Annotated in this window: 51 protein-coding genes (2 of these 51 running past the window's edge); 25 read left to right on the forward strand and 26 right to left on the reverse strand. The window is 66.3% G+C overall.

Translation table 11 applies throughout. The features are described 5' to 3' along the window. Together IEW24_RS15455 and IEW24_RS15460 are read right to left on the reverse strand one after the other, a co-directional pair. Positions 1-586: the 5' portion of an acetoin reductase gene (locus IEW24_RS15455; RefSeq protein ID WP_188580182.1), read on the reverse strand. It extends 194 nt beyond the left edge of the window; the window shows 586 of its 780 coding nt (coding positions 1-586); it begins with the start codon at positions 584-586; its stop codon lies off the left edge, out of view. Between the two features lie 252 nt (positions 587-838). Next, on the reverse strand, positions 839-2,161 hold the full coding sequence (locus tag IEW24_RS15460; protein ID WP_188580184.1) for an MFS transporter: 1,323 nt from the start codon (positions 2,159-2,161) through the stop codon (positions 839-841). 289 nt (positions 2,162-2,450) lie between these two features. Here IEW24_RS15460 and IEW24_RS15465 point away from each other — a divergent pair, with 289 nt between their 5' ends. Next, positions 2,451-2,876, forward strand: a complete 426-nt coding sequence (locus IEW24_RS15465) for an organic hydroperoxide resistance protein (protein WP_188580186.1) — start codon at positions 2,451-2,453, stop codon at positions 2,874-2,876. A gap of 140 nt (positions 2,877-3,016) precedes the next feature. Here the strand turns inward: IEW24_RS15465 and IEW24_RS15470 are convergent, their stop codons facing one another. From IEW24_RS15470 to IEW24_RS15495, 6 genes are all read right to left on the reverse strand, one after another. Then, positions 3,017-3,556 carry a hypothetical protein gene (locus IEW24_RS15470; protein ID WP_188580188.1) on the reverse strand — a complete coding sequence of 180 codons (540 nt, stop codon included), beginning with the start codon at positions 3,554-3,556 and terminating at the stop codon, positions 3,017-3,019. Positions 3,557-3,781: 225 nt separating this feature from the next. Further along, positions 3,782-4,090, reverse strand: coding sequence for an SCP2 sterol-binding domain-containing protein (locus IEW24_RS15475; protein ID WP_188580190.1), 309 nt, complete (start codon positions 4,088-4,090; stop codon positions 3,782-3,784). Between the two features lie 66 nt (positions 4,091-4,156). Beyond that, complete coding sequence (locus IEW24_RS15480; RefSeq protein WP_188580192.1) at positions 4,157-5,947, reverse strand: acyl-CoA dehydrogenase C-terminal domain-containing protein; 1,791 nt, start codon at positions 5,945-5,947, stop codon at positions 4,157-4,159. 472 nt (positions 5,948-6,419) lie between these two features. Beyond that, positions 6,420-8,744 (reverse strand): 3-hydroxyacyl-CoA dehydrogenase/enoyl-CoA hydratase family protein, encoded by a 2,325-nt coding sequence (locus tag IEW24_RS15485; RefSeq protein WP_188580194.1) that lies wholly within the window; start codon positions 8,742-8,744, stop codon positions 6,420-6,422. Between the two features lie 14 nt (positions 8,745-8,758). Beyond that, entirely contained in the window at positions 8,759-9,904 is a 1,146-nt protein-coding gene (locus IEW24_RS15490; RefSeq protein ID WP_188580196.1) for a thiolase family protein, read from the reverse strand. Between the two features lie 300 nt (positions 9,905-10,204). Further along, positions 10,205-10,750, reverse strand: a complete 546-nt coding sequence (locus IEW24_RS15495) for a MerR family transcriptional regulator (protein WP_188580198.1) — start codon at positions 10,748-10,750, stop codon at positions 10,205-10,207. A 475-nt stretch (positions 10,751-11,225) separates the two neighbouring features. Here IEW24_RS15495 and IEW24_RS15500 point away from each other — a divergent pair, with 475 nt between their 5' ends. The 3 genes from IEW24_RS15500 (at position 11,226) to IEW24_RS15510 (ending at position 16,491) form a co-directional block, all read left to right on the forward strand. Then, positions 11,226-12,584 carry an OmpP1/FadL family transporter gene (locus tag IEW24_RS15500; RefSeq protein ID WP_188580200.1) on the forward strand — a complete coding sequence of 453 codons (1,359 nt, stop codon included), beginning with the start codon at positions 11,226-11,228 and terminating at the stop codon, positions 12,582-12,584. Positions 12,585-12,779: 195 nt separating this feature from the next. Further along, on the forward strand, positions 12,780-14,429 hold the full coding sequence (locus IEW24_RS15505) for a long-chain-fatty-acid--CoA ligase (RefSeq protein WP_188580202.1): 1,650 nt from the start codon (positions 12,780-12,782) through the stop codon (positions 14,427-14,429). Positions 14,430-15,120: 691 nt separating this feature from the next. Then, the gene (locus tag IEW24_RS15510; RefSeq protein WP_188580204.1) at positions 15,121-16,491 is read left to right on the forward strand and encodes a glutamate--cysteine ligase; all 1,371 of its coding nucleotides are present in this window, start codon (positions 15,121-15,123) and stop codon (positions 16,489-16,491) included. 25 nt (positions 16,492-16,516) lie between these two features. Here the strand turns inward: IEW24_RS15510 and IEW24_RS15515 are convergent, their stop codons facing one another. Then, positions 16,517-17,401 (reverse strand): LysR substrate-binding domain-containing protein, encoded by an 885-nt coding sequence (locus IEW24_RS15515; RefSeq protein WP_188580643.1) that lies wholly within the window; start codon positions 17,399-17,401, stop codon positions 16,517-16,519. Between the two features lie 164 nt (positions 17,402-17,565). Between IEW24_RS15515 and IEW24_RS15520 the strand changes: the two genes are divergently transcribed. Then, entirely contained in the window at positions 17,566-17,910 is a 345-nt protein-coding gene (locus IEW24_RS15520; protein WP_210324227.1) for a DUF1127 domain-containing protein, read from the forward strand. A gap of 87 nt (positions 17,911-17,997) precedes the next feature. Here IEW24_RS15520 and IEW24_RS15525 read toward each other — a convergent pair whose 3' ends face one another. The 4 genes from IEW24_RS15525 to IEW24_RS15540 all read right to left on the reverse strand — a co-directional run bounded on the left by IEW24_RS15525 (position 17,998) and on the right by IEW24_RS15540 (position 23,052). Next, positions 17,998-18,954: a DUF937 domain-containing protein gene (locus IEW24_RS15525; protein WP_188580207.1), complete on the reverse strand. Its 957-nt coding sequence runs from the start codon at positions 18,952-18,954 to the stop codon at positions 17,998-18,000. Positions 18,955-18,997: 43 nt separating this feature from the next. Next, positions 18,998-20,422 carry an MATE family efflux transporter gene (locus tag IEW24_RS15530; protein WP_188580209.1) on the reverse strand — a complete coding sequence of 475 codons (1,425 nt, stop codon included), beginning with the start codon at positions 20,420-20,422 and terminating at the stop codon, positions 18,998-19,000. Between the two features lie 125 nt (positions 20,423-20,547). Beyond that, on the reverse strand, positions 20,548-22,389 hold the full coding sequence (locus tag IEW24_RS15535) for a monovalent cation:proton antiporter-2 (CPA2) family protein (RefSeq protein ID WP_188580211.1): 1,842 nt from the start codon (positions 22,387-22,389) through the stop codon (positions 20,548-20,550). A gap of 108 nt (positions 22,390-22,497) precedes the next feature. Then, positions 22,498-23,052, reverse strand: coding sequence for an invasion associated locus B family protein (locus IEW24_RS15540; protein WP_244644440.1), 555 nt, complete (start codon positions 23,050-23,052; stop codon positions 22,498-22,500). Between the two features lie 412 nt (positions 23,053-23,464). Between IEW24_RS15540 and coxB the strand changes: the two genes are divergently transcribed. The 9 genes from coxB (at position 23,465) to IEW24_RS15585 (ending at position 31,882) form a co-directional block, all read left to right on the forward strand. Beyond that, complete coding sequence (gene coxB, locus IEW24_RS15545) at positions 23,465-24,313, forward strand: cytochrome c oxidase subunit II (protein ID WP_188580213.1); 849 nt, start codon at positions 23,465-23,467, stop codon at positions 24,311-24,313. Positions 24,314-24,440: 127 nt separating this feature from the next. Further along, positions 24,441-26,120 carry a cytochrome c oxidase subunit I gene (gene ctaD, locus IEW24_RS15550; protein WP_188580215.1) on the forward strand — a complete coding sequence of 560 codons (1,680 nt, stop codon included), beginning with the start codon at positions 24,441-24,443 and terminating at the stop codon, positions 26,118-26,120. A 260-nt stretch (positions 26,121-26,380) separates the two neighbouring features. Continuing rightward, a complete protein-coding gene (cyoE, locus tag IEW24_RS15555; RefSeq protein ID WP_188580217.1) occupies positions 26,381-27,325 on the forward strand; it encodes a heme o synthase in 945 nt (314 codons plus the stop codon). 103 nt (positions 27,326-27,428) lie between these two features. Next, entirely contained in the window at positions 27,429-27,572 is a 144-nt protein-coding gene (locus IEW24_RS29160; protein WP_507762632.1) for a cytochrome c oxidase system small membrane protein, read from the forward strand. 8 nt (positions 27,573-27,580) lie between these two features. After that, complete coding sequence (locus IEW24_RS15565; protein WP_188580219.1) at positions 27,581-28,270, forward strand: cytochrome c oxidase assembly protein; 690 nt, start codon at positions 27,581-27,583, stop codon at positions 28,268-28,270. 112 nt (positions 28,271-28,382) lie between these two features. After that, positions 28,383-29,261: a cytochrome c oxidase subunit 3 gene (locus IEW24_RS15570; RefSeq protein WP_188580221.1), complete on the forward strand. Its 879-nt coding sequence runs from the start codon at positions 28,383-28,385 to the stop codon at positions 29,259-29,261. 76 nt (positions 29,262-29,337) lie between these two features. Continuing rightward, entirely contained in the window at positions 29,338-29,736 is a 399-nt protein-coding gene (locus tag IEW24_RS15575; RefSeq protein ID WP_188580223.1) for a DUF983 domain-containing protein, read from the forward strand. Between the two features lie 38 nt (positions 29,737-29,774). Next, the gene (locus IEW24_RS15580; RefSeq protein ID WP_188580224.1) at positions 29,775-30,545 is read left to right on the forward strand and encodes an SURF1 family protein; all 771 of its coding nucleotides are present in this window, start codon (positions 29,775-29,777) and stop codon (positions 30,543-30,545) included. Between the two features lie 83 nt (positions 30,546-30,628). Beyond that, positions 30,629-31,882, forward strand: coding sequence for an NAD(P)/FAD-dependent oxidoreductase (locus IEW24_RS15585; RefSeq protein WP_188580226.1), 1,254 nt, complete (start codon positions 30,629-30,631; stop codon positions 31,880-31,882). A gap of 6 nt (positions 31,883-31,888) precedes the next feature. Here the strand turns inward: IEW24_RS15585 and IEW24_RS15590 are convergent, their stop codons facing one another. After that, on the reverse strand, positions 31,889-32,395 hold the full coding sequence (locus IEW24_RS15590; RefSeq protein WP_188580228.1) for a hypothetical protein: 507 nt from the start codon (positions 32,393-32,395) through the stop codon (positions 31,889-31,891). Positions 32,396-32,474: 79 nt separating this feature from the next. Beyond that, a complete protein-coding gene (locus IEW24_RS15595) occupies positions 32,475-33,479 on the reverse strand; it encodes a P1 family peptidase (protein WP_188580230.1) in 1,005 nt (334 codons plus the stop codon). Positions 33,480-33,684: 205 nt separating this feature from the next. Between IEW24_RS15595 and IEW24_RS15600 the strand changes: the two genes are divergently transcribed. Then, complete coding sequence (locus IEW24_RS15600; RefSeq protein ID WP_188580232.1) at positions 33,685-34,416, forward strand: cytochrome c biogenesis CcdA family protein; 732 nt, start codon at positions 33,685-33,687, stop codon at positions 34,414-34,416. Positions 34,417-34,422: 6 nt separating this feature from the next. On the opposite strand, the gene IEW24_RS15605 is transcribed toward IEW24_RS15600, so the two are convergent. The 8 genes from IEW24_RS15605 to IEW24_RS15640 all read right to left on the reverse strand — a co-directional run bounded on the left by IEW24_RS15605 (position 34,423) and on the right by IEW24_RS15640 (position 42,541). Then, the gene (locus IEW24_RS15605) at positions 34,423-35,433 is read right to left on the reverse strand and encodes a glycosyl transferase family 90 (protein WP_188580234.1); all 1,011 of its coding nucleotides are present in this window, start codon (positions 35,431-35,433) and stop codon (positions 34,423-34,425) included. Between the two features lie 148 nt (positions 35,434-35,581). Next, complete coding sequence (locus tag IEW24_RS15610; RefSeq protein ID WP_188580236.1) at positions 35,582-36,682, reverse strand: branched-chain amino acid ABC transporter substrate-binding protein; 1,101 nt, start codon at positions 36,680-36,682, stop codon at positions 35,582-35,584. A gap of 150 nt (positions 36,683-36,832) precedes the next feature. Then, on the reverse strand, positions 36,833-37,933 hold the full coding sequence (locus IEW24_RS15615; protein WP_188580238.1) for a branched-chain amino acid ABC transporter substrate-binding protein: 1,101 nt from the start codon (positions 37,931-37,933) through the stop codon (positions 36,833-36,835). A gap of 188 nt (positions 37,934-38,121) precedes the next feature. Then, positions 38,122-38,562 (reverse strand): DUF6867 family protein, encoded by a 441-nt coding sequence (locus tag IEW24_RS15620; RefSeq protein WP_244644442.1) that lies wholly within the window; start codon positions 38,560-38,562, stop codon positions 38,122-38,124. A 1-nt stretch (position 38,563) separates the two neighbouring features. After that, entirely contained in the window at positions 38,564-39,274 is a 711-nt protein-coding gene (locus IEW24_RS15625) for an ABC transporter ATP-binding protein (RefSeq protein WP_188580652.1), read from the reverse strand. Between the two features lie 5 nt (positions 39,275-39,279). Further along, a complete protein-coding gene (locus IEW24_RS15630) occupies positions 39,280-40,191 on the reverse strand; it encodes an ABC transporter ATP-binding protein (protein ID WP_188580240.1) in 912 nt (303 codons plus the stop codon). Further along, positions 40,188-41,624 (reverse strand): high-affinity branched-chain amino acid ABC transporter permease LivM, encoded by a 1,437-nt coding sequence (gene livM, locus IEW24_RS15635; protein ID WP_188580243.1) that lies wholly within the window; start codon positions 41,622-41,624, stop codon positions 40,188-40,190. The genes IEW24_RS15630 and livM overlap by 4 nt, the downstream gene beginning before the upstream one ends. Further along, positions 41,624-42,541, reverse strand: a complete 918-nt coding sequence (locus tag IEW24_RS15640) for a branched-chain amino acid ABC transporter permease (protein ID WP_188580245.1) — start codon at positions 42,539-42,541, stop codon at positions 41,624-41,626. Before IEW24_RS15640 ends, livM begins: the two co-directional genes overlap by 1 nt. 236 nt (positions 42,542-42,777) lie before the next feature. Between IEW24_RS15640 and IEW24_RS15645 the strand changes: the two genes are divergently transcribed. The 10 genes from IEW24_RS15645 to IEW24_RS15690 all read left to right on the forward strand — a co-directional run bounded on the left by IEW24_RS15645 (position 42,778) and on the right by IEW24_RS15690 (position 54,404). Then, entirely contained in the window at positions 42,778-43,233 is a 456-nt protein-coding gene (locus IEW24_RS15645; protein WP_188580247.1) for an SRPBCC family protein, read from the forward strand. 39 nt (positions 43,234-43,272) lie between these two features. After that, complete coding sequence (locus IEW24_RS15650) at positions 43,273-44,316, forward strand: bile acid:sodium symporter family protein (RefSeq protein WP_188580249.1); 1,044 nt, start codon at positions 43,273-43,275, stop codon at positions 44,314-44,316. 162 nt (positions 44,317-44,478) lie between these two features. Next, on the forward strand, positions 44,479-44,967 hold the full coding sequence (locus IEW24_RS15655; RefSeq protein WP_188580251.1) for a (2Fe-2S)-binding protein: 489 nt from the start codon (positions 44,479-44,481) through the stop codon (positions 44,965-44,967). A gap of 233 nt (positions 44,968-45,200) precedes the next feature. Further along, entirely contained in the window at positions 45,201-47,588 is a 2,388-nt protein-coding gene (locus IEW24_RS15660; RefSeq protein WP_188580254.1) for a xanthine dehydrogenase family protein molybdopterin-binding subunit, read from the forward strand. A 23-nt stretch (positions 47,589-47,611) separates the two neighbouring features. Then, positions 47,612-48,412 carry an FAD binding domain-containing protein gene (locus IEW24_RS15665; RefSeq protein WP_188580257.1) on the forward strand — a complete coding sequence of 267 codons (801 nt, stop codon included), beginning with the start codon at positions 47,612-47,614 and terminating at the stop codon, positions 48,410-48,412. A gap of 112 nt (positions 48,413-48,524) precedes the next feature. Next, complete coding sequence (locus IEW24_RS15670) at positions 48,525-49,430, forward strand: hypothetical protein (RefSeq protein ID WP_188580258.1); 906 nt, start codon at positions 48,525-48,527, stop codon at positions 49,428-49,430. Between the two features lie 106 nt (positions 49,431-49,536). Then, positions 49,537-50,463: an AAA family ATPase gene (locus IEW24_RS15675; RefSeq protein WP_188580260.1), complete on the forward strand. Its 927-nt coding sequence runs from the start codon at positions 49,537-49,539 to the stop codon at positions 50,461-50,463. After that, the gene (locus IEW24_RS15680) at positions 50,456-51,685 is read left to right on the forward strand and encodes a vWA domain-containing protein (protein WP_244644446.1); all 1,230 of its coding nucleotides are present in this window, start codon (positions 50,456-50,458) and stop codon (positions 51,683-51,685) included. Before IEW24_RS15675 ends, IEW24_RS15680 begins: the two co-directional genes overlap by 8 nt. 10 nt (positions 51,686-51,695) lie before the next feature. Continuing rightward, positions 51,696-52,178 (forward strand): DUF488 domain-containing protein, encoded by a 483-nt coding sequence (locus tag IEW24_RS15685; protein ID WP_188580262.1) that lies wholly within the window; start codon positions 51,696-51,698, stop codon positions 52,176-52,178. A gap of 237 nt (positions 52,179-52,415) precedes the next feature. Next, complete coding sequence (locus IEW24_RS15690; RefSeq protein WP_188580264.1) at positions 52,416-54,404, forward strand: methyl-accepting chemotaxis protein; 1,989 nt, start codon at positions 52,416-52,418, stop codon at positions 54,402-54,404. Positions 54,405-54,412: 8 nt separating this feature from the next. On the opposite strand, the gene IEW24_RS15695 is transcribed toward IEW24_RS15690, so the two are convergent. The 3 genes in view from IEW24_RS15695 to IEW24_RS15705 are tightly spaced (at most 15 nt apart) and all read right to left on the reverse strand, a layout consistent with a single transcriptional unit that may run on beyond the window. Further along, positions 54,413-56,059, reverse strand: a complete 1,647-nt coding sequence (locus tag IEW24_RS15695; protein ID WP_188580266.1) for an NTP transferase domain-containing protein — start codon at positions 56,057-56,059, stop codon at positions 54,413-54,415. Then, entirely contained in the window at positions 56,056-56,757 is a 702-nt protein-coding gene (locus IEW24_RS15700) for an XdhC family protein (protein WP_188580268.1), read from the reverse strand. The genes IEW24_RS15695 and IEW24_RS15700 overlap by 4 nt, the downstream gene beginning before the upstream one ends. A 15-nt stretch (positions 56,758-56,772) precedes the next feature. Then, positions 56,773-56,870, reverse strand: partial view of an XdhC family protein gene (locus tag IEW24_RS15705; protein ID WP_188580270.1) — the 3' end only. The gene runs 262 nt beyond the window's last position; 98 of the gene's 360 nt are visible here — the last part of the coding sequence; its start codon lies off the right edge, out of view; its stop codon occupies positions 56,773-56,775.

Raw genomic sequence — 56,870 nt, forward strand, 5'->3', positions numbered from 1 at the left:
TCTCCACCCACATGTCGGTGCCGACGATGCCGGGGCAATAGGCGTTCACCGTGATGCCGGCGCTGGCATATTCCTTGGCGGCGGCCTGGGTGAGGGCGCGCACCGCGAACTTGGTGGCGGAATAGACGCCGAGCATCGCGAAGCCATCATGGCCGGCGATGGAGGAGGCGTTGATGATCTTGCCCTTGTGGCCCAGCGCCTTGAACTTGGCGGCGCCCGCCTGGATGCCCCACACCACGCCGTCCACATTGATGCGGAAGATGCGTTCCAGATCCTCCGGCGTCACGTCCGCCAGCGGCTTCACCTGCGCGATGCCGGCATTGTTGACGATGACGTCGAAGCCGCCGAGAGCCTTTTCCGTGTGCTCGACAGCCGCATACACCTGATCGCGCTTGCTGACGTCGGCGACGAAGGTGGTGGCCTTGACGCCGAAGGCTTCGACTTCAGCCTTCACGCCCGCGAGCTTGTCTTCCTTGATGTCGACCAGCGCGACATTCGCGCCGTCCTTGGCGAGGCGAAGGGCGATGCCCTTGCCGATGCCCTGACTCGCTCCGGTGACCAGAACGGCCTTGCCCTTTACCGACATGTCTTCTTCCTTTCGACGATCTGGCCGCGCCTCGCCGTACCGGCGAAGGAGCGGTTGCTTGTCGTTCAGCGGTTCAGGCATGCGCGCCGCTGACAGAAGGGTCAATGAACTTAAAGTTGACCGTGGAATTGATCCAATCGCTTGATCCAACACGCAAAACGGCGGACTTGCGCCCGCCGTCCACGATCATCGTGCGTTGAAGGAAACAGCCCGGCCGGGTGATGGAGCCGAAGGCGATCCGCCCCGCTCAGCTCATTCCGCCGGTGCCTCGTGCAGCGCCACCCGGCGCGGCGAATAGAGGATGAAGGTCGCCACCAGTCCGCAGGCGGCGGCGAAGATGAGCCAGTAGCCCGGCGCCGCCTTGTCGCCCGTGGCCTCGATCAGCCAGGTGGAGACGGCGGGCGTGAAGCCGCCGAACAGCGCGGTGGCGAGGCTGTAGGCCAGCGAGAAGCCGGAGGTGCGCACATGGGCCGGCATCACCTCGGTGAGCGAGACCACCATGGCGCCATTGTAGCTGGCGTAGAGGAAGGACAGCCACAGCTCCACCACCAGCATCTTGGTGAAGGTGATGTCCGCCACCAGCCACCTCAGCGCCGGGTAGGAGGTGAGCAGGGTCAGCAGCGCGAACAGGATGAGGATGGGGCGGCGCCCCACGCGATCGGACACCGCGCCCATCACCGGCAGCCAGAACAGGTTCGACACGCCCACGCAGAAGGTGACGATGAGCGCGTCGGTGGAGGACAGATGCAGCACCGAACGGCCGAAGGTCGGGGTGTAGACGGTGATCATGTAGAAGGAGACGGTGGTCATCACCACCAGCATCATGCCCGCCAGCACCAGCCGCCAGTTGGCGGCCATGGAGTGGAAGATCTCGGCCGTGGTGGGCCGGTGCTTGCGGTTGAGGAAGGCTTCCGTCTCCTCCAGATGCCGGCGCAGCAGGAACAGCAGCGGCACGATCATGCAGCCGATGAAGAAGGGGATGCGCCAGGCCCATTCGGAGATGGTCTGCGGCATGAAGGCGGTGTTGAGCCAATAGCCCAGCGCCGCGGCGACGATGATCGCCACCTGCTGGCTGCCGGACTGCCAGCTCACGTAAAAGCCCTTGTGGCCGGGTGTGGCCATCTCGGCCAGATAGACGGAGACGCCGCCCAGTTCCACGCCGGCGGAGAAGCCCTGGAGCAGGCGGCCCACCAGCACCAGCAGGGGCGCGGCGACGCCGATGGTCTGATAGCCCGGCACGAAGGCGATGAGGATGGTGCCCAGCGACATGATGCCCAGCGTGAGGATGAGCCCTTCGCGGCGGCCGATTCGATCGATGTAGGCGCCGAGGAAGAGCGCACCCAGGGGGCGCATGAGGAAGCCGGCCCCGAAGGTGCCGAAGGTCAGCATCAGCGAGGCGAACGGGCTGGTGTTGGGGAAGAAGGCGTGGGCGATGTTGTTGGCGTAGAAGCCGAACAGGAAGAAGTCGAACATCTCCAGGAAGTTGCCGCTGGTGACGCGGAGCACGGTCATCGCCTTGGAGGCGGGGCTCGCCTGCGCGGCGGAGGAGACGGGTTCGAGACTGGCTTTGGACATATGAGCTTGGCCTTGGACGCGTAAACGGGCGTTGTTGAGCCTCTTGGACATGATGTCTCCCCGACTATGGCGCAGCGAAACCGCCCTGCCTACGTGCCGCAGGGGCAGGAAAGACAAGGTTTTTCAAGGTCGCACGGCCATTCCGATGGGGCAGGGAAGAGCGTTCGGCGAAAACGATTTGACACAATTAAATTGTGTGCTAGATATATGCCCGTTCGCGGCGCCACGCTCCTTCGGGCTTGACTGGATGGGGGAGTGGCAGGCCGCGCAAACCGGAAGGATTTTCAACATGTCCGTTGATGTGAAGTATTCCACCAAGGCCTCCGCCACCGGCGGCCGCGAGGGTCAGGCCCGTTCCGTGGACGGCGTGCTGGATGTGAAGCTTTCCACCCCGAAGGAGCTGGGCGGCGCGGGCGGCCCGGGCACCAATCCCGAACAATTGTTCGCCGCCGGCTATTCCGCCTGCTTCCTCGGCGCCCTGAAGGTGGTGGCCGCGCAGGCCAAGGTGAAGGTGCCCGAGGATGCCACCGTGACCGCCACCGTGGGCATCGGCCCGCGCTCGGAAGGCGGCTTCGGCATCACCGCGTCGCTGGAAATCTCGCTGCCGGGCATCGACAAGGCGCAGGCGCAGGAGCTGGTGGAGAAGGCGCATCAGGTGTGCCCCTATTCCAACGCCACCCGCGGCAACGTGGATGTGGGCCTGACCGTCGCCTGAGGCGCCGTCCTTCGCCGCCCCGGTCGCTTCAGGCGGCCGGGGCTGGCGCAGCAGGAGACGCCGGAACACCGCCCAACAAAAACCCCGCCACGGCGCAGCCGGGCGGGGTCTTTTGTGTGAGCCTGTCGCTCAGCGGCTGATCACCAGCCGGGACGGCAGTGCAGGTGGCCCCACGGGCCGCGCCAGCAGCCACCACCGTGCCAGTAGGGGCCGGGGCCGTACCACCAGTCGATGAACAGGCTGGCGTTGGTGCCGGAGACCGGCTTGTCCTGGCCGAGCACCTTGTAGGTGTAGGTCAGCGTGTCGCCGTTGAGCACCGGGTTGGTCAGCTCCACGGAGGCGACCTGCGACTTGCCGTCCACCACCACGGTGAGCGTCGCGTTGGGCGGATCCTGCTGGAAGCTGTCCTTGCCCGAAGTCCAGAACTTCACGAAGTTCGCGGTCGGGGCATCGCCGGTCATGCGCTCGGGGCGATCGGCGAACATCACGGTCTGCGGGGCGATGCCCTTCAGGGTGATGGTCTTGTCGTCCACGCTCACACTGTCGGCCACCTGCACGAACAGCCAGTTGGCCGGTTTCATCTCTTCTGTATTGCCGGGCTTGGCCGGTGCCGTCTGGGCCTGAGCACCGCCGATGGCGCAAACCACCGCCAGCAGCGCACCGTAAAAAGCGGATTTCATTGGAAGTCTCCAAAACGTCGCGTGGGTTTCAACCACGCGGCGCACCATAGCACTTTGCGTTTTATTGAATAGTGCTTGGAGGCTTCATGTCTGAAATTTAACAGAGATATTCTGTCTCTTTAGCGGACTTAACAAAGGTTAGAATAAAGATACAAAGTAAGGCATATGGTTTGAGGGCTTCCTGCGGATCGTTTGTCTACGAACAACCCGCAGGCCTCTGCCCATTCAGCTGTCCAGAAGTCCCGCCAGCTTCAGCGCCACGCCCTGCGAGCCTTCCAGCCGCAGGCGGCCGGTGGAGAAAGCCAGCATGGGGCCGATGCGGCCCGTGATCAGCTTGTCCAGCGTGTCGGAGGAGAGCTTGAGCACGGCTTCAGCATCCGCCTTGCTCTCCTCGATATGCACCACGGGGCCGGTGGCATCGAGGAAGATGGAGGTGTCTGCGTCGGTGAGGTCGAAGCGCACCGTGTGGTTGAGCGCGGCGAGCGCCCCGGCGCGGTCGGAGAGGGCGTCGATGAGGTCGGAAACGTCGGCCATGGCAGGCTCCGCAGAAAGAAGAGCCGCGCCCGCAGAGGGGCGCGGCGGCAAAGAGAAGGGGCTGGATCAGAAGGCGTCGTCGGGCAGCGCCATCATGGACGACTTGCCGGACTTGATGGCGCCCCACAGGCCCGCCACCTCGGGCAGCAGGCGGTCGATGAAGAAGCGCGCGGTGGCGATCTTGTTCTCGTAGAAGGCGGCTTCGCCATTGGCGTTGCCCTTCTTCTCGAACGCCACTTCCGCCATGCGCACCCACATGTAGCCGAGCGCCACCAGCCCGAAGAGCCGCAGATAGTCGGTCGCCGCCGCGCCCGCTTCTTCCGGATCCTTCAGGCCCTTCTCGGCGATATGGCCGGTGGCGAGCTGGAGGGCGCCGAACGCCTTGCCCAGCGGCCCCACCAGAGGCCCGAGGTTCTCGTCGTCCATCTTGGCGTCGATATAGGCCAGCACGGGATGGAAGAAGGAGCGCAGGTAGCGCCCCGTATGCGCCGGTAGCTTGCGGCCCACGAGGTCCAGCGCCTGGATGCCGTTGGTACCCTCATAGATCATGGCGATGCGGGCATCGCGCACATATTGCTCGACGCCATGCTCGCGGATGTAGCCGTGGCCGCCATAGACCTGGACGCCGGTGGAGGCGTTGGCGAAGCCCAGATCCGTGAACAGCGATTTCACGATGGGCGTCATCAGCGCCGTGAAGTCCTCGGCATTCTGGCGCTCTTCCGGATCGTTGGAGCGCTCCATCAGGTCGAGATGGCGGGCGACCCAGCCACCCAGCGCCCGGCAGCCCTCGTTATAGGCGCGCATGGTCATGAGCGAGCGCCGCACGTCCGGGTGCACGATGATCGGGTCCGCCGGCTTGTCCGGATATTTGGTGCCGGCCAGCGAGCGGCCCTGCACGCGGTCCTTGGCATAGGCCACCGCGCTCTGATAGGCGGCTTCCCCGATGCCGAGGCCCTGCGTGCCGACCGACAGGCGCTCGGAGTTCATCATGGTGAACATGCCGGCCATGCCCTTGTTGGTCTCGCCCACCAGCCAGCCGGTGGCGTCGTCGAACGAGATCTGGCAGGTGGCCGAGCCGTTGATGCCCATCTTGTGCTCGATGCCGGTGCAGGACACGCCGTTGCGCGGGCCGGGCTTGCCGTCCGCATTGGGCAGGAACTTCGGCACCAGGAACAGGCTGATGCCCTTCACGCCCTTGGGGGCGTCGGGCAGGCGGGCCAGCACGAGGTGGATGATGTTCTCGGTGAGGTCGTGCTCACCGGCGGAAATGAAGATCTTGGAGCCGTTGATCTTGTAGCTGCCGTCGTCCTGCGGCTCGGCCTTGGTGCGCAGCAGGCCGAGGTCGGTGCCGCAATGGCTCTCGGTGAGGCACATGGTGCCGGACCAGGAGCCCTCCACCATCTTCGGCAGGTAGGTTTCCTTCAGCTCCTGCGTGGCATGGCCCATCATGGCCTCGTAGGCGCCGTGGGTGAGGCCGGGATAGAGGCTGAAGGCGACGTTGGCCGAGCACATCATCTCCTCTATGCACTTGGTCACGCTGGCCGGCAGGCCCTGTCCGCCCCATTCCGGATCGCAGGCGATGCCGTTCCAGCCGCCCTCGCGATAGGTGTTGTAGGCGTCCTTGAAGCCGGTGGGCGTGCGCACCACGCCGTTCTCATACTTGCAGCCCTCGGCATCGCCCACCGTATTGAGCGGGGCGAGCACTTCGGTCACCAGCTTGCCGGCTTCTTCCAGCACGGCGTCGATGAGATCGGGGGTGACGTCCTCGCACCCCTTGAGATCCTTGAGCGCCTCGCTGCCGTGCAGTTCGTGCAGCACGAAGCGCATGTCGCGCAGAGGCGGCTGATAGGTCTGCATGGTCGTCTCCCTTTAAGGTTTTCTGATCCGTTGCCCGTGTTCTACGCCCCGTCGGGCGGGGTGGGGAAGGGGCCGGTGGAATGGCTGAATCCAAGAGCTTCGTCATGCCCGGGCTTGACCCGGGCATCCACGTCGGGCCGACAGTGGATGGCCCGCTTAGAAATCCGTTTCCTCACCGTTCGCTTTGGCATCCATGCGACCTCCCGGCGGAGGGACGTGGATGGCCGGATCAAGTCCGGCCATGACGAGCGGAGAGGGATGTACGCCTGGCAACCGTTCCGCCTCTTCCCCCTCCCAACCCTCCCCCGCAAGCGGGAGAGGGAGCGCGTCGCGCGGGGCGGGGAGGGCGTCGCGAGAGCCGGGGCGTCCCTCCGAAATCAAGGGAGGCATGACGGGCGGAGCTTGCGCGCCCGCCATGCCTCCAGCCGCTGCTGCCCGCCCCCGGGTTGCGCAGCGGCCGGTCTCGCGCCCGTCAGTTGCGCAGCGAGCGTCCCGTCTCCAGCACGGACTCGATGCGCGCCAGCGTGGCGTTGGTGCGGATCAGCTTCATGAAGCCGGCCCGCTCCAGTTCCAGCACCTGCGCTTCCGTCACCGGCTGGATGTGGTCCGCCGGTCCCCCGGTCAGCACTTCCGCCAGAGCCGAGGCCACCACGAGGTCATGCTTGGTGGCGATGCCGCGCTTGTGGAACCCTTCCGCCGCCATCTCCAGCGCCACGCGGCCCGAGGGGCCGGGCAGCGTCAGTTCCTTCGGCTGCGGCGGCACATAGTTTTCCGCCAGCGCGAGGGCCTTGGCCTTGGCGTCCGCCAACAGGCGGTCGCGGTTCATGGTGATGCCGTCGCTGTCGCGCAGGAACTTGTATTCCTTCGCCTCGGCGGCGGATTTCGACACGGTGGCGGTGCTCACCATCTCGAACACCTTGGAGGGCGCGGGCATCGGCCCCTTGGGCAGGGCCGGGTCGGTCTGCCAGCGGGTCAGCATCTCCTTGCAGCCGCCCCAGCCGGGCAGCACGCCGACGCCGCATTCAACAAGGCCGATATAGCTTTCCGCATAAGCCTGCACGGCATCCGAATGCAGCAGGATCTCACAGCCGCCGCCCAGCGCCATGCCGGCAGGCGCCGACACCACGGGGAAGGGGGCGTATTTGAGCGCCTGATAAGCCTGCTGGCCGGCCGCCACCAGCTTCTCCACCTCGCCGAAGGCCGCGATGTTGCAGGCGAACAGCGCGAGGCCGAGATTGGCGCCCACGGAGAAGTTGGAGCCCTCGTTATAGATGACGAGCGCCTTGTGCTTGTCCTTCACCAGCCGCGAAGCCTTGCCGAGCAGGCTGATGATGCCTTCGTCCAGCGAATTGGACTTGGAGGTGAACTCGAAGCACAGCACGCCGTCGCCCAGATCCCACACCGAGGCCGAGCCGTTCTTGAGCACCGGCTCGGAGACGAGCTTGATATCGGAGAGCAGCAGCACGCCCTCGGGCCGCACGATGTCGCGGTAGACGCCATCGCGGCCGAGATACTGCCGCTTGCCGTTCTCGACCCGGTAGAAGGTCTTGTCGTGGGCCAGCGCCAGGAATTCCGGCACGGGCTCGCCCATGCCTTCCAGCGCCTTGATGAGGGTGGCCGCGCCGATGCGGTCGATCAGCTCGAACGGACCCCATTTCCAGTTGTAGCCGAGGCGCATGGCCTCATCGATGGCCACCACGTCATCCGCCGCTTCCGGCACCAGCCAGGCGGCATAGGACAGGGTGCGGGCCATGACGGAGAGCGCATAGCGCCCGGCCGGCGTCGGGGCGGTGAGCAGCGCGCTCACCTTCTTGGCCGCCGCTTCCACTTCCGGCAGGCGCGCCTTCTCCTCGCGGCGATAGGTGCCGTTGGTGAGGTCGATGGCTTCCTTCACCTTGCCGCCGCCGTCGCGGTTCAGCCGGTAGAAGCCGCCCTTGCCCTTGCGGCCGGTCAGCCCGCTCTCGATCATCTCGCCGATCAGCGGCAGGTCGCGCGTGCCCTTGTGGAACGGATCGTCCTTGGGCAAAGCGCGCTGGAGGCTGTTCAGCACGTGCGGCATCAGGTCGATGCCCACCAGATCCATCAGGCCGAACACGCCGGTCTTGGGAATGCCGAAGGGGCGGCCCATGACGCTGTCGGCTTCCTCCACCGTCAGGCCGAGGGCGAAGGCTTCACCCACGGCCAGCTGCATCCACTGGGTGCCGAGGCGGTTGGCGATGAAGCCGGGCGTGTCCTTGCAGTTCACCACCGTCTTGCCGAGCTTCACGTCGGCGAAGGTGCTGACGCGCTTGACGGTCGCCGGATCGGTGGCCGGGCCGGAGACGATTTCCAGCAGGCGCATGTAGCGCGGCGGATTGAAGAAATGGGTGATCAGGAAGTCGCGGCCGAAGCCCTCCGACAGGCCGTCGATGAGTGCCGCCAGCGGGATGGTGGAGGTGTTGGAGGACACCGCCGTGCCGGGCTTGCGCACGGTGTCGATCTTTTTATAGAGCGCCTGCTTTACATCGAGGCGCTCCACCACCGCTTCCACGATCCAGTCGCAGTCGGCCAGCGCGTCGAGGTCGTCCTCCACATTGCCGGTCTTCACCAGCTTGGCGGCGCGCTTGGACATGAAGGCGGCGGGTTCCGCCTTCAGGAGACGCTCCACCGCCTTCTCGGCGATGGCGCTGCGGTTGCTCGCGCCTTCCGGCACGATGTCGAGGAGGAGCACTTCCACCCCGGCATTGGCGATGTGGGCGGCAATGCCGGCACCCATGACGCCGGCGCCGATGACGGCGGCCTTGCGGATCTCGCTCATGATGCTGCCTCCGCTCAGACGCGCTCGAGCACGGTGGCGATGCCCTGGCCGCCGCCGATGCACTGGGTGGCCACCGCATAGCGGCCGCCCTCGCGCTTCAGCAGCGAGGCCGCCTTGCCGACGATGCGTGCGCCGGTGGCGCCCAGCGGATGGCCGAGCGCGATGGCGCCGCCGTCGATATTGAGCGTCTCGGGCTTCACGCCGAGGTCGCGGGCGCAGGCGATGGCCTGCGAGGCGAAGGCCTCGTTCAGCTCCACCACGCTCACGTCATCCATGGCGATGCCGGCGCGGGAGAGCGCCTTGCGGGTGGCATCCACCGGGCCGATGCCCATGATCTCCGGCGCGCAGCCGGCCACCGCCACGCTGCGCAGGCGGGCCAGCACGTCGAGGCCGTGCTTGGAGGCATAGTCCTCCGAGCATACCAGAACAGCGGAAGCGCCATCGGTGAGCGGGGAGGAGGTGCCGGCCGTCACCGTGCCGTTCTGGTCGAAAGCGGGCTTGAGGGCGGCAAGGTCGGCCGTGGTGGTCTCGCCGCGGATGCAGCCGTCCAGCTCAATGGTCTTCCCGTTGACGCGGATGGGGACGATCTCGTCCTTCAGCCGCCCGTCCGCCTGCGCCTTGGCGGCCTTCTGCTGGCTGGCCACCGCAAAGGCTTCCTGATCGGCGCGGGTGATCTGCCACTTGCTGGCGACATTCTCCGCCGTGTCGCCCATGCCCATGTAGGCGGCGGCGTTCTTGGCGTGGAGGGCCGGATTCGGCATGGGGTTGAAGCCGGTCATGGGCACGCGGCTCATGCTCTCGATGCCGGCGCAGATGAAGACGTCGCCGGCACCCAGCAGGATCTGGCCGGCGGCCATGTGGATGGCCTGCATGGAGGAGCCGCAGAAGCGGTTCACCGTGACGCCGGCCACCGACTGCGGCAGGTCCGCGATCATGCCGATGAGGCGGGCGATGTTGAAGCCCTGCTCGGCCTCGGGGAAGGCGCAGCCGACGATCAGGTCCTCGATGTCATCGGGGTTCACCTTGGTGCGGGCGATCAGTTCGCGCACCACCTGGGCGGCGATGTCGTCCGGGCGCACGCGGGCGAGATCGCCCTTCTTGGCCGGGGCGAAGGGGGAGCGGGCATAGCCCGCGATGACGACGTTGGATACGTTCGACATGGGCGCTCCTGAAATTTCCTCGAGATGCCGGTTCAGATCCGCCGGATCTGGCGTGGCTCTTCGGTCTTGTTGCTGTTGATCTTTTGGCTGATGGTCTTGTCTGTCGGACTTGCATGTGCGGCGTGCGAGTGCCGCTTCCCCTCGTTTTACTCAAGTTCTTGATACTCAAGCTCTTGATACTCAAGAACGATACTCAAGCACGCGATCCTGAAACCCGTGCGACGAAACGCATGACCTGAAACGCATGACCCGGCCGCGCCGGGGCCGAAGCCCTTGGCGCGGGTTCGGATGATCCGCTGCTCAGCCCCGTGCCTTGCCGCCAGCCTTGCGCGGGGCGGGATCGACGTCCGCGTCCGCGAGGGCCAGAGCGGACAGGGTCTGCTCCTCGATGTCCTTCAGCTCGGCGATGCTTTCCTCCAGGGCGAGGCGCTGGTCTTCCAGCATCTCCAGCCGCGCGCGCACCTTGCCCAGCAGCAGGCGGATCTGCTCGGACTGGGTCGGATCCAGGTCGTAGAGGTCGAGATATTCCTTGATCTCGCGCAGCGAGAAGCCCAGCCGCTTGCCGCGCAGGATCAGCACCATGCGGGCGCGGTCGCGCTTGGTGTAGACGCGGATGTTGCCGGCCCGGCGGGGCGAGATCAGCCCCTTGTCCTCATAGAAGCGGATGGTGCGCGGCGTGATGGCCAGATCACGGGCCAGCTCCGTCACCGAGAAGAAGGCGTCCGTGAGGGCGGACGGAGCCGTCTCGACCGGGGCGGTCTCGATCGGCGGGCGATCGGCTGGCGACCTGTCGGGTGGCGATCTGTCGAGGGCCGATCTGTCTGGGGCGGAATTCGTGGATGCCATAGGTTGACCTATACGTCATCTGTCGGCTCTTAAGATACATGCTTTGACCGGCCCTTCAAGGGGCGGCGGTCGCCTTTGTTGCTATGCAAGCAATATTGCCAGCCAATATTCGTGGGGCCTTGCGACTCGGGCCTGCAATATTTGCTGCGTTGCGACATGAGTGTGCGACCCAATGTTCCATCCATTGTTCCATGTCGCGGCCGTCAATGTATGAAACAATCCCTAAGTCGGCAGATGTGTTGCGGTTGCTGGATCCGGTTTGTTCGTGATTAGTGTTGCATCCGGGTGACATCTGCGCATGTACTGTTGGAAATGTTCCATCTTTATGATGGGACACGTTGACGCCAATCGGCGGATAGGCATGCTGATGACGTATAGGGCATCTGCTGAACCTTTTGGTGCGGTGCAACAATAAAAGATGCCCGGTTGGAAACGTCACAGGGGCGCCATTGGCGTCATAGGGGAGGGGCGGATCGTGTCTCAGGGTTCCCGTTCGCGGCGCGCGGCGCCGGTCAGTGTTCTTCCCGTTCTCGCCCGCCCGTTGGTGGCGGCTTCCTTGCTGGCGCTGGGTGCCAGCAGTGCCCTCGCCGGCGGCTTCGGTCTGCGCGAGCAGGGCGCCTATTACCAGGGCTCCTCCTTCGCCGGCGTGGCCGCAGGCGGCGCGGGCCTTGCCTCCATGTACTGGAACCCGGCCGCCACCAGCATGCTGCCCGGCATGCAGGTCGAGGCCAATGTCAGCTATGTGATGCCCCACGCCTCCGTGGACGTGAACAGCGCCACCGCCCCGCTGACCGGCGCAAACCTTGGCCGCATCGGGGTCGGCGACATCGTGGACGATGCCGCCTTGCCGGCCAGCTACGTGTCCTATGGCTGGGATCGCATCGCGGTTGGCCTTGCCCTCAACGCCCCCTTCGGCCTCGTCACGGACGCCCCCTGCAACTGGTCGGGCCGCTATTACGGCTGCTACAGCCGCATCTATGACGTCAACGTGCAGGGCAGCCTCGCCTACAAGGTCAACGACTGGCTGACCATCGGCGGCGGCGTCTCCCTGAACTATATGGACGCCCGCCTGACCCAGGCCCAGATCATCGGCGTCGGCCTCTCCGGCCCCATCACCGGCAGCGGCGCCGTGGATGGCGACGACGTGGGCCTCGGCTTCAGCCTCGGCGCTTTGTTCACGCTGGCTCCGGGCACCACGGTCGGTATCGGCTACCGCTCCTTCGTGGACCTCAATCTCGATGGGCAGGTGACGGCCTACACGCCGTTCGGCACGCCGGCGGCCATGTTCCCGGCCCATGCCGGCCTCACCCTGCCGGATCAGGTGACGGGCAGCTTCCGCTCCCAGCTCAACCCGCAGTGGACGGTGATGGGCACCGTCGAATGGACCAACTGGTCCACGGTGCAGCAGCTGATCGTGCTGCCCACCGGCACCTCGCCCTCGGTGCTGGACCTGAAGTGGCGGGACGGCTGGTTCTTCTCGGGTGGCGTGGAATATCAATGGGATCCGCGCCTCGCCCTGCGCGCCGGCCTCGGCTACGAGATCTCGCCCGTCACCGACGAGGTCCGCACGCCGCGCCTGCCGGACTCCAATCGCACATGGCTGTCGGTGGGTGCCACCTACCAGTGGACGCCGCAGCTCTCCTTCGATCTCGCCTACACCCATATCTTCGGCGACAGCGGCACCATGAACCTCAGCCCGCTGGATCCGGCCAATGCCACCCGCGGCACGCTGACCGCCGAAGTGAACAATGCCTATGTGGACATCGTTTCCCTCGGCGTGCGCTATCGCTTCGACGCGCCCCAGCCCACGCAGACGGCCCTGATCGTCAAGTGAGATTTCGCCAGCCGTTGCCCCCAGAAAAGGGGCGGGCTGGCGCTGTTCTCTTCCCGCCTTCTCAGGGTTACATTGCGTCATCCGCGGCCCCGGCTGCGGATGACGGTCAAAGCGGCGCCCAGAGGGGGCCAAGCCGCTACCCGCCGCCGCAGGCCGTGGGCAACCCGCCGTTCGAGCGGGAAGAGGGAGGACAGGATGCTTCAGCGTCTCGATCACACGAGCGCCGCGAGCCCGCTGACGGATCTGCTCGATGCCAGCGTGGCTGCACACGGCGCCTTGCCGGCACTCAATTTCCTCGGTCGCCGCTGGACCTATTCGGAGCTGGGGGACCTCGTCACCCGCACGGCGGCCGGATTGCAGCGGCTCGGCGTCATCAAGGGCACGCGGGTGGGCATCTGCATGCCTAACACGCCCTATTCGGTCATATTCTACTTCGCCATCCTGAAGGCTGGCGGCACGGTGGTGAACTTCTCGCCGCTCTATGTGGAGCGCGAGCTGAAGCACCAGATCCGCGATTCGGGCACCAGCATCATGGTGGTGCCGGATCTCAAGATCATCCATTCCCGCGTTGCCGCCGTGGCCGATGAGAGCGGGCTGGCCAAGATCATCGTCTGCCCCTTCGCTGGCATCCTGTCACCGCTCAAGGGGCTGCTGTTCAACCTGTTCAAGCGCAAGGACAAGGCCGTCTACGATCTCGCGGACGGACGGCACGTGGCCTACAAGGCGATCCTTGCCGACGTGCCCACCCTGCGCCCCGTGGCGGTGGACCCGGATCGCGATGTGGCGGTCCTGCAATATACCGGTGGCACCACGGGCATTCCCAAGGGCGCCATGCTGTCCCATGCGAACATTGCCGCCAATGCCCGGCAGGTGATCGACCATGTGGACTGCCTCGGCATCGGCTGCGAGCGCGTTCTCGGCGTGCTGCCGTTGTTCCATGTCTTCGCCATGACCACGGTGATGAACATCCCCATCGCCATCGGTGCCGAGATCATTCTGGTCCCGCGCTTCCAGTTGCAGGATCTGCTGAAGACCATCGTCGCCACCCGCCCGACGGTCTTCCCCGGCGTGCCGACCATCTATGGCGCCATCAACAATGCGGCGGACCTATCGCAGTACGATCTGTCATCGCTGAACATCTGCATCTCCGGCGGTGCCCCCCTGCCGGTGGAAGTGCGCCATCGCTTCGAGGCGCTCGCCGGCTGCAAGCTCGTGGAGGGCTACGGCCTCAGCGAGACATCGCCCGTTCTCACCGCCAATCCGCCCAACGGCACCATCAAGGATGGCTCCGTGGGCCTGCCGGTGCCCGGCACCAAGCTGGAGATCCGCAGTCTCGAAGACCCTTCCCGCATTCTCGGCACCGGCGAGAAGGGCGAGGTGTGCGCTCGTGGCCCGCAGGTGATGCTGGGCTACTGGATGCGGCCGGAAGAGACGGCGCAAGTGTTCGTGGACGGCGCCTTCCGCACCGGAGACGTGGGCTATGTGGACCCGGACGGCTATCTGTTCCTCGTGGATCGCATCAAGGACGTGATCCTCTGCGGCGGCTTCAACGTCTATCCGCGCATCATCGAGGAAGCACTGTATCTGCATGATGCGGTGAGCGAGGCGGTGGTGATCGGCGTGAACGACAAATACCGTGGGCAGGCGCCCAAGGCGTTCGTGACGCTCCGCGAGGGCCATGCCGCAAGCCCTGAGGATCTCAAGCATTTCCTCACCGAGCAGGTGTCCAAGGTCGAGATGCCGAAGGACATCGAGATTCGCGAGAGCCTGCCCCGCACGCTGGTGGGCAAGCTCAGCAAGAAGGAACTGATCGAGGAAGAGGCGCGCAAGCACCCGCCTGCCTGACCTCGACCACGCCTCTCCCGCGCGGCCAATGATCGCTGCCCCACCACGGGGCGGCTTTGCCCGCCGATGCGGTGCGTGTCTCCTCATTCGGGCAGTGCCGGTGGCTGCGGATGGCCGGTCCGGCGTCTTCACGGTGCATACCTTTGGTGCCGGATCGTCGCCACGAAGCCTTGCCCGATCAGGGCTGGCCACCCTCGCGCGGCCATCGGTCGATGACGCATCTCCGATTCATCTGGCTCATCCTGCCGGACCACGGCCGCCGGCTGTCCGGAGCCCGTTCGCCGTCTCCCGCACGGTGAGGAGGCACCGCCGACTGCCCTGAAAACCCTTCCTGTGCCTGACCTCGGCAGCACGGTCCGCGATGTGATTTGCGGTCGCCGCGCTGCCGTGTATGTTCGCGCGCCCCGCACCTCCGTGACGGCAGGGATCGTTCGGTCCCTCGTGTCCCGGTCCTGCCTCGTGCGGGGGCGGCATGAGCCGCCGGGCTAGCCTCGCCGGGCCTGCCTGTTTTCAGCTTTGCACGGCAGCAGTGCCTGCGGCCCCGCCGCGGACGGTTGCCGGGAGACGGGTCCGGTCGGGTCGTTTCAACCCGATCGGTGAATCGGTCTCTAACTCTTGGATCGGCAGGCTCTGCTTTGACTGGCATGCAGTCAAAGCAGAGCCTGCCTTGGGGAACGGGGAATAGGTCTTCATGGCGCGCGATACGACGGACGCCACACCCATCCGCTCGCGCGACGAGCTGGTGGCCTATCTGGAGGCGGGCAACAAGCCCGAGCAGTCCTTCCTCCTCGGCACCGAGCACGAGAAGATCCCCTTCACCCTCGGCCGGCACGAACCCGTGCCCTATGACGGCGAGAAGGGCATCCGGGCCATCCTTGAAGGCATGCGCGACATCATCGGCTGGGAGCCGATCATGGAAGGCGAGACCATCATCGGTCTGGCCGATCCGCGCGGCGGCGGGGCCATCTCGCTGGAGCCCGGCGGCCAGTTCGAGCTGTCCGGAGCCCCGCTGGCCTCCATCCACGAGACCTGCTCGGAGCTGAACACCCACCTGGAGCAGGTGCGCAAGGTGGCGGAGCCGCTGGGCGTCGGCTTCCTCGGCCTCGGCATGAGCCCCAAATGGACCCGCGCCGAAACGCCGGTGATGCCCAAAGGCCGTTACAAGATCATGTCCGGCTATATGCCCAAAGTGGGCAAGCTCGGGCTCGACATGATGTTCCGTACCTGCACCGTGCAGGTGAATCTCGATTTCTCCTCCGAAGCCGACATGGTGGAGAAGCTGCGGGTGTCGCTGGCGCTTCAGCCCATCGCGACCGCGCTGTTCGCCAACTCGCCCTTCACCGAGGGCAAGCCCAACGGCTTCCTGTCCTTCCGCTCGGAGATCTGGCGCGACACGGACAATGCCCGCGCGGGCATGCTGCCGTTCGCCTTCGAGGACGGCATGGGCTTCGAGCGCTATGTGGACTACGCGCTTGATGTGCCGATGTATTTCCTGAAGCGCGGTGACAGCTATATCGACGTCTCCGGTTCTTCCTTCCGCGACCTCATGGCCGGCAAGCATCCCGCTGCCATGGGCGAGGGGGCGACGCAGGCGGACTGGATCAACCATCTCTCCACCATCTTCCCGGAAGTGCGCCTCAAAAGGTATCTGGAGATGCGCGGCGCGGATGCAGGCCCGTGGGCCAAGCTGTGCGCCCTGCCGGCCTTCTGGGTCGGTCTGCTCTATGACCGCCAGAGCCTCGATCAGGCGTGGCAGCTGGTGAAGGACTGGACGGCGGAACAGCGGCAGGCGTTGCGCGACGACGTGCCTCGCCTCGGCCTCAAGGCCGAGATCGGCGGCCGCAGCGTGCATGACATTGCCCGCGATGTGCTGGCTCTTTCCAAGGCTGGCCTCGCCCGGCGCCGGCATCTCGACAGTCAGGGGCGCGACGAGACCCGCTTCCTGTGCACGCTGGAAGAGGTGGTCGCCACCGGCCGTACGCCGGCGGATGTCCTGCTGGAGCGCTATCACGGCGCGTGGCAGGGCTCGGTGGAGCCGGCGTTCGAGGAACTGGCCTACTGAGGATGAGGCGGGTCGGCAGGCCCGCCTATTCGGCCGCCGCCGTGGCCTCGGTGAGGTTGTCGAGGCCCTGGATGATGTGATTGGCCAAGGCATCGGCAAGTGCCGAAGGCTCGTGGCGGTTGCGCAGCAGGCCGATGTCGCAGGGCGGCAGCGGGGGGAAGCCCTCGGATGGCCCGAGCACGCGCATGCCGGGGCGCAGCGCCGATTCCGGCACCACCGAAACCGCAAGCCCGGACAGGACGGCGGCGGATACCGCGCCATGATTGGGGCTGCTGTAGAGCATGCGATAGGCCCGCCCGGCGGCGGTGAGCCGCGTCATGGCTACGTCCCGCCACTGGCAGGTGGGCTGGCCAAGCGCCAGCGGCGTCGGTGTTTCCAGATGGGCGGAATGGCGTAGCGAACTCACCCAGAGCAGGCGCTCGCGCCGGATCACCTGGGCGTTGCGGCCGGTGATCTCCGTGGCGGTGATAATGGCGAGATCGATGGTGCCGGCGGCGATGTGCTCGCTCAGGCGAAAGCTCGGCTCGCACACCACGGTCAGCTCCACCGAGGGATGGGTGCGCGAGAAGCGGGCCATGATGTCGGGCAGATAGCGATCCGCGTAATCATCCGGCACGCCGAGGCAGACCCGGCCCGAGAGCGCCTCGTCAGCGAAAGCGGCCACAGCCTCCAGATTCAGCTTCACGATGCGCCGGGCGTAATCGAGCAGGCGCTCGCCGTCTGCGGTAAGGCGCGAGGCGCGTCCGTCGCGGGCGAACAGGGCCCGGCCCACCCGGTCTTCCAGCCGCTTCATCTGCATGGATACGGCGGACTGGGTCTTGTGCACCACGTCCGCCGCGCGGGTGAAACTGCCGGTTTCCGCGATGGCGACAAAGGTGCGCAGGTGGTCCGTATCGAGCAGCACGGTCATGGCGGCCTCATGGGCAATGGCGGGAGAGCCGATCCCGGCAATCATCATCTGTGATGATATTTGGGATGAATAACATTCGCTAGTCTGATTCATCGCCCTCCGTCACAACATCCGCGCCGGCGCAGCGAAATCGGGTGGCAGCCACCCGCTGGTCTGTAGGAGGAATGATCCACGCCCGGCCGATGGAGATGAAAATGGCGAGCCTTGGTGAGATGAAGAGTGCAGTCGCAGAGCCTTTCGGCGCCCGCTTGGTGGGTATCGCCAGCGTGGCCGTGCGTTTCGTGCGCCATATCACCCAGGCGATCGCCCGCCGCAACGAGCTGAACGCGCTCGGCGGCATGAGCGACAGCATGCTGCGGGACATGGGTATCGACCGCGGCGACCTGCGCGATGCGGCGTCCGTACCGTGGTGGTCGGACCCGACCGAGGTGCTGGTTCAGCGCTCGGTGGAGCGGCAGGCCGCCCGCAGGATGCTGCTGCGGCAGATGATCCGGAAATCGCAGATCTGAACCGGATCCGACTTTCCCATCGCGGTCGCCCCTCGTGACCGCCGCCTCGCCCGCGCCGTCAGACGGCGCGGGCTTTTTCTTGGCCGGTCAGGATTTCTTGCCGCCATGGCCGCGCCCGGAGGCACGGTCGAGCATCTGGCTCCAGAAATCGAACGGGTAGAAGCCCGTGGGGCCGCTCCCGGTGCCGCCGGTCTTGGGCAGATCGAAGGGGGAGAAGCCGGGCGGGAACCCCTGCGCGAAGAATTGCGCGAAATAATCCTGGAAGGGCAGGGGCGCCGGAGCGGCCGGGGGCGGCGGAGGGGCCGGCTTGGGCTCGGGCTTGGGCGCAACGGCCGTCGTCCAGGCCTGCATGGGCATCTGGAAGTTGGTCATGGCGGTGGTGATGGTTTCGGCCAGCGCTTCCCATGGATTGGGGCTGCGCCGGGTCTCGCCCCTGAGGCCATAGGGAGATTGGACCATCATCTGGGCGAAGGAATCGATCCAGGGATTGCCGGTGCTTCGGGTCGCGGCCTGCGGCGGTGGGCTCAGCAGGTTGCCAAGCGCATCGATCCAGGGATTGCCGGTGGGCAGGGGCTGTCCGCTGGCGCGGGCCAGCGAGGCGGCCAGCAACTGGTTCATGGCGCCGGAGGCGGCCAGCGACTTGGCCAGTCCACCGAGCAGCAAAGTGGCGAAGGAGGGCATCACCTGCTTCACCACGGCGGTGGCGAGGCCGGAGGTGCTGGCGGCATGGTCGGCCACGGCGCGGGCCACGTCCGGGCTGCCGAACACCGTGTCCAGAACCGGATTGCCGGGCCGGGCCAGATCGTTGGGCGCGGTGGGCGGATGTTCATAGAGCGCGCCATACGGCCCGCTCATCATCAGCACGGTGAGGTTGGCCATGCCGTCAGGCGACTGCATGGCACGCTGCATGGCGGCGGAGAAGGCCGGCATCAGCGCCTCCATGACGCGCTGCGCCTGCTGCGCGGAAAGCCCGTAGAGGCTCGCGAGGTTCTCGACGCCCTGCCCACCTTGTGCGGCACGCAGTAATTGTACGAATTGATCCATGCACGGCCTCCCCGTGGGAGCCTATGCCATTGTGGAGTCGAAATCACCTGTCGATGGCGACTGCATCCTGCGGCGAAGCGAGCGGGGGCAGTTCGGCGGGCGCCGGATGGGATTCCGGCATCGGCTTGCCGGCCTCGGCTGTCCTGCGAATTTTATCGATCAGCCGGAACGCGAACACCATGGCGGGAACACCGAACACCGCCGCGCCCAGCGACTGGCCGAGAATGACGCCGTTCGCCCCCATGAGATGCCCGCCGATCCAGACGAACGGCATGGTGCCCAGCGTGGCGCGGCCCCAGTTGAAGCCGGTGGACAGCAGCGGGGCGCCGAGATTGTTGAAGGCGGCGTTGGAGACGAACATCGCGCCGAGAAAGATGAAGCTGCCGGCCGAAATCAGGCAGAAGAAGGCCACGATCTCCTGCGCGTCCGGTGCCAGGCTGAAGGCGGCGGCGATCTGGTGGCGCCCGAGCGCCAGCAGCACCCAGACCGCGCCCACATAGACCACGGTGAGGATCAGGCTGTCGCGTAGCGTGGTGCGCAGACGGTCGAAAAGGCCGGCACCGATGTTCTGGCCGAAGATGGGACCAACCGCACCGGTGAGGGCAAACAGCGGCCCGAAAGCCACCGGAATGGTGCGCCCGATCACCGCCCAGGCGGCGACCGCCTGATCACCATAGGGCGATAAGGCGCTGGTGACGAAGGCGTTGCCTACCGGCGTCGCGATGTTGGTCAGGATGGCGGGAATGGCGATGGAACCGAGCGCCTGGGCATGGTTCAGCAGGAGCGCCAGCCGCGGCCGCACGAACAGATTGTGCGTCTTTGAACACCAGTAGAGGCCCATGGCCGCCATGGCGCAGCGGGAGAGGATGCTGGCGATGGCCGCGCCATCCACACCCAGCCCCAGCCCAAGAATGAGCAGCGGATCGAGCACCGCCGTGACCAGACCGCCGCCCAGCGTCACCCACATGGCGCGGCTGGCGTCACCGGTGGCACGCAAAAGGCTGGACGTCACCATGCCGAGCCCCAGCAGGGGCGTGGACAGGGTGACGAAGGACAGGAAGCGATGGCCGATCTCGGCCGCCTGTCCGCGCGCGCCCAGAAGGTGCAGCACCGGGCCAATCAGCGGCAGGAGAAGGAGGGTAAGGAGGACCGTCGCCACCGTCATGTAGAGCACGGAGGCGGTGGCCAGCCGGCGGGCGTGGCGCGGCCGGCCTGCGCCCAGCGCGCGGGAGACCGTGGCCGAGGCGGCGATCATGATGCCCAACGCCACCGACGTGGTGAAGAACATGATGGTGCCGGCATAGCCGATGGCTGCTGCCAGCTCCGCCTCGCCCAGAAGCGAGATGTAGAACAGGTTCAGCAGGTCCACGATAAACACTGCCACCAGCCCGAGTGATCCGGTCGCGGTCATCACCGCCACGTGCCGCATGATCGGGCCGCGGGTGAAGATGGGCGCGGGGCTCTGCATGGGGAATGATCTCGGGGCTGGATAAAGAAACGGGGCGCAATCAGGCTAGGCCCAAGGCGGCAAGGCCGGGGGCAGGGCCCGCCAAGAATGGGTAGGCGGACGCCCGTTCGCAACCGGCCGAGAGGTCAGCCCGAGAATTCGGTCTCGTGCGACAGGACGTCCTGCGCCTCGGGATTGAGCGGGCGGGCGGGCTTTTCGGGCGCGGTGAGCGGCTCGGGCTCCACCTTGCGGGGCGTGACCATGTCCATGCCCGCGTAAAGGCCTTCCTCCATCTGCCGCAGCAGGCGGGCGCGGTCACGCTCGCGCACGTCCGCCACGCGCTGCCGGGCGGTCTCGGCGTCGATGCCCAGCGACTCCAGCGTGCGCGAGCTGAAGCTGAAGGCCGATTCGAGGGTTTCGCGGATTTCGAAATCCACGCCCTTGCGCAGCAGGTCCATGGAATGCACCCGGTCGTAGCTGCGCACGAACAGGCGGGCCTGCGGCATGGAGGCCTTCACCATGTCCACGATGCGGGTGGCGGTATCCTTGTCATCCACGCAGACGGCGATCACCTCTGCCGTCTCAGCACCGGCCGAGCGCAGCACGTCGAGTCGCGTGCCGTCGCCGTAATAAATGTGGACGCCGAACCGGCCGGCGCTCTGGATCATCTCCACATCGTTGTCGATGATGGTCACGCCCACGTTTTCCGCCAGCAGGCACTGGGAGACCACCTGTCCGAAGCGGCCGAAGCCGATGATCAGGACGCTGCCGTTGGCATCGGAGAAATCGTCCGGCTCCGGCTCTGCTTCCGCCTTCTTCAGGCGCGGCAGCAGCAGTTCGATGCCCGCGAAGGCCAGTGGGCCGATCATCATGGTGATGGCGGCCGTGGCGGTGAGCAGCGAGGCCTGCTCCTGATCGAGAATGCCGTTCGACAAGGCGAGCGGAAACAGCACGAAGGCGAATTCGCCTGCCGGCATGAGCACCGCGCCTGCCCGCAGTCCATCGGCCAGATCGCGATGCACGCCGCGATATAGAAAGAAGACCACGGAGAACTTGATGGCCGTAATCATCACCGCGCCCGCCAGCACCGGCACCAGATGCGGCACCACCACGGCCAGATCCAGCGACATGCCGACGCCCATGAAGAACAGGGCCAGCAGCAGGCCGCGGAAAGCGTCGATATTGGCTTCCAGTTCGTGGCGGAACGTACTTTCCGACAGCAGCAGCCCGGCCAGGAAGGCCCCCAGCGCCATGGAGAGGCCCGCAAAGGCCATCAGGCCGGCGGCCCCCAGCACTACGAGGAGCGCGGCGGCGGTCATGGCCTCGCGCGCACCGGAGCGGGCCAGCAGGCGGAACAGCGGGTTCAGCAGGAAGCGGCCGGCCAGGATGATGGTGCCGATGGCCGCCACCATGCCGCCGGCTTGCAGCAGCACCTGCATGGGCGGGCGGGCGGCCACGTCCTCGCCGCCGGGGGCCAGCAGCGGCACCAGCGCCAGCAGGGGTACGATGGCGATGTCCTGAAACAGCAGGATGGAGAAGGCCCGCTGGCCGTAGCCGGACGACAGGTCTCCGCGCTCCGAGAGCAATTGCAGGGCGATGGAGGTGGCGGACATGGCCAGCGCCATGCCGGAGATGATGGCCCCGGCCCAGCCGAAGCCGAGGAAATAGTCCACCACGGCGATGACCGCGCCGGTGCAGAGCAACTGCGCGGTGCCGAGGCCGAAGATGTAGCGCCCCATGGACAGGAGGCGCGAGGGCTGGAGTTCGAGGCCGATCAGGAACAGCAGCAGCACCACGCCAAGCTCGGCCACCGTGATGACGGTCGAGGGATTGGCGACATTGATGCCCGAAGGGCCGATGGCGATGCCGGACGCGAGATAGCCGACCACCGGCGAGAGGCCGAGCCGCTTGGCGATGGGGACGGAGACGACAGCCGCTGCGAGGAAGGCAAGGGCGCTCAGAAAGAGCGTGTGTTCATCCCCGTGCATTCGCCTCGTCTCCCCACGGCCCCGCCGATGCGCGCTTGTGGCGCCCAAGCATGGCCAAACCGTGCCCCACTTTTCGAATTCACCGCTTCGCTCCGCAACGATGGTGAATTATTTCAGCGCGTCGAATCCGGGGCCGAAGCCGTTGAGGCTCAGCGGGATGCCGATGCCTTCCTCGGGGGTCTGGAAGATGATGAAGGTGGCCTGCTTGCCGCTGCGCAGCTTGCCGATCAGCGCATCGTCCATGACCACTTCCGCAACGCAGCCATTGGGCAGGCAACGGACGAAGCCGGCGCGGCCCACATCCGTATCGTCGATCTTCAGGCCGAGGCCGGAGGGCAGCAGAACGCCCAGCGGCGCGAGCACGCGCAGCAGGCGGCTCTTCTGATCGGCGGTGCGCAGCACGATGACGGTGAGGCCGACGTTGGGCCGGTCATCGGCCTGCACGCTCTGCAGCAGCACGCACTGCTCGCTCTGCGCGCCGGGCGGGGTATCGCAGCGAATCTGCCAGTCGCCGAAGGTCTGCTTCACCACGCCCTGCGCCGCGGCGGGGGAGGCCATGCCCATGCCGATGACGAGGCCGGCAAGGCCGAGCACCGGCGCGAGCGCGCGCAGGCGGGGCAGGGCCGAAGCCAGAAGACGGCGAGGGGACAGCATCAACATCATATAACAGGCTCCAGCCATGCAAGGCGACCTAGCCTGCGGCCGTAATAGTCACGTCTTGCTTAAGGGGCGCGACGTGCATGTCAAGAATGTGGAGGGCTTGGCAACCCTTTGTGGATCACCAAAACGACATCGCAAAGACATCAGAAATGTGTGGAATTTTTCTAAACAGTCCGCTCCATGCGTGGGTTTGATGGGGACCCATGCTCCGACTTTGTGTCGCAGCGGGGGCGGAGTTCGCCTAATTGCGGGGCCCCCTGAATTGTGATTGATGTAAATCAAGAAAAGAGCCAGGGCGCCCATGGGTCGCAGCGGCGCGCGTTTGCCGCAGCGGAAAACAGAGCTCAGGGCAGTGCTGGTCACGGGTTGAAACACCAGGTCCGGCGGTGGCCTCGCCTCCGGGGAGAGCGCAGACATGAATCTGTTCGTCCGTTCCGTCGCCTTCGCCACGACCGCGCTGGCGGCATCGGCAGGGGCCGGTACAACCGCATGGGCCGGCATGGGCCAGCCCTCCGACTGGCAGATCGGCCTTCAGGGGGCCGCCACGCCGGTGATGGAGAGCATCCACTCCTTCAACACCTTTTTGCTGGTCATCATTTCGGCCATCGTGCTGTTCGTGACGGTGCTGCTGGCGATCGTCGTCGTGCGCTTCAACGAGAAGGCCAATCCGGTCCCCTCCAAGACCACCCACAACACCGCCATCGAGGTGGCGTGGACCGTGGTGCCGGTGATGATCCTGCTGGCCATCGCCATTCCCTCTTTCCGCCTCCTGAACCTCGAGCTCCACACGCCGGAGCCGGATATGACGGTGAAGGTCACGGGGCATCAGTGGTACTGGTCCTACGAATATCCGGACAACGGCGGGTTCAGCTTTGATTCGCTGATGATCGCCGAGAAGGACCTGAAGCCGGGGCAGCCGCGCCTGCTGGCGGTGGACAATGAGGTGATCGTGCCGGTGAACAAGACCGTGCGGGTCTATGTGACCAGCGCCGACGTGATCCACTCCTTCGCGGTGCCGTCCTTCGGCGTGAAGATCGACGCCATTCCGGGTCGCTTGAACGAGTCGTGGTTCAAGGCCACCAAGGAAGGCGTATATTACGGCCAGTGCTCGGAGCTTTGTGGCCGGGACCACGCCTTCATGCCGCTTGCCGTCCGCGTGGTGAGCCAGCAGGACTTCGACGCCTGGGTCGGGCAGGCCAAGCAGAAGTTCTCGGAAGCGCCGGTTCCGGCGACGGGCCAGATGGCGGATGCCAGCGCGCGCTGAGCGCGGCAGGCATCAAGGCCGGCCCCGGGGCCGGAGACCGAATGGGACCGCACGGCGGTCCTCGACAGAATGAAGACGGGGCGGCCGTGCCAGGGGCCGGCGCTCCCGGAGACCGAGGATCGAACCTATGGCCACCGAAACCACGCCTTCCGCCGGCGCAGCGTCTCACGCGGCGGAAGCCCATGGTCATGACACCCATCACGACGCCCATGCGGGCGGCTATGGCGAGCACCACGAGCACGTGCCGACCGGGTGGAAGCGCTGGGCGTTCTCCACCAACAACAAGGATATCGGCATCATGTACCTGATCTTCGCCATCGTGGCGGGGATCGTGGGCGGCGCCCTGTCCATCGGCATCCGGCTCGAGCTCATGGAGCCGGGCCTGCAATATTTCAAGAATCCGCAGACGTTCAACGTCTTCACCACCGGCCACGGCCTCATCATGATCTTCTTCATGGTGATGCCCGCGCTCATCGGCGGCTTCGGCAATTATTTCGTGCCGCTGATGATCGGCGCGCCGGACACCGCCTTCCCGCGCATCAACAACATCGCCTTCTGGTTGCTGGTCCCGGCCTTCGCTCTGGCCATCATGTCGCTGTTCGTGGAAGGCGCGGCGGGTTCCGACGGCTTTGGCGGCGGCTGGACCATCTATCCGCCGCTCTCCTCCAAGCTCGGCCATCCCGGCCCGGCCATGGACCTGCTGATCTTCTCGCTGCATGTGGCCGGCGCTTCGTCCATCCTCGGCGCCATCAATCTCATCACCACCATCTTCAACATGCGCGCCCCCGGCATGACGCTGCACAAGATGCCGCTGTTCGCCTGGGCGCAGCTCATCACCGCCTTCCTGCTGCTTCTGTCGCTGCCCGTGCTGGCCGGCGCCATCACCATGCTGCTGACCGACCGCAACTTCGGCACCACTTTCTTCGACCCTGCCGGCGGCGGCGACCCGATCCTGTTCCAGCACCTGTTCTGGTTCTTCGGGCACCCGGAGGTCTACATCCTCATCCTGCCGGGCTTCGGCATCGTCTCGCACATCATCTCCACCTTCTCCCGCAAGCCGATCTTCGGCTATCTGGGCATGGCCTACGCCATGGTCGCCATCGGCGTGGTGGGCTTCGTGGTGTGGGCGCACCACATGTATACGGTGGGCCTCTCGGCCTCCACGCAGTCCTATTTCGTGGCCGCGACCATGATCATCGCGGTGCCCACGGGCGTGAAGATCTTCTCCTGGATCGCCACCATGTGGGGCGGCTCGCTGCAGTTCCGCACGCCGATGCTGTGGTCCATCGGCTTCATCTTCCTGTTCACGGTCGGCGGCGTCACCGGCGTGGTGCTGTCCAATGCGGGCATCGACCGCTCGCTGCACGACACCTATTACGTGGTGGCCCACTTCCACTACGTGCTGTCGCTGGGCGCCGTGTTCGCCATCTTCGCCGGCTGGTACTACTGGTTCCCGAAGATGAGCGGCTACATGATCCCGGAATTCTGGGGCAAGCTGCACTTCTGGCTCACGTTCATCGGCGTGAACATGGTGTTCTTCCCGCAGCACTTCCTGGGCCTCGCCGGCATGCCGCGCCGCTATGCGGACTATCCGGATGCCTTCGCCCACTGGAACTACGTCTCCTCCATCGGCTCCTACATCTCGGGCGTGGCGGTGCTGGTGTTCCTGACCGGCGTGGCTCTGGCCTTCGTCCGCAAGGAGAGGGCAGGCGACAATCCCTGGGGGCCGGGCGCAACCACGCTGGAATGGACGCTGCCCTCGCCGCCGCCGTACCACCACTTCGAGGTGCTGCCGCGCATCAAGTGAGGGGCTTGTTCGCCGGTGTGCCGGAAGGGGCGGACGCCGCTTTCGGTATCCGGTGCGGGCACCTGACGCGGCATCTGGCGCGGGCGGAATGTCCAAGTGCCTGACGCCACGAGACGTGACATGCAGACGCACCCGTCGTCCTGATACGCAGGGCGGCCATGTTCCCGCCAAGGGTGGTTGTCCGGGCCTTGCACCTTTAAGGAGCAGTCCCGATGGGGAGAAATCCCGACAGTCCGGCCGGGCGCGGTGGATGAGAGCTGATGAGTGACGTAAGCGTTGGAATGACCGAAAAGCAGGCTCTGGGCCTGGCGCCTGAGGCGCCGGGCGGCCTCGCGACGCCGCGCGACTATATCGCGCTGCTGAAGCCGCGGGTGATGTCGCTGGTGATCTTCACCGCGCTGGTGGGGCTCGTGCGGGCACCGGACCATGTGCACCCCGTGATCGCCTTCACCGCCATCCTGTGCATCGCGGTCGGTGCCGGTGCGGCGGGCGCGCTCAACATGTGGTGGGACGCGGACATCGACCGCGTGATGACCCGTACCCAGAGCCGCCCTATCCCCTCCGGCCGGGTGACGCCGCAGGAGGCGCTGGCCTTCGGCCTCACGCTCTCGGCCTTTTCCGTCGTGGTGCTTGGCCTGCTGGTGAATGTGCTGGCGGGGGCGCTGCTAGCCTTCACCATCTTCTTCTACGTGGTGGTCTACACCATGTGGCTGAAGCGCTCGACGCCGCAGAACATCGTCATCGGCGGCCTTTCCGGCGCGCTGCCGCCCATGGTCGCCTGGGCCGCCGCCTCGGGCTCCATCAGCCTCGAGAGCGTGATCCTCGTCGCCATCATCTTCTTCTGGACCCCGCCGCACTTCTGGGCGCTGTCGCTCTACCGGGCGGATGACTATGCCCGTGCCGGCGTGCCCATGCTGCCGGTCACTGCCGGCCCGGACGAAACGCGCCGGCAGATCCTGCTCTACACCCTCTTCCTCGTGCCGCTGGCCATGTCGCCGACCTTCCTCGGCGAGGCCGGGCTGGTTTATGGCGCGGTGTCGGGCGTGATGGGGCTGGGCATGCTGATGGCGGCCATCAAGGTCTATCGCCTGCGTACGGGCGAAGAGGCCACGAAGGCGGCCAAGAAGATGTTCGGCTTCTCCATCCTGTACCTGTTCCTGCTGTTCGCCACGCTGCTGGCGGAAGCGCTGATCGGGAGGATCTGAGCCCTTGGCGCAGGACGTGCACGACACGGTCCGCAAGGACACGGGAACGGACGCCGGGGCCGGCAAGGCCCCGCACGCGGCGCCACCCGGCGTTACGGACGGCGTGGTGCTGACCCCCGAGCAGGTGCGCCGCCGCCGCGCGCGCTCGGTGGCGATAGCGTCTGTGCTCGGGTTTCTGGTGCTGCTCTTCTACGTCGTCACCATCGTGAAACTCGGCCCCGGCGTGGTGCTGAACCGACCCCTGTGAGGTGAGCCATGGACGTGCGCGAGACTGATCGACCCGCTCCGTCCACTCAGGACATAACGTCCGCTGCTCTCACCTCTGCCGCGCCTGCCTCGACCGTTGCCTTGCCCGGCCGGCGGCGGGGCCGCCGCACCGAGACGATGATCGTTGCCGGCTGTGTGGCCTTTGTGGGCGCCATGGTCGGCGTCACTTATGCCTCGGTGCCGCTCTATCGGGCCTTCTGCGCGCTCACCGGCTTTGGCGGCTCCACCCGCACGGGGGACGCCGCGCCGGCCAAGGTGCTGGACCGCACCATCACCGTGCGCTTCGACGCCAATGTGGCCCCGGGCCTCTCCTGGGATTTCCGCCCCGAGCAGACCAAGGTGGACGTGAAGGTCGGCGAGACCAAGATGGCCTATTATTTCGCCGGCAACCGCAGCCCGGCGGAAACCTTCGCCAACGCCACCTACAATGTCATGCCCCCCACGGCTGGCGCCTATTTCGTGAAGCTGGAATGCTTCTGCTACAGCGAGCAGAGCCTGAAGGGCGGCGAGAAGGTGGACATGCCGGTGGTCTTCTATGTGGACCCGGCCATCGCCGATGATCCGGAGATGGAAGGGCTCACCACCATCACGCTCTCCTACACCTTCTTCCCGGCCCAGCCGAAGCCGGGATCGCAGGCGCGGGTCGAGCCGGAAAAGCCGCAGGGCAAACCGATGTGAGATTACCGGGCTGACGCAGCGCTTCGCGGGCGGCGGCTCGGTTGTAAGGATGTGGCACAACGCCAATTGTGCCATAGTTGAACAAGAACGGGATAAGGGGAGGCCGCGAGAGATGGCCCAGGGACACGCCGAGGCACACGCTGTTGCGGGGGCGGATGCGCATGCCGCACCCAAGCATCACGATTATCACGTCGTCGATCCGAGCCCGTGGCCGATCATTGGCTCCATCGCCGCCTTCGTGATGGCGGCGGGCGCAGTGCTCTGGATGCACGGCGGCAGCGCCCTTCCTATGAGCCTCGGTCTGCTGGGCGTGCTCTACACCATGTTCGGCTGGTGGCGGGACATCGTGCGGGAGAGCCGCACCGGCTACCACACCAAGGTGGTGCAGATCGCTTTCCGCTATGGGACCATCCTGTTCATCGCCTCCGAGGTGATGTTCTTCGTGGCATGGTTCTGGGCTTTCTTCGATGCGGCCCTGTTCACCGACGAGGCCATCAACTTCCAGCGTGCCGAATTCACCGGCGGCATCTGGCCGCCCAAGGGCATCGAGGCGCTGAACCCCTGGCACCTGCCGCTGCTCAACACGCTGATCCTGCTCACCTCCGCCACCACCATCACCTGGGCGCACCATGCGCTGCTGGAGGGCGACCGGCAGGGCCTGAAGTGGGGCCTCTGGTGCACCATCATCCTCGGCGTGGTGTTCAGCCTGTGCCAGGCATTCGAATATGCCCACGTGCATTTCGGTTTCTCGGGCAACATCTATGGCGCCACCTTCTTCATGGCGACCGGTTTCCACGGCTTCCACGTGATCGTGGGCACCATCTTCCTGATGATCTGCCTGCTGCGGACGTATCTGGGCGACTTTACGCCGGAGCGGCACTTCGGCTTCGAGGCCGCCGCCTGGTACTGGCACTTCGTGGACGTGGTGTGGCTGTTCCTTTTCACCTTCATCTATGTGTGGGCGGCAGCGGGCCACGCTGCCGCGCACTGACTTTGCTTGATCCGGGAAGGGGCGGCCTTGCCGCCCCTTCGTGCTTTGCAGGAGGGCGGGGGAGCCTTGGGGCCACATGAGCAGCAATGAGCGCCATCCCCTGCAGGAAGCCTACTTCACGCCGGCCTCGCCGGTGGCTGCGGGGCTCGCTTGCCGTTGTCCGCGCTGCGGCCGTGGCAAGCTGCTGAAGGGCTTTCTCTCGCTCGCGCCCCGCTGCGAGGTTTGCGGGCTGGACTATGGCTTCATCGATGCCGGCGACGGGCCGGCGGTGTTCGTCATCCTGTTTGCCGGCGCCATCGTGGTGGCGCTCGCCTTCTGGGTGGAGGTTCGCTACCAGCCGCCCATGTGGCTCCATGCGGCGCTCTGGGGGCCGACCATCCTCGTGGTGACGCTAGGGCTGCTGCGCCCCCTCAAGGGGCTGCTGGTGGGCCTGCAATATCGCAACAAGGCCGCCGAGGGGCGGCTGGACCGATGAGACCGGCCACATCCGATCCGGCGCGAGTCTCATCCGCCATGGCGAAAGGTGGCGGCCGGGAGGCTGGCGCGATCGGCCGGATCCTCGGCCTGGCGGCAGCGGGCTGCGCCTTCCTCATCCTCGTCGGCCTTGGCATCTGGCAACTGGAGCGGCTGGCCTGGAAACAGGAGCTGACGGCGCAGGTGGAAACCCGCGCCAATGCCATCGTCCGCGCTCTGCCGCCGGCGGCGGCCTGGGGCCAGCTCACGCGCGCGCGCTCCGAATATGACCATGTGGCCGTCACCGGCACCTTCGACCATGCCAAGGAAACGCTGGTCTACACGGTGCTGTCCGACACCAAGGCCCCGTTCAAGGGGCAGGGCTATCTGGTCATCACGCCGCTGATGTTGCCGGGCGGCCATGCGGTGCTGGTGAACCGGGGCTTCGTGCCCGCCGACCGGCGCGATCCGGCCACCCGCGCGGCGGGGCAGGTGGCGGGGGTGGTCAGCATCACCGGGCTGCTGCGCTTTCCCGAGGAGGCAAGCCTCTTCGTGCCCGCCAACGACCCGGCGAAGAACGACTGGTATCGGCGCGAGCCGGGCGAGATCGCCGCCGCGCGCGGGCTCAAGGGGGCGGCGCCCTTTCTCATCGACGCGGATGCCAGCCGCAATCCCGGCGGCCTGCCGCAAGGCGGCGAGACGCGTGTCGCCTTTCCCAACCGCCATCTGGAATATGCGCTCACCTGGTTCGGCCTTGCCGCTGCGCTCGTGGGCGTTGTGGCGGCGGTGGCGATCTCGCGCCGCGCGCGCAAGACGTCTCTTCTTTCCTGAGATCATGTTGCATCGCGCTTGAAAGCCGGCTGAAAAAATCTCTATCAAGGCTATGCGGGCACGGGGCCGGCCGGAGGAAAGCCATGGCGCGCACGGATGCGATCGTGCTGGGAGCGGGGATCGTCGGTGTGAGCGCCGCTCTGCATCTGAAGGCGCGGGGACTCTCCGTGGCCCTCGTGGACCGGCAGGCGCCGGGCGAAGGCACCTCTTTCGGTAATGCGGGCAGCATCGAGGTCAGCGCTTTGCTGCCGGTGTCCCTGCCGCGCGATCCTTTGACGCTGCTGCGCCATGCCCTGAAGCTCGCGCCCCAGAGCAATTACCGTCTCGCCGCCTTGCCGTCCTATTTCCGCTGGCTGCTGGCCTATTTCGCTGCCTCCACGCCTGAGCGACAGCAGGCCATCGGCCGCGATCTGCGCCCTCTGATGGCGGCAGCGCGCGCCGAGCACCACGCGCTGGCCAAGTCCGCCGGTGCCATGGGGCTGCTGTCCGCCACCGGCTGGCTGAAGGTCTATCGCAATGAGGCGGACCTCGCCGCCACCGCCACCGAACGGGCCATGGCGGATGAACTGGGCGTTGCCTACACGCTCCTCAACGAGGCTGGCGTGCGCAAGCTCGAGCCGGCGCTGAAGCCCGGCCTTGCGGGCGGGGTGCATTGGACCGACTCCGACAATGTCAGCGATCCCGGTGGTCTGGTGAAGGCCTACGCGGCTTTGTTCGAGCAGCAGGGCGGCCTGATGCTGAAGGGCGACGCGCGCAGCCTGCGCCAGAGCGGCGGGCGCTGGCGGGTTGAGACGGCGGAAGGCCCCGTGGATGCGGAAGTGGCCGTGGTGGCGCTGGGGCCGTGGAGCCTCGACCTGCTGAAGCCGCTGAACATTCCCGCGCCGCTGCCCATGGCGGTGAAGCGCGGCTATCACGTCCACTTCGAACCCAAGCCCGGCCTCACCCTGTCGCGCGGCATCGTGGACCGCACGGGGGGCTTCGCCCTGCAATGGACCCGCGGCGGCATCCGCGCCACCACCGGTATCGAGTTCGCCCGCCGGGAGGATCCGCGCACAGACATTCAGGTGCGGCGCGTGATCGCCAATGTGCGCAAGCTGGTGCCGCTGGAAGAGGTGAAGCAGGCCGAGCCGTGGCTCGGCTTCCGTCCGGCCTTTGCCGATTCCAAGCCGGTGATTGGCCCCGCGCCGGGCCTGCCGGGCCTGTTCCTGGATTTCGGCCACAGCCACTGGGGACTGACGCTGGGACCAGCCTCCGGGCGCCTCATCGCCGACATGGTAACGGGGGCGACTCCATTCGTGGATCCGGCCCCCTATGCGCCGACGCGCTTTGCGGCCTGAGGTCGCTCAGCGCACGTAGAAAGCCTTCGGCCGCACGCCTTCCTTGAAGTAGCCGACGAAGGCGACCACGCCGATCGCCTGCGACAGCAGGCCGGGCATCAGCGTGGCGAGGTCCATGATGGTCGCGCCCTCCGGCAGCACGAGGCCCCGGATGGAGAACTGGCAGAAGGCCGTGACCGCCAGCCAGACGACCAGCAGCACCGGCGCGATGGAAAGCGCGTGGCGCGAGCGCATCACCGTCATCACCACGAACATCACGGACCAAAGGAACAATAGGGCCTGAGGCACGAGGCCGAAGCGCAGCATCTGGGTCGAGATGGACGAGCCCGAGACCGAATCCACGATGGAGGAGAGGGCGCCGCCGGTGCCGAGTGCCGAGATGAGCGTGAACAGCCCGGCCAGCGGCACCGCGACGATGCCGCAGGTGCACCAGAAGATGATGGCCAGCATGCCGCCGAGCGCGCCTTCGGCGCTGGAGCGCCGACGTCTGGAAACGGGCGGGATGGCGGACATGGCGGCTCCTTTGGGGCGACTCAGGGGTCCGCTCCCTCTAGCAGACTTTGACCGGGATGGAGCTAACCCTTGCGTGCAATCAGCCGGCTGCGGCAGCCGGAAACACGTCCCGCCACGCGGGCTGGGCATCCGCATAGGGCAACGCGGTGGCCTCATAGACACCGCGCGCTACCGCCCGAGCGAGCACAGCGGCGGCGGTGGCGCCGATGGTGAGCAGATCGCCCACCGGCTCGGCCAGCGGCGTGCGGCCGGTGGCGAGGGCAAAGACGCAGTCGCCATCCAGCGGCGTGTGTATGGGGAAGAGCGAGAGGGCGAGCCCATCCTGCGCCATCACGGCGAAGTGTCGCGCCTGAGCCCCTGTGAGCACCGCATCGGTGGCGACCACCGCGATGGTGGTGGCGGTGCGCGGCGTCACGCCCTTGATATGGATGGCCGCGCCATCGGCGGGCAGGGAGGCGGGAAGGCCCAGGCCGCCGAACTCACCGTCCTGTTCGAACGGGGCAGCGCGGAAATGCGGGCCGGAGCCGAGCAAGGGGCAGCCCACCGCATTGACCGCCACCAGAGCTGAAACCCGATGGCCGGAGGAGGTGAAGGCGGATGCCGAGCCGAGGCCACCCTTTACCCGTGCGGTGGTGGCGCCCATGCCGGCGCCCACGCTGCCAAGCGCGAAATCGTGTCCGGCGGCGTCCGCCGCCTGAATGCCGAGCGCGCGATAGGGCGGCTCCATGCCCCAATTCTTGTCACCGCCATTGAGCAGATCGAACAGGATGGCAGAGGGCACGATGGGCACCCGCACATCGCGCACCGCAAAGCCACGGCCATGGGTGGCGAGCCATGCCGTGACGCCGGACGCCGCATCGAGCCCGAAGGCGGAACCGCCGGACAGGACGATGGCATCCACGGTCTGGACGGTGCGGGAGGGATCGAGCAGGTCCGTTTCCCGCGTGCCCGGTCCGCCACCGCGCACGTCCACCGCAGCAACGGCCGGCGGATCGCACAGTATGGCGGTGACGCCGGATCCCACGGCGGCATCGCTCGCATGGCCGACCATGAGACCGGGAACATCGGTAAGGAGGTTCTGCATGATCACGCCTCGCGAGACAGCTTAGGCTTTCATCCCTACGGCGATGTGTCCGTTCTGGAAAGCGCATCCGGTGCGCGGGCTGCGACAGGACGCGGCTTCACAACGCGGGGAGGCTTGATGCGCAGGGCTTGCCGCACGCACGCTCCGGGGCCATGAACGGGGCAGCCGCGCGCTTTTCGCTGCCGGCACCAGTTTCAAGGGTCCGATGGCCGACGTTACGCTTCCCGCCGCCTTCATCGCCGGCCTCGCCAGTTTTCTGTCGCCCTGCGTGCTGCCGCTGGTGCCGCCGTATCTGTGTTACATCGCCGGCACCACGCTGGATGATCTGACCAATGCGGAGCCGCTGAAGCAGGTGGCCCGGCGGGCCTTCTACGGCGCCCTTCTGTTCGTGGCCGGCTTCACGGTGGTGTTCGTGGCGCTGGGCGCCGGTGCGTCCGCCATCGGCAACGTGCTGCGTGCGCACCAGAACGCGCTCTCCGTCATTGCTGGTATCGCCATCATCCTGATGGGCCTGAATTTCCTCGGCGTGTTCCGGATCGCCTTCCTGTCGCGCACCGCGCGGGCGGAGGTGGCACAGCCCACCAGCCTGTGGGGGGCATTCGTGATGGGGCTGGCCTTCGCCTTCGGCTGGACGCCGTGCCTCGGCCCGGTGCTCGGTGCGATTCTGGCGGTGGCGGGCTCGGAGGCGACTGTGGCCAAGGGGGCGGGGCTGCTGGCGATCTATTCGGCGGGGCTTGGCGTGCCCTTCCTCATTGCCGCGCTGGCGGTGCGGCCGTTCCTGAAGAGCCTGAGCCACATCCGCCGCTATCTGCCCATGGTGGAGAAGGGCATGGGTGCACTGCTGCTGCTGACCGGCATCGCCTTCCTCTCCGGCGGCATCGCCAGCGCCAGCTACTGGCTGCTGGAGACCTTCCCGATCCTCAGCACGTTGGGTTGAGACAGCTCAGGACTTGTATTCCTTGAGGCGCGGACCGTCGGGTGTTTCGGCAGTCGGCGCGCCGAGCGCGGCGTGGAGGCGTGCGAGTACTACCTCGGTCTCGGTTTCCACCGTCCGCGACAGCGCGAAGGCCTGGCCATCGGCCGCGATCTGCCGACAGGCGTCGGGATGGCTGCGGCACCACTCGATCTTCTCGGCAAGATCGGAAAGATCCGCCTTCACCGGCACATAGTGCACCCATGGCACAAGGGCATCATAGAACCACTGCCTGAAGCCGTAGGGCGAGGAAATCTTCAGCACGCAGCAGCCGAGCAGCAGCCGGGAGAAGAAGTTCATCCAGGCAGCGGAGAAGCCGTCCACATCGAGGGCATACCGCACCTTGACCCATTCCAGCGGCCCGATGCGCTCGCGGCTGATACCGAAGGGCGCGAGGTCCGCCCGGCCGGCGAAGGCCACATCGACGCCGGGCATGTCCTTCAGGGCGAGACACATGCGCACCCGCTGGCGCAGCAATGGATTGGCGGGGTCCATCCAGCTGTGGGTGATCTCGCCCTGTCCGGAAGGCGCGCCGCGCCAGCGCACCACATCCTCGCGGGCGTCCCACGCTACGACCTTGGCAACAGCGCGATAGGGCGCATAGACGCGCGGCGTCATGAAAGCCCGGTCGGGGATCAGCACCGAGTCGGGATGGTTGGAGCAGAAGGTGAGAACGCCGGGGAGGGCGCTATGGTCCGCAAGGCTCGCCTCCAGCCGGGGCAAAGCGGCCCGCGCGGCGAAATAGGCCATGATGGGGCCGCGCTTCCAGAGGCTGTTGATGCCCTCGCGCGACAACAGAGCCTCGCCGGCGGTCACGGTGAGCCAGCGGCCATCATTCTCGAAGCTCAGCTGGTCTGCCGTTCCGGCGCGTACGCGCACCCGGCGCCCGGCGGGCACCACGGTGCTAAAGCGGGTCGCCACCGCGAGCCGCACCGCAGCCTGCGGCGTGGCACGGAAGAGGAGGTCGGAGAGATCAGCCATGTGCCTTGGCTTATAAGGGGATCATGGCTGTTTTCGGTAGGGCTTTTTTGAGCCTGATCGCCATCGTGATCAATCCGCCGCGCTGATCAGACGAAAACGCCCGCGCGTGATGCGCGGGCGCCGTGATGCCTATCTGTCGGCCGCGACTTCAAAGCTCCGAATAGCCGCCGTCCTTCCAGACGTAGACCACATAGTCGAGCTTGGTCAGGTCGCCCTTCTTATCGAAGGCGAGCGGGCCGAGCACGGTATTGAAGGTGGCGCCGGAGTGCATGTACTCGGCGACCTTCTTGGGATCGACAGACTTGGCGGCTTCCGCTGCCTGCTTGATGATCTGCACGGCGGCGTAGGAATAGAGCACGTAGCCTTCCGGATCGATGCCCTTGGCCTTGAACTTCGCCACGATGTCCTTGGCTGCCGGGTTGTTGCGCGGATCGGGGCCGAAGGTCATCAGCGTGCCGGCAGCACCCGGACCGGCGATGGTCCAGTATTCCTTGTCGGTGATGCCGTCGCCGGAGAACAGGACCGTGCTCATGCCCTGGTCGCGCATCTGGCGCACCAGCAGGCCGGCTTCCGGATGCAGGCCGCCATAATAGAGCACATCCACGCCCGCGGCCTTCAGCTTGGAGACGAGGGCGGAATAGTCCTTTTCACCGGGCGTGATGCCCTCATAGACCACTTCCTTCACGCCACCCTTGTTGATGGCCTTCTGGGTCTCATCCGCAAGGCCCTTACCGTAGGGGGTCTTGTCGTGGACGATGGCGATCTTCTTGTCCTTGAGGCTCTTCAGGATGTACTCGCCGGCCACCGCGCCCTGCTGGTCGTCGCGGCCGCAGGTGCGGAACACGTTCCACAGCTTGCGCTCGGTGAAGGTCGGGTTGGTGGAGGCGGGGCTGATCTGGAGGATGCCGCCTTCCTCATAGTTCGTGGAGGCCGGGATCGAGACACCGGAATTGAAGTGGCCGACCACGTACTTCACGCCGTCGGATACGAACTTGTTGGCGATGGACGTGCCCTGCGCCGGGGTGGAGGCGTCGTCGCCGACGAAGAGCTGGATCTGCTGGCCGAGGATGCCGCCGGAGGCATTGATGTCGGCGACCGCCTGATCGACGCCGTTCTTCAGCTGGGCGCCGAAGGCGGCGTTAGGGCCGGTCAGGGGGCCGGCGACGCCGAGCTTGACCTGAGCCTGAGCACTGGCCGCGAAAGCAAGACTGGCACCGAGCGCAAGCCCGGCAAGTAGAAGCTTCCTCATCCGTATCTCCTCTGGTGGTCCGCAAACGTTTCTGAGGGGGCGGGCGGCAGCGATGCGCTGCTCTTCTTGAGGTCCTCCGGAACAGAAACGCCCGCAGGTCGCGGGCGTTTCCATTTTCAGTGCTCTGTCATTGCGGGCCTTTCCGGCCGCTCACAGTTCCGAGTAGCCGCCGTCTTTCCAGACGTAGACCACGTAATCGAGCTTGGTCAGATCGCCCTTCTTGTCGAAGGCGAGCGGGCCGAGCACGGTGTTGAAGGTGGCGCCGGAGTGCATGTAGTCGGCGACCTTCTTGGGGTCGACAGACTTGGCGGCTTCCGCCGCCTGCTTGATGATCTGCACGGCAGCGTAGGAATAGAGCACGTAACCTTCCGGATCGATGCCCTTGGCCTTGAACTTCTCGACGATCTCCTTGGCCGCCGGGCTCTTGCGCGGATCGGGGCCGAAGGTCATCAGCGTGCCGGCAGCACCCGGACCGGCGATGGTCCAGTATTCCTTGTCGGTGATGCCGTCGCCGGAGAAGAGCACCGTCTTCAGGCCCTGGTCACGCATCTGGCGCACCAGCAGGCCGGCTTCCGGATGCAGGCCGCCGTAATAGAGGACGTCGACGTTGGCGGCCTTCAGCTTGGAGACGAGGGCGGAATAGTCCTTCTCGCCGGGCGTGATGCCCTCATAGACGACTTCCTTCATGCCACCCTTGTTGATGGCCTTCTGGGTCTCGTCCGCAAGGCCCTTACCGTAGGGGGTCTTGTCATGGACGATGGCGATCTTCTTGTCCTTGAGGTTCTTCAGGATGTACTCGCCGGCGACCGCACCCTGCTGGTCGTCGCGGCCGCAGGTGCGGAACACGTTCCACATCTTGCGCTCGGTGAAGGTCGGGTTGGTGGAGGCGGGCGTGATCTGGAGGATGCCGCCTTCCTCATAGTTCGTGGAGGCCGGGATCGAGACACCGGAATTGAAGTGGCCGACCACGTACTTCACGCCGTCCGAGATCAGCTTGTTGGCCACCGAGGTGCCCTGAGCCGGGGTGGAGGCGTCGTCGCCGCTGAACGGCTGGATCTGCTGGCCGAGGATGCCGCCGGAGGCATTGATGTCGGCGACCGCCTGATCGAAGCCGTTCTTCAACTGGGCGCCGAAGGCGGCATTGGGGCCGGTCATGGGCGCGGCGACCGCCATCTTGACCTGCGCCTGCGCACCCGCCGCGAAGGCGAGGCTGGCGCCGAGCGCCAGGCCGGCGATGAGAAGTTTCCTCATGCGTCTTATCTCCTCTGGTCTTTTCCGGGCCGGGGCGGCGCCCCGTTCCGGCTGCAATCGGCAGATGGTGCGAAGGCCCGGATCAGGCCATCGGAACTGAAATATGGAGACGTCAATCGCGGTCATTCTGCCGCAAAACCCGCGCCTGTCGATGGGCAGGCGAAGGGCTGCGGCAGCATTGCCCACACCTATGGGCGGGCGCGCCAGAGCAGCGGGCCGGCACTCTCGTAAAGCCAGCCGTAGCGCAGGGTCATCTGCTGCTTGCGCACAGATCGGAAACCGAGCGTGGCGATGGACAGGAGGATGACATATTCCAGCAGGAAATGGTCAAAGGCCAAGAGCGTGCCATGGAAGAGCGCGAAGTGGCAGAAGCGCACCGCGCAGGTCACGAGCAGGGCGTAGAGCGCCACCTGCAGGAAGGGGCTCCAGCCCTTGGCCACGGCGCGGCCGGCCATCCAGGCCCCGCCGCCGCCGAGCGCCACGGTGACGAGCAGGAAGTCGCCCAGCGACACCTCCACCACCGAGCGCGGGCGGATGACATAGAGCACCAGCACTGCGAGGAGGGCGAGGACGGGCAGCACCACCATCGGCGAAGTGGGGCGGCCGGGATTGGGGACGGTGGCGGCCATGTCAGTGCCCCCCTTCCAGATAGGCGGCCTTCACCTCGGGCCGCTCCAGCAATTCCTTGCCGGTGCCGCTCATGGTGACGACGCCGTTCACCATCACATAGCCCCGGTGCGCCAGCTTGAGGGCGTGATAGGCATTCTGCTCCACCAGAAACACGGTGAGCCCCTCGGTGCGGTTGAGGTCGCGGATGGCGTCGAAGATCTGCTTCACCACCAGCGGGGCAAGGCCCAGCGAGGGCTCGTCCAGCAGGAGAAGCCGGGGGCGGGTCATCAGCGCGCGGGCGATGGCCAGCATCTGCTGCTCGCCGCCGGAGAGCGTGCCGCCGCGCTGGTGCAGGCGCTCCTTCAGGCGCGGGAAGAGCGTGAACATGCGCTCCAGATCGTCCTGGAAATGGGTGTTGCCATCCACGGCGGCGCCCATCTGCAGATTCTCATAGACCGTCATGCGGCCGAAGATGCGTCGTCCCTCCGGGGACTGGGCGATCTTGAGACGCATGATCTCGTGCGTGGGCAGGTTGGTGATGTCGCGGCCGTTGAAGACGACCGAGCCTTCCCGAGCCCGGGGCGATCCGCAGATGGTCATCATCAGCGTGGACTTGCCCGCGCCGTTGGCGCCGATGAGGGTGACGATCTCGCCCTCGTTCACCTCCACATCCACGCCCTTCAGGGCGACGATGTTGCCGTAATAGGTCTTCACGCCCGTGACGGAGAGCATCGCCGTCATAGGCCCACCTCCGCCTCGACCGCTTCCACGGCGTCTTCGTCCACGCCGAGATAGGCGGCGATCACCGCCGGGTCGGAGCGCACCTCGGCGGGCGTGCCGTCGGAAATCTTCTTGCCGTACTCCAGCACGATCACATGGTCCGAGATTTCCATCACCACCGACATGTCATGCTCGATCAACAGCACCGAGGTGCCGTAATCGGCGCGGATGGACAGGAGCAGCGTGTTCAGCGCCGCGGATTCGCGCGGGTTGAGGCCGGCGGCGGGCTCGTCGAGGCAGAGCAGCACCGGGTCCGAGCACATGGCACGGGCGATCTCCAGGCGGCGCTGGTCGCCATAGGGCAGGTCGCCGGCGGGATCGTCCGCGCGCTCCACGAGATCGACCTTCTCCAGCCAGTGCAGGGCGCGGTCCATGCCCTCCTTCTCCTGCCGCCGCCAGGACGGCAGGTTGAGAAGGGCCGAGGGCGACAGCAGGCCCGAGCGGATGAGCTTCTGATGCTGGGCCACCATGAGGTTTTCCAGCACGGTCATGCCCGAGAACAGGCGGATGTTCTGGAAGGTGCGGGCCACCCGCGCCTTGGAGGACACCTTGTGGTCCGGCAGCCGTTCCAGCAGGAACAGGGCGCCGGCCTGCGTGGTGGCGGCGGCCTGCCCCGCGGCGGTGAGGGCTTCCACGTCCTCCGTGGTTGGCGCGCCGCCATGGGCGAGGGCGAGCCGGCCCAACGTCGGCTTGTAGAAGCCGGTGATGCAATTGAAGGCGGTGGTCTTGCCGGCGCCGTTCGGGCCGATCAGGGCTGTCACATCGCCGCGTCCCACGGTGAAGGACACGTCGTTCACCGCCACGAGGCCACCGAACCGCATGGTGAGGTGGTCCACGGTCAGGATGGGATCGGTCTCCCAGCGTCTCATCCGTGGCCCTCCTTCACGAGGTCACCCGACACCTTCTTGCGTTCCTTCAGGAAGATGGTGGCCAGACGCCCCGAGACGAGGCCGCGCGGACGCCACACCATCACGGCCACCATGGCGAAGCCGAAGATGAGCATGCGATAAAGCGTGGGGTCGAAGTCCGGTCCCAGCAGCCAGTCGCTCTTCAGGAAGGAGAGGTTCCGCAGCATCTCCATGCCGCCGATCATGAAGACGGCGGCGGCGGCAACGCCCATCTGCGAGCCCATACCGCCCAGCACCACGATGGCGAGGATCATGGCGGACTCGATGAAGGTGAAGCTCTCCGGCGACACGAAGCGCACGCGCACCGCGAAGAAGGCCCCCGCGAAGCCGCCGAACATGGCGCCGGTGGCAAAGGCCGTGAGCTTGGTGAGCGTGGTGTTGATGCCGAGCGAGCGGCAGGCGATCTCGTCTTCGCGCAGTGCTTCCCACGCCCGGCCCACCGGCATGCGCCGCAGCCGCAGGGTGGCGAGTGCAGTGAGCAGGGAGAGGGCGACGATGACGAAATAGAGGAAGATGATGCGGTGCATCGGGTCGAACGTGAGTCCGAAACGGGCAGCGAACCCATCATCCGCAGCGGTGAACGGAATGCCGAAGAAGGAGATGGGCGGGATGGAGGCGATGCCTGCACCGCCATTGGTGAAGTCGGTCCAGTTGATGAGCACGAGGCGGATGATCTCGCCGAAGGCGAGCGTCACGATGGCGAGGTAATCGCCGCGCAGGCGCAGCACCGGGAAGCCGAGGATGACGCCCCACATGGCGGCCAGGATGCCGCACACCGGCAGACAGACCCAGAAGGACCACAGCGCCCAGAAGTTCTCGCCCAGATGCCCGGCCATCCAGTCGTTGATGGGCACGCTGGTGGAAAGAAGCGCGAAGGCATAGGCCCCGACCGCATAGAAGGCGACGTAGCCGAGATCCAGCAGGCCGGCGAGGCCGACCACGATGTTGAGGCCCCAGCCCAGCATCACGTAGGAGCCGATATAGATGCCGAGGTCGATCCAGTAGCGGCTCGGGGTCAGGCCGCCGGTCACGACGATGGCGATCAGGGGATAGAAGAGGGCGAGCGCGAAGAAGGCGGGCTTCGCCATCGGCGAGATGAAACCGCCCACGGCCGCGAGCGGCGAGGGCGTGCCGCGCGCCGCCTTCTGACGGCCGGGCCGCCAGATGGTGAGATGCAGCACGAGGCGCAGCACCGCCACCAGGATGGCGAAGGTGGCGCACAGGCCGAAGCGATAGGTGAGGGTGAGGGGGCCGCTGCCGCTCTCGGTGGCGCGGAAGCCCACCAGCGGCAGGAACAGAAGGAAGGTGATGACGCCGCTCACCACCGCATCCTTCAGCGCGGCAGCGAACGGGGAGGGACGCGCGGCCCCGTCCCCGGCCAGAGGGGATGACATCAGACCTTCTCCACTTCCGGACGGCCGAGAAGCCCTTGCGGCATGAAGACGAGGGTGATGGCGAGGATGGAGAACGCCGCCACATCCTTGTATTCAATGGAGAAATAAGCGGACCAGAAGGTCTCGATGAGGCCGATCAGCAGCCCGCCGAGCACTGCGCCGGGCAGCGAGCCGATGCCGCCGAGGACGGCTGCGGTGAAGGCCTTCACACCCGGCACGAAGCCGTCATTGAAGTTCACCACGCCATAATACATCAGGTACATGACGCCGGCGACGGCGGCCAGCATGGCACCGATGATGAATGTCAGCGAGATGGTGCGGTCCACATCCACGCCGAGCAGCGCGGCCATCTTGCGATCCTGCTCGCAGGCACGCTGGGCGCGGCCGAGCGGCGTCTTCTGCACCAGGAACCAGAAGCCGCCCAGAAGCACGGCCGTCAGGATCATGATGAACATCTGCTTGTAGGCCAGCGTGACCTGATAACCGTTGTTGTCCATCAGCACGATCACGTCGGGCAGCATGGGCGGCAGCGGCTTGTTGCGCGGACCCTGCGCCACCTGCACGAAGTTCGACAGCAGGATGGACATGCCGATGGCCGAGATCATCGGTGCCAGCCGGAACGAGCCGCGCAAGGGCCGATAGGCCACGCGCTCGATGGCCCATGATGTCAGGCCGGTGAAGATCATCGCCACCACCAGGACGATGGCCAGCACAAGGAAGATGGAGGTGATGCCCAGCACCGTGGTGAGCAGCAGAAAGGCGATCAGGCCGATGAAGGCACTCACCATGAACACGTCACCATGGGCGAAGTTCACCATGCCGATGATGCCGAACACCATGGTGTAACCGATCGCGATGAGCCCGTAGATGGACCCAAGCGTCAACCCATTGATCAATTGCTGGAGAAAGACGTCCATACGACCAATGCCCCTCGTTCTGGATCCGCCTATTGTTTGGTCGTGCCTCATGATTGGGCACTGCGGACTGATTCACTCATAGCGTGCGTGTGCGAACGTGACAAATGCGCCTTTGGGCGTGTGGACGGCGCGGCGCAGCTCCGGGCTGGTGTCGTTGCAGGACAGCTTTTCCTCAAAGCGCCCCTGACGCAACATCTGCCTGTATCCGGGCGGCAAACAACCACGGGAGAAACGCCATGGCTCTGGAGATGTCGGGCAGCTACGAGCTGCCGGTGACGCGTGAAAAAGCCTGGGAAGCCTTGAATGACGCGGAGATTCTCAAACGCTGCATCCCCGGCTGCGAGGAGCTGGAGAAGGCTTCCGATACCGAGATGAAAGCGGTGGTGGTCTCGAAGATCGGGCCGGTGAAGGCCAAATTCCGCGGCACCGTCACCCTGAGCGACTTCAACGCCCCGGAAAGCTACCGAATCTCAGGGGAAGGTGATGGTGGAATCGCCGGTTTTGCGAAGGGGGGTGCGCTTGTGGAGTTGACCTCAAGCGAAACAGGCACCACGCTGGTATACAAGGCCGAGGCGCAGATCGGCGGCAAGCTTGCTCAGCTTGGTCAGCGTCTGGTGGCAGGGACAGCGAAAAAAATCGCCGACGAGTTCTTCAAGAATTTCGCCGAAGCGGTCGCGAGTGGGGACGCCTGAGGAAGCTTGGTCTTCCTCTGTTTTCGTGCGTCTCCATCAATGTCGTCCCGCTTCAAGCTCGACCCATTCGTCATTGCGCTTGCCCTCACCGTTGTCGCCGCCGTGATCTGGCCCTACCCGGGCGTCAGTGGCGGCGTGCTGCATGCCGACAAGGCGGCCAGCTACGGCGTGGCGTTCATCTTCGTGCTCTACGGCCTGTCACTGGCGCCCGAGCATCTGTGGAAGAGCGCCGGCCGCTGGCGGGTGCATCTGGTGGTGCAATTCTCCACCTTCGCACTCTTCCCGGTGGTGGTGCTGGCAGCCCATCCCTTGCTGGTGCGCGTGATGCCGCCGGAAATGGTGGCCGGATTCTTCTTCCTCGCTGCGCTGCCCTCCACCGTCTCGTCCTCGGTGGCGATGACCTCGCTGGCGCGTGGCAACGTGCCGGTGGCCATCTTCAACGCCAGCATTTCCAGCCTGATCGGCGTGTTTGTCACCCCGCTGCTGATGGCGTGGTACATGCACGCCACCGGCACGCAGATGGATTTGCAGGGGGTCATCATCAAGCTGGTGCTGCTGGTGATGTTGCCCGTGGGCATCGGCCAACTGCTGCGTCCGCTGCTGGCGCAATTCATGAACCGCCACAAGAAGGCCGCGCGCTTGGCGGACCGCGCCGTCATCCTGATGATCGTCTACAACTCCTTCTGCGACAGCGTCGTGGGCGGTGTTTGGAGCAAGCATGATCCGCGCCTGATCGCGGAGATGCTGGCCGGCGTGGTCATCCTGTTCTTCGTAGTCTACGGCCTCGTTGCGGTGATCTGCCGGCTGGTCGGCTTCAACCGCATGGACCGCGTGGCGGTGCTGTTCTGCAGTTCCAAGAAGTCGCTCGCCACCGGCCTGCCCATGGCGCGGGTGATCTTCGGCTCGCAGGCAGAACTCAGCCTCATCATCGCGCCGGTGATGCTGTTCCACTTCATCCAACTGGTGATCGTCAGCTTCATTGCCGGCCATATGGCGGCACAGGTGGATCACGAGGAGGCCAAGGCGGCCCGCAGCGGCGAGGCGCCCCGCCTTGCCGAACAGGGGCGCGGCTCGAAAATGTGACGGCGGGCCGGCGCTGCCGGCCCCGCTCTCCCACGGCGCGGGCGCATCAGCGCGCTTGACCGCCGTGCATGGGCAGTTCCACACTGGACCAATTAAAAGAACCCGCCCATCTGGCGCAGGGGTCTGTGTCGGTCGGTTCGGGACGGTCCGGGAGGTTGTCCGATGACCAGTATTTCAATGACGGTGAACGGCAGGCCGATCAGCGCCGAAGTCGAGCCGCGCACCCTGCTCGTCGAATTCCTGCGCGAAAACCTGCATCTCACCGGCACCCACGTGGGCTGCGACACCAGCCAATGCGGCGCCTGCGTCGTGCATCTGGATGGTGCAGCGGTCAAATCCTGCACCATGCTCGCGGTGCAGGCGGACGGTGGCGCGGTCACGACCATCGAGGGCCTCGCCCCCGCCGGCCGTCTGCATCCCATGCAGGAAGCTTTCCGGGAGCACCACGGCCTGCAATGCGGCTTCTGTACGCCGGGCATGATCATGACCGCCGTGGACATGGTGGCACGCCTCGGCACGGAGCTGGACGAGACCACGATCCGCGAGAATCTGGACGGCAATCTCTGTCGCTGTACCGGCTACCACAACATCGTCAAGGCGGTGGCTGCCGGCGCGCACGCCATGAACCCAGCCGCGCTCGCGGCGGAATGAGCGGCCGAGCGCGGGGCAATCGCTCCGGGCCTGCTATGCAACCGCTCATTGGTCGGTTTCGAAGCGCCGATCCGCATTTCCCGATGCCGTGGACGTGGGCGTCGGATGCCTGACCATCTCGGGACATTACGGCGGCGGGAAGGGGCCCGTCCGGCGCATTTCAGCATCATGCGGAAGCCGCCCAGCACAAGGCCGGCAAAGGCCGGGCGGGCGTTTCGCCGGGAGGAAGCCCAATGAACGCCAACACCGCAAGCAACGTGACGCCTATCGGCGCCGCCGTCCGCCGCAAGGAGGACCATCGCTTCATCACCGGCAAGGGGCGCTATACGGATGATCTCCATCGTCCCGGCGAGGCGCAGGCCTATTTCCTTCGCTCACCTCATGCCCATGCCCGCATCCGATCCCTCGACACGGCAGAGGCCGCCGCCATGCCCGGCGTGGTGGCCATCCTCACGGGAGCCGAACTGGCCGAGGACAAGGTGGGGGATCTCATCTGCGGCTGGATGATCCATTCCGTGGACGGTTCGCCCATGCGCATGGGCTCGCACCCCGCGCTGGCCAAGGACACGGTGCGCTACGTGGGCGACCATGTGGCGGTGGTGATCGCCGAAACACTCAATCAGGCGAAGGACGCAGCGGCCGCCATCGCGGTGGATTACGAGGTGCTCCCCGCCGTTTCCGATCTCGCGCAGGCGCAGGCGGAGGGCGCGCCGCAACTGCACGAGGTGGCGCCGCGCAATGTGGTCTTTGCCTGGGAGCTGGGCGACAAGGATGCCACCGACACCGCCTTTGCCAATGCGGCCCATGTCATTCCCATCGATGTGGTGAACAACCGCCTCGCGCCCAACCCCATCGAGCCCCGCGCCGCCATCGGCGACTATGACAGCGGCGACGACGCCTTCACGCTCTGGACCACCAGCCAGAATCCGCATCTGGCGCGGCTCGTGCTTTCGGCCTTCGTCGGCATCGCACCGGAGAACAAGCTGCGGGTGATCGCGCCCGACGTGGGCGGCGGCTTCGGTTCGAAGATCTTCATCTATGCCGAGGAGACGGTGTGCGCCTGGGCCTCGAAGCGGGTGGGACGGCCGGTGAAATGGACCTGCGATCGCTCGGAGGCGTTCCTGTGCGACGCCCATGGGCGCGATCACATCACTCATGCGGAGCTGGCGCTGGACCCGGCGGGGCGCATCCTCGGCTTCCGGGTGAAGACGACCGCCAACATGGGCGCCTATCTCTCCACCTTCGCTTCCTCCATTCCCACCTATCTCTACGCCACGTTGCTCTCCGGGCAGTATGACATTCCGGCCATCCACTGCCATGTGGATGCGGTCTATACCAACACCGCGCCGGTGGATGCCTATCGGGGCGCCGGGCGGCCGGAGGCTACCTTCCTTGTGGAGCGCATCGTCGAGATCGCGGCGCGCACGCTGAAGATGGACAGCGCTGCTTTTCGGCGGCTCAACTTCGTCACCAGCTTCCCGCACCAGACGCCGGTCATCATGAATTACGATGCGGGCGACTATGCGGCCTCGCTCGACAAGGCGCTGGAGCTGGCCGACTACGCCGGCTTTCCGGCCCGCAAGACGGAGGCCGAGCGACGGGGCAAGCTGCGCGGCATCGGCCTGTCCAATTATATCGAGGCCTGCGGCATAGCGCCTTCGGCGGCGGTGGGCTCGCTGGGCGCGGGTGTTGGCCTGTGGGAGAGCGCCGAGGTGCGGGTGAATCCCACCGGGAATGTGGAGGTGCTCACCGGCTCGCACAGCCATGGGCAGGGGCATGAAACCACCTTTGCCCAGCTTGTCTCTTCGCGGCTCGGCATTCCCATGGATCAGGTGTCCATCGTGCATGGCGACACCGACAAGGTGCAGTTCGGCATGGGCACCTATGGCTCACGCTCTGGCGCGGTGGGCATGTCTGCCATCGTGAAGGCGCTGGACAAGGTGGAAGCCAAGGCGAAGAAGATCGCCGCCCACATGCTGGAAGCGGCGGAAGGCGACATCGAGTTCAAGGATGGCCGCTTCTCGGTGGCGGGCACCGATCGATGGCTGGGCTTCGCGGAGGTGGCGCTCAATGCCTATGTGGCGCACAAGTTTCCCACGTCCGAGATCGAGCCGGGTCTCAAGGAAGGGGCCTTCTACGATCCCACCAACTTCACCTTCCCCGCCGGCTGCCATGTCTGCGAGGTTGAGATCGACCCGGACACCGGCGTCACGCAGATCGTGAACTTCACGGCCGTGGACGATTTCGGGGTGGTCATCAATCCGATGATCGTCGAGGGGCAGGTGCATGGCGGCATCGCGCAGGGTGTTGGGCAGGCGCTCATGGAAAGCGTGCATTACGATGCGGATGGCCAACTCGTGACTGGCTCCTTCATGGACTACACCATGCCGCGCGCGGAGAACCTGCCATCTTTCAGGATCGGGCTCACCCAGACGCGCTGTCCCTCCAATCCGCTGGGCATCAAGGGATGTGGTGAGGCGGGGGCTATCGCGGCGCCGCCGGCCGTCATCAATGCCATCACCATGGCGCTGGGCACGGAAGACGTGTCCATGCCCGCCACGCCTGCCAAGGTCTGGCAGATCATTCAGGCCTGGCGCGCGGTTGCGCAGGCTGCCGAGTAATTCGAGATCGCAGGAGAAGAGCCATGTATGCCTTCGACTATCAGCGCCCCTCAGCCCTGGATGAGGCCGTCGCGCTGCTGCGCGATCTGGATGAGCCCAAGGTGCTGGCCGGCGGCCAGACCCTGCTGCCGACGCTGAAGCAGCGTCTGGCCCAGCCCGGCAGTCTCGTCGATCTGTCCCGCATTCCCGGACTTTCCGGCATCGAGCGGCGCGGGGAAGGGCTGTTCATCGGCGCCATGGCGCGCCATGCGCAGGTGGCGACCTCTCCTCTCGTGCAGGAGGTCATTCCCGCGCTGGCGGAGCTTGCCGGCATGATCGGTGATCCCGCGGTGCGCAATCGTGGCACGCTGGGCGGCTCCATCGCCAATAACGATCCCACCGCTGATTATCCGGCTGCCTGTCTCGGCCTCGGGGCCAGCATCGTGACGAACGCGCGCACGCTGGTGGCGGACGATTTCTTCACCGGCCTGTTCGAGACCGCGCTGGGAGAGGATGAGCTGGTGGTGGGCGTGGAGTTCCCGGCCCCCGCCCGTGCCGGCTATGCCAAGTTCCGCAATCCCGCGTCCCGCTATGCCATGGCCGGTGCCTTCGTGGCGCAGATGGCGGATGGCGTACGGGTGGCGATCACGGGGGCGGGGCAGGGGGGCGTCTTCCGTTGGGCCGAGGCCGAGGAGGCCCTGCACGCGGACTTCCGGCCCGAATCCATCGCCGAACTCACGCTTGATGCCTCAGACATCATGTCTGACCTGCACGGCAGTGCGGACTATCGCGCACAGTTGGTCAAGGTGATGACATTGCGCGCACTGGTTGCAGCATTGAGGTAGATCGGTGCCGGTCTTGGTGATGCTCTTGGTTTTTCACCGAAATCGGCCAAAATTTCATGGTTTTGTCGAATGATGTGCGCTTATGATCTCCCTACGCCTGAGGGGGGTCCAAATGGCGCCTTATTCGCTCCCGGATATTGTGGAGCTCGCCTTTGCTTTGCTTGCATCTGGCGTGCTCGCAGGATTGCTGGTTGGTCTTTTTGGGGCCTATGGTGGTCTGGTTATTGTACCTGTTCTGCACCCGATGTTTGCGACTTTGGGAATGCAGAACAGCGTAGTTGTTTACCTTGCCGCAGGTGTCTCCCTGGTGCTGCTCGTCTTCACGGCCCTGCAGTGCTGGCGTGAAACGGTGCGGCCAGACACCAGTGGTGGGATTTCCGAGCATCTCGGTGTGGACGTTCGCTGGCTGATATCGGCGGGTGCAGTGTCGGCGAGCGTGGTGGTTGCCGCTTTGCCGGTGCCCGAGGTGCAGCTCATCTTCACCTGTGTGATGCTGGCCGGCGGCGTGAAGATGCTCTTCCCGTTCCGATTGGCCATGTCCGTGGTTGTCCGCACCATGATGGCGTCGCCGCTCAAGGCGTCACTGGATGTGGGGCCGTCCTCGCTCTCGGTCTCCATGGGCGCTGGCGGCGGCAACATGCGCTCAGTGGCCTTCGATCTGCGCCGCGCTGATGCTCCGGCGGGTCCGGTGCAGAAGCTGGCGATAGGCGCCTTCGGCCTCGCCCACAGCCTGTGGGAATGGAGCGGGCGCACGACGGGGGCTTCCGCGGTGGCCAGCGTTCTGCTGGCGGTGCCCGCCATGGCCGGCCTCGGCATGGTGCTCTCCGGCCATACCCAGGCGTCCGGCACGGACGAGCACGGCATTCTGGGCGTAGCCGTCATCCTTGCCAGTGCCATGATGCTCGTACCCGTGGGGGCGGAACTGTCACGCCAGTTCTCACGCCGCCTGCTGGAAATCAGCCTGGGCGTGTTCCTGCTGCTGGCCAGCGCGCAGTTCGCCTGGTTCTTCCTCGCCTGAGGAAGCCAGGGCAGGTATCGGGGTTCTCGGGCGGAATACGCCGTCCGGGCGGTTCCGGTGGTTGCGGAGGCTTCCTGCCGCGCCGATCCCGCAGTACATCTTGTGCATGCCGGATGATGCCGTTTTCCCACCCGCATCCATTGACGCCACGGCCGCCTTGCTGAGCGGCGCGGGTTATGTACCCGATCGTGCACTGGCCACCGTCGTGCATCTCGCCCTCCGCATGCGACGCCCGCTGCTCCTCGAAGGCGAGGCCGGGGTCGGAAAGACCGAGGTGGCGCGAACGCTCGCCGCCGCGCTCGGGCGGCGGCTCATCCGCCTGCAGTGTTACGAGGGGCTCGACCTCGCGGCGGCGGCCTATGAATGGAACTATCCCGCGCAGATGATCGCCATCCGGCTCGCGGAAGCGGCCGGCGAGCGCGACAAGGATGAGATCGCCTCCGGCGTCTTTTCCGAGCGCCATCTCCTGCGCCGCCCCCTGCTTGAGGCGCTGATGCCGGACCCGGCCGGGCCGCCCGTGCTGCTCATCGACGAGCTGGACCGGACGGACGAGGCCTTCGAGGCGTTCCTGCTGGAAGTGCTGGCCGATTTCCAGATTTCCATTCCCGAACTCGGCACGGTGAAGGCGGAGCATCCGCCCATCATCATCCTCACCTCCAACCGAACCCGCGAGATCCATGACGCTCTCAAGCGGCGCTGCCTCTATCACTGGGTGGGCTATCCCTCGGCGGAACGGGAGCTTGAAATCCTGCGCACCCGCCTGCCGGACATCGGAGAGTCGCTGTCACGGCAGGTCGTTGGCTTCGTGCAGGCGCTGCGCAGGGACGATCTGTTCAAGGTGCCCGGCGTTGCCGAGACGCTGGATTGGGCAGCCGCGCTGGTGGAGCTGGATGCGGTGACGGTCGGTCCGGACACGGCGCGGGATACGCTGGGCGTGCTCCTGAAGTATCAGGATGACATCGCCCGCACCGATGCCGCCGCCGTCACCCGCCTGCTCGACGCCGCGCGGCGGACGAGCGAGACCCTTGCCTGAAGCGGACGCCATATCCGGCGCGCCGGGCCGGGGACGGCTGGCGGAGAACATCCTCACCTTCTGTCGCCTTCTGCGCGCCTCCGGGCTGTCCCTTGGCCCCGGCAGTGTCCTCGATGCGGTCTCGGCCGTGGAGGTGGCGGGGATCGGCGGCCGTGCGGATCTCTACTGGACGCTGCATGCGGTGCTGGTCTCGCGCCACGAGGACCATGAGGTCTTCGACACCGTCTTCCAGCGTTTCTGGCGCCGGCGCGCGGGTGCCGAGCGGCTGATCGAAATGCTGTCCCCGGTGGCCGTGCCCATGGCGCCGCCGGCGGCAAAGCCGGGTCTGCGGCGAGTGGAGGAGGCGTTCGAGGGCGCGCTTGCGCCGCCGCAGGAGCCGCCGGGCGAGATGGAGGTGGATGCCCGCTTCACCGCCTCGGATACGGACGTGCTGCGCACCCGTGATTTTGCCCAGATGAGCGCGGACGAACTGGCCGAAGCCCGCCGCCGCATCGCTCTGCTGAAGATGCCCGATGACCGGGCCCGCATCCGCCGCCTCGCGGCTGACCCCCGTGGACCGCGCCTCGATCTGAGGGCCTCCATCCGCGCTTCGCTCTCCACCGGCGGAGACTATGTGCCGCTGCGCCGGCGTGGCCCGCGCGAGCGCCCGCCGCCGGTCGTGGCCTTGGTGGACATCTCCGGCTCCATGAGCGACTACGCCCGTCCGGTGCTGCACTTCCTGCATGCCCTCGGTACGCGGCGTCGGGTGGAGACCTTCCTGTTCGGCACGCGCCTCACCAATGTGAGCCGCGCTTTGCGCCATCGCGATCCCGATGCGGCTCTGACGGAGGTGGGGCGGGTCGCTCCAGACTGGTCCGGCGGCACCCGCATCGCCACGTCGCTGCACCTCTTCAACCGCGACTGGTCTCGCCGGGTGCTGGCGCAGAATCCCGTCGTGCTGCTGGTTACGGATGGGCTGGAGCGCGATGCGGACGATACCCTTGCCCGCGAGATGGATCGCCTGCAGCGTTCCTGTCGCCGGCTGGTATGGCTCAATCCCCTGCTGCGCTATGCGGGCTTCGAGCCGAAAGCGCGTGGGATCAGGGCCATGCTGCCCCATGTGGACGAGTTCCGACCTGTGCACGATCTGGCGAGCCTCGAGGCTCTGGTCGCGGCGCTGTCCGGCCCATCCGTTCCGGTTCTGCGGCGCGGGCGTGCCTACGGCCTGGAAGCAGTGATTTAGGGAGGCGCGGATGACAACGGTCAAAGGCGAGCGGGCCTCAGACCTTTTCACCATCGGCTACGAGCAGACCACCGTTCCAGCCTTTCACGCCTCCCTGACGCAGGCGCGCGTGGACCTGCTGGTGGATGTGCGGGCGGTGGCGGCCTCACGCCGGCCCGGCTTCTCCAAGACGGCGTTGGCAGCGGGCATCGCGGAACATGGCATCGCCTATGTGCATCTGCGTGCGCTGGGCACGCCGGCCGAAGGGCGGATGGCAGCGCGCAAGGGCGACAAGGCGGCGTTGATGCGCATCTACAACGCCCATCTGGAGACGCCCGCCGCGCGGGAGGCGCTGGATGAACTGGCCGCGCTGGCCCGTGGCCGGCGCCTGTGCCTGCTGTGCTTCGAGCGCCATGTGGAAGGCTGCCACCGGCTGCTGCTCTCCGAGATCATGTGCGAACGGCTGGACGTGCCCGTGACGCATCTGATGCCGGATCAGATCCACAGGCTATAGCTTCGGGTCGTGGCAGAATTGGTCAGTCTGCCTTGTGAATTCATTCTGGATCATTTGTGGTTGTTTTTCACCGTGATGACTTGAGGGTTTCATACGCCCTTCTTGAAACGACTGCTAAAGGCCTCGCGCGTGGGTGAATTTTCGCTGCGTGTACGGAGGGTATGTGGACGACGTGGGGACACGGACGTCCGCGGCTCCTGTACCGCAGGTGCGCCATGCCCTTGGAGAGGCTATTTGATGGGTTCCGCGATCGTTCAGAAGGCCGGCACTGTTTCCGGGGGCGCACAGACGCGTATCCGGCTGTTGCGCCGTATCATCATTGCAGTGTCGCTGGCCGTTGTGCTGGCCTTCGCAGGCTTTTCGCTCATCATCGACCTGCGCCAGCAGGCGCTGGTGCAGGCCGACGTGGAAACCAAGCTGGAAAGCGCGGGCGTCCTGGCCTCGGATGCGATCGCCAGCTGGTTCTCCGGCCGCATGATGCTGACGCAGGCGATGGCCGATACCATCGCGAAGGATCCCGCCGCCGCGCCGACGCTGTTGCAGAACAAGGTGATGATCGACCAGTTCAAGTCCAGCTATTTCGGCACGGCTGCGGAAGGCTTCATGCACAATGCTCCGCCGCACGACATGCCGCCGGGCTATGATCCCCGCAAGCGCCCATGGTATCAGGCCGCCCAGGCGGCGCGGGGGCCCATCATGACCGCGCCCTATGTGGATGCATCGACCAAGCAACTGGTCATCACCGCTGCCGTCCCCGTCTATGTGAATGACAAGCTCGCGGGCGTGACCGGGGCGGACTTCTTCATCACCGCATTGCAGAAGCGTCTCGCCTCCATCGACTTTGGCGGCATGGGCTTCGCGTTTCTGGTGAGCGATGACGGCACCGTCCTCGTTCATCCGGATATGGCGCTGGTGGGCAAGAAGATGTCGGACCTTTTCACGGGGCCCGTGCCGTCCATTGCTCCGCGCATTGAGACGGCGAAGATCGGCAAGGATGATGCCATTGTCACTTTCTTCCCGCTGAACGGGCTGGAAGGCGCCAAATGGCATGTGGGCCTCGCCATCAATCCCAGCCTCGCTTATGCCCCACTGGCCGAATTCCGCATCACCGCCGCGGTGGCGACCCTCGTCATCGCCATCCTCATGATCGTTCTGCTGGGGCAGTTGCTGCACCGTGCGGTTTCGCGTCCGCTGGCCCGTATGACGCAAGCCATGAACGCCCTCGCCAGCGGCGACCTCGCCTCCGAAGTCCCGGACCTGCACCGCCGTGATGAGATCGGCGCCATGGCCGAGGCCATGCAGGTGTTCAAGCAGCACGCCATCGAGCGCGCCTCCATGCAGGAAAAGGAACACGCGGCCGCCGAAGTGCAGCGCCGACGCGGAGAGACGGTGGACAGCCTGATCGCCGCCTTCAACCGCGACATTTCCGGCGTGCTGGATCTGGTCTCGACGTCTTCCACCACGTTGGAGGCCACTGCGCGTTCGCTGACCCACCGCGCGGATGCCAGCGCCCGCAACGCCCAGGGCGCGGCGGCAGCTGCGGAACAGGCTTCCGCCAACGTGCGCAGCGTTGCGGCGGCTTCGGAGGAACTCGCGGCGTCCATCAACGAGATTTCGCAACGTGCGAACTCCTCCCGCGAGGTGGCGGCCCGGGCGCAGGTCTCTGCGCGCGAGACGGACGAGACAGTGCAGAGCCTGGTAGCGGTAAGCACCCGCATCTCCGAAATCGTGAACCTCATCAATGCCATCGCCGATCAGACCAACCTGCTGGCGCTCAATGCGACCATCGAGGCGGCTCGGGCGGGAGACGCGGGCAAGGGGTTTGCGGTCGTGGCTCAGGAGGTCAAGTCGCTGGCCGGGCAGACCGCCAGGGCCACCGAGGACATCGCAGCGCAGATCAGCGCCATTCAGGGCGCATCCAAGGCGGCGGTTTCGGCCATCCACGACATCGGCGAGGTGATCGAGGAGATGAACACAATCTCCTCCGACATTTCCAACGCCATGGAGCAGCAGGGAGCAGCGACCCACGAGATCGCTTCCAGCGTCCAGCAGGCAGCTGCTGGCACTTCGGAAGTGTCCAGCAACGTGATGGACGTGCGCGTCGGCGCGGCGGCCACCGGAGAGGATGCCGGAAACGTCCGGGAGGCCGCAGGCAAGCTGTCGTCCGAGGCCACCGAACTGCGTCGCAAGGTGGAGCAATTCCTCGGCGCCATCCGCGCCGCATAGGCCAAACCCTATTCCGCCGCGTTCTCCGGGGACGCGGCGGATGGGGCCAGAGCACGGGCTTGCGCCAGCGCCTCCGGCGTATCCACGTCGAGGAAGGGAGCGGGGCCGGCCGCGCTGACCTCATGCACGGCCTCGCCATGGGCCGCGATCAGACGGCGGGCGCCGATGTCGCCCTCGAGCGCCATCAGCTCCGGGAAGAAGCGCCGCGACCACAGCACGGGGTTGCCCCGCTGCTCGTCGGCCATGGGCACCACGATGAGGCGACCGCGCTCCGGTGCAAAGGCGTCGATCACGGTGTCCATCAGTCCGGTGCCCACCAGTGGCATATCGCCCAGAAGAATGAGCGCGCCATCCACGCTTTCGGGCAGAGCGGCGATGCCCCTGCGCACGGAACTCGCCATGCCGCTGGGATAGTCGGGATTGTGCACGAAGGAGACGGGAAGGCCCGATAGCGCCGCCTCCACCCGCTGGTGCTCGTGGCCCGTCACCACTACGAGGGACTGCGCATGGGAGGCCAGTGCGGCGTCCGCCACGCGGCGGACCACGGGCACGCCGGCGACTGGCTCCAGCAGCTTGTTCGGCCCGCCCATGCGGGTGCCCCGGCCGGCCGCCAGCAGAACGGCGGCCACGCGGGGCAGGCTGTCCGCCATCTCCGCCGGTGGTTCCTCGCGCGGTTGCGGGCGGGTGACGATCTCGGTGAGAAGGCCCCCGACACCCAGTCGCGCCACATCGGCGGCGGTGACATCCAGCCCGGCGATGAGGCGCATCAGCAGCCAGTCGAAGCCGTTCTCCTTGGGGCTGCGCGCACAGCCCGGCGCGCCGATCACCGGCACGCTGCCGAGCCTGCCCAGCAGGGCAAGATTGCCGGGGTCCACCGGCATGCCGAGCCGCTCGACCATGCCGCCGGCCGATACGAGGGCGGCCGGGATGACGTCACGCCGGTCGGTGATGGCGGAGGCGCCGAAGATCAGCACCAGTTCGGCACCTTCGTCCCTCACGTGCCGGATGGCTTCGGTGAGCGGTCCGGTGGCATGAGGCACGCGCAGATCGTGGGACACCAGAGCGCCTGCGGGTGCGAGGCGGGCGGCCGTGACCCGCAGGGTCTTCTCCACCACCTTGGGCGCGAGGCCGGGCAGCAGTGTGGAGATCACCGCCACCTTGCGCCGCACGAAGGGATGCACGCGCAGAAGCGCACCGGTCTCCGCAAGGGTGGTGTCGGCCACGGTGCCATCGACGGCGAAGGGGATGATCTTGACGGTCGCCAGCATGTCGCCGGCCTTCACCGGCTGGAATGGCGGCAGGGTGGCCAGCGTGATGGCCTCGTCCCGGCCGTTGAATTCGTCCACCTGCGGGGCATCCACCTCCAGCACACCATCGGCGTCCGCATAGAGATTGCTGCGGCCGGTGAAGGGGGCCTCCACCCGGATATTGGACCCTGCCACACGCAAGGCGAGGCTGTGTGCGACCTCATCTTCTGGCCGGTCGCCGGCGTCGAGCTGCGCGACCACCACCTCGCTCAGTCCCGCAGCGCGCAGGATGGCGATGTCTGCGGGGCCGAGACGGGTGCCCTTGCGAACCACGCCCTCGGCGCAGCGGATGGAATGGGCGGCGATGCCGCCTTCGGCTTGATCGAGCGGGACGGGGCCGAATTTCACGCGGCCGCCTCGCGCGCGGGGGCCGGCTTGCGCAGCGCGCCGATCACCTGACCCAGAATGGCGACGGCGATCTCCGGAGGATTGGCGGCTCCGATGTCCAGCCCGATAGGGGCATGGATGCGCGCCAGCTGGGCCTGCGGCAGCCCCAGAGCGGCAAGCCGCTCCATACGCTTGGCATGGGTGCGCCGCGAGCCCAGCGCCCCCACGTAGAAGCAGCCGGCCTTGAGGGCGGCCTCCAGCGCCGGCTCGTCGATCTTGGGATCGTGGGTCAGGGCCACCATGGCGGTGAAGGGATCGAGGGCGAGGCCAGGCAGGGCCTTGTCCGGCCATTCGGCGATCACCGGCGTGTCGGGAAACCGCTCCGCCGTGGCGAAGGCGGTGCGGGGGTCCACGATGGTCACGTCATAGCCGGTAGCCCGCGCCATGGGCGCGAGGGCCTGGGAGATGTGGACCGCGCCCACCACGACCATGCGCGCCGGCGGAACGTGGACATTCAGGAAGACCCGCGCCTCGCCTTCCCCCGCGACGCCGCTACGGCCGGCGCGCACGGCAGCCTCGATGTCGCCGGCGAGCGGGTCGGATGTGATGTCTTCGCCCCTGACCAGCCGCTGGACGCCGGAAGCAAGATGCGTGACCACGACGGCGGCGCGGCGGGCGGCGCGCTCCGTGTTGAGGGCGGTAAGGAGGGCGAGATCCATGGCGGTTCCGTCCGTTCAGTCGATACGTTCCACATAGACGCGGATGGCGCCGCCGCAGGACAACCCGACGCGCCAGGCGGCTTCGTCCGCCACACCGAATTCCAGCGTACGCG

The sequence above is a fragment of the Azorhizobium oxalatiphilum genome (genome assembly GCF_014635325.1).
Classification (GTDB): Bacteria; Pseudomonadota; Alphaproteobacteria; order Rhizobiales; family Xanthobacteraceae; genus Azorhizobium; species Azorhizobium oxalatiphilum.

What these genes read in the sequence shown, in the direction of transcription:
- IEW24_RS15490 (WP_188580196.1), bottom strand. Translation starts at nt 9,904, where the DNA reads ATGTCGAACGTATCCAACGTCGTCATCGCGGGCTATGCCCGCTCCCCC.
- IEW24_RS15565 (WP_188580219.1), top strand. Translation starts at nt 27,581, where the DNA reads ATGGACGTGCGCGAGACTGATCGACCCGCTCCGTCCACTCAGGACATA.
- IEW24_RS15525 (WP_188580207.1), bottom strand. Translation starts at nt 18,954, where the DNA reads ATGGATCAATTCGTACAATTACTGCGTGCCGCACAAGGTGGGCAGGGC.
- coxB (WP_188580213.1), top strand. Translation starts at nt 23,465, where the DNA reads ATGAATCTGTTCGTCCGTTCCGTCGCCTTCGCCACGACCGCGCTGGCG.
- IEW24_RS15675 (WP_188580260.1), top strand. Translation starts at nt 49,537, where the DNA reads ATGCCGGATGATGCCGTTTTCCCACCCGCATCCATTGACGCCACGGCC.
- IEW24_RS15610 (WP_188580236.1), bottom strand. Translation starts at nt 36,682, where the DNA reads ATGAGGAAGCTTCTACTTGCCGGGCTTGCGCTCGGTGCCAGTCTTGCT.
- IEW24_RS15685 (WP_188580262.1), top strand. Translation starts at nt 51,696, where the DNA reads ATGACAACGGTCAAAGGCGAGCGGGCCTCAGACCTTTTCACCATCGGC.
- cyoE (WP_188580217.1), top strand. Translation starts at nt 26,381, where the DNA reads ATGAGTGACGTAAGCGTTGGAATGACCGAAAAGCAGGCTCTGGGCCTG.
- IEW24_RS15665 (WP_188580257.1), top strand. Translation starts at nt 47,612, where the DNA reads ATGTATGCCTTCGACTATCAGCGCCCCTCAGCCCTGGATGAGGCCGTC.
- IEW24_RS15515 (WP_188580643.1), bottom strand. Translation starts at nt 17,401, where the DNA reads ATGACCGTGCTGCTCGATACGGACCACCTGCGCACCTTTGTCGCCATC.
- IEW24_RS15600 (WP_188580232.1), top strand. Translation starts at nt 33,685, where the DNA reads ATGGCCGACGTTACGCTTCCCGCCGCCTTCATCGCCGGCCTCGCCAGT.
- IEW24_RS15575 (WP_188580223.1), top strand. Translation starts at nt 29,338, where the DNA reads ATGAGCAGCAATGAGCGCCATCCCCTGCAGGAAGCCTACTTCACGCCG.
- IEW24_RS15495 (WP_188580198.1), bottom strand. Translation starts at nt 10,750, where the DNA reads ATGGCATCCACGAATTCCGCCCCAGACAGATCGGCCCTCGACAGATCG.
- IEW24_RS15650 (WP_188580249.1), top strand. Translation starts at nt 43,273, where the DNA reads ATGTCGTCCCGCTTCAAGCTCGACCCATTCGTCATTGCGCTTGCCCTC.
- IEW24_RS15480 (WP_188580192.1), bottom strand. Translation starts at nt 5,947, where the DNA reads ATGCAGACCTATCAGCCGCCTCTGCGCGACATGCGCTTCGTGCTGCAC.
- IEW24_RS15630 (WP_188580240.1), bottom strand. Translation starts at nt 40,191, where the DNA reads ATGAGACGCTGGGAGACCGATCCCATCCTGACCGTGGACCACCTCACC.
- IEW24_RS15470 (WP_188580188.1), bottom strand. Translation starts at nt 3,556, where the DNA reads ATGAAATCCGCTTTTTACGGTGCGCTGCTGGCGGTGGTTTGCGCCATC.
- IEW24_RS15645 (WP_188580247.1), top strand. Translation starts at nt 42,778, where the DNA reads ATGGCTCTGGAGATGTCGGGCAGCTACGAGCTGCCGGTGACGCGTGAA.
- IEW24_RS15530 (WP_188580209.1), bottom strand. Translation starts at nt 20,422, where the DNA reads ATGCAGAGCCCCGCGCCCATCTTCACCCGCGGCCCGATCATGCGGCAC.
- IEW24_RS15595 (WP_188580230.1), bottom strand. Translation starts at nt 33,479, where the DNA reads ATGCAGAACCTCCTTACCGATGTTCCCGGTCTCATGGTCGGCCATGCG.
- IEW24_RS15620 (WP_244644442.1), bottom strand. Translation starts at nt 38,562, where the DNA reads ATGGCCGCCACCGTCCCCAATCCCGGCCGCCCCACTTCGCCGATGGTG.
- IEW24_RS15640 (WP_188580245.1), bottom strand. Translation starts at nt 42,541, where the DNA reads ATGGACGTCTTTCTCCAGCAATTGATCAATGGGTTGACGCTTGGGTCC.
- IEW24_RS15590 (WP_188580228.1), bottom strand. Translation starts at nt 32,395, where the DNA reads ATGTCCGCCATCCCGCCCGTTTCCAGACGTCGGCGCTCCAGCGCCGAA.
- IEW24_RS15505 (WP_188580202.1), top strand. Translation starts at nt 12,780, where the DNA reads ATGCTTCAGCGTCTCGATCACACGAGCGCCGCGAGCCCGCTGACGGAT.
- IEW24_RS15510 (WP_188580204.1), top strand. Translation starts at nt 15,121, where the DNA reads ATGGCGCGCGATACGACGGACGCCACACCCATCCGCTCGCGCGACGAG.
- IEW24_RS15570 (WP_188580221.1), top strand. Translation starts at nt 28,383, where the DNA reads ATGGCCCAGGGACACGCCGAGGCACACGCTGTTGCGGGGGCGGATGCG.
- IEW24_RS15535 (WP_188580211.1), bottom strand. Translation starts at nt 22,389, where the DNA reads ATGCACGGGGATGAACACACGCTCTTTCTGAGCGCCCTTGCCTTCCTC.
- ctaD (WP_188580215.1), top strand. Translation starts at nt 24,441, where the DNA reads ATGGCCACCGAAACCACGCCTTCCGCCGGCGCAGCGTCTCACGCGGCG.
- IEW24_RS15700 (WP_188580268.1), bottom strand. Translation starts at nt 56,757, where the DNA reads ATGGATCTCGCCCTCCTTACCGCCCTCAACACGGAGCGCGCCGCCCGC.
- IEW24_RS15585 (WP_188580226.1), top strand. Translation starts at nt 30,629, where the DNA reads ATGGCGCGCACGGATGCGATCGTGCTGGGAGCGGGGATCGTCGGTGTG.
- IEW24_RS15520 (WP_210324227.1), top strand. Translation starts at nt 17,566, where the DNA reads ATGATCCACGCCCGGCCGATGGAGATGAAAATGGCGAGCCTTGGTGAG.
- IEW24_RS15670 (WP_188580258.1), top strand. Translation starts at nt 48,525, where the DNA reads ATGGCGCCTTATTCGCTCCCGGATATTGTGGAGCTCGCCTTTGCTTTG.
- IEW24_RS15580 (WP_188580224.1), top strand. Translation starts at nt 29,775, where the DNA reads ATGGCGAAAGGTGGCGGCCGGGAGGCTGGCGCGATCGGCCGGATCCTC.
- IEW24_RS15475 (WP_188580190.1), bottom strand. Translation starts at nt 4,090, where the DNA reads ATGGCCGACGTTTCCGACCTCATCGACGCCCTCTCCGACCGCGCCGGG.
- IEW24_RS15465 (WP_188580186.1), top strand. Translation starts at nt 2,451, where the DNA reads ATGTCCGTTGATGTGAAGTATTCCACCAAGGCCTCCGCCACCGGCGGC.
- IEW24_RS15615 (WP_188580238.1), bottom strand. Translation starts at nt 37,933, where the DNA reads ATGAGGAAACTTCTCATCGCCGGCCTGGCGCTCGGCGCCAGCCTCGCC.
- IEW24_RS15460 (WP_188580184.1), bottom strand. Translation starts at nt 2,161, where the DNA reads ATGTCCAAAGCCAGTCTCGAACCCGTCTCCTCCGCCGCGCAGGCGAGC.
- IEW24_RS15485 (WP_188580194.1), bottom strand. Translation starts at nt 8,744, where the DNA reads ATGAGCGAGATCCGCAAGGCCGCCGTCATCGGCGCCGGCGTCATGGGT.
- IEW24_RS15540 (WP_244644440.1), bottom strand. Translation starts at nt 23,052, where the DNA reads ATGATGTTGATGCTGTCCCCTCGCCGTCTTCTGGCTTCGGCCCTGCCC.
- IEW24_RS15660 (WP_188580254.1), top strand. Translation starts at nt 45,201, where the DNA reads ATGAACGCCAACACCGCAAGCAACGTGACGCCTATCGGCGCCGCCGTC.
- IEW24_RS15605 (WP_188580234.1), bottom strand. Translation starts at nt 35,433, where the DNA reads ATGGCTGATCTCTCCGACCTCCTCTTCCGTGCCACGCCGCAGGCTGCG.
- livM (WP_188580243.1), bottom strand. Translation starts at nt 41,624, where the DNA reads ATGTCATCCCCTCTGGCCGGGGACGGGGCCGCGCGTCCCTCCCCGTTC.
- IEW24_RS15655 (WP_188580251.1), top strand. Translation starts at nt 44,479, where the DNA reads ATGACCAGTATTTCAATGACGGTGAACGGCAGGCCGATCAGCGCCGAA.
- IEW24_RS15625 (WP_188580652.1), bottom strand. Translation starts at nt 39,274, where the DNA reads ATGCTCTCCGTCACGGGCGTGAAGACCTATTACGGCAACATCGTCGCC.
- IEW24_RS15690 (WP_188580264.1), top strand. Translation starts at nt 52,416, where the DNA reads ATGGGTTCCGCGATCGTTCAGAAGGCCGGCACTGTTTCCGGGGGCGCA.